Origin of the sequence: Vibrio sp. Vb0888 (assembly GCF_033338835.1) — a bacterium.
In the GTDB taxonomy this organism is placed as follows: domain Bacteria; phylum Pseudomonadota; class Gammaproteobacteria; order Enterobacterales; family Vibrionaceae; genus Vibrio; species Vibrio alginolyticus.
In genome coordinates this window covers 1-57,671 of record NZ_JAWOTL010000010.1, presented here as the reverse complement: position 1 = coordinate 57,671, position 57,671 = coordinate 1, and the positions used below count along the sequence as shown (strand labels likewise).

Here is a 57,671-nt window from a genome sequence, read left to right as displayed (position 1 = left end):
TTGCTCCAACCTCACAACACAAAATAGCATAACTGAGCCCCAACAAATTGTCGGGACTCAGTTTTTCGTTTCTACTAGATAATCAAACTCTGATACTCGCGCCAAAAATGAAGGTTTCTGGATGTTAGGAAGCGACTTCGCGATAGGTAAGTCGGCTTTCATTGCATCAACCGGACGATTACGAACTAAAACTTCAAAATGTAAATGTGGTCCGGTTGAACGACCAGTATTCCCAGAGAGGGCTATTTTTTGCCCACGCTTTATAACTTGACCTTTTTTAACCAAGATTTTATTCAAGTGTAGGTAACGAGTTTTGTACACACTGTTATGTTCAATCACTAAATAATTACCGGCATAAGGGTGCTTGCGGACCGCAATTACTTTTCCATCCCCAGTAGAATAAACTGGCGCACCGATTGGTGTCGCGAAATCCGTTCCGTTATGCGGGGTGACTCTTCCGGTCACTGGGTGTTTACGCTTAGGGTTAAACCCAGAGGTGATTCGGCGGTATGCCCTATCGACAGGATAACGGTTAAACGCTCGCTCCAAACTGTTACCAGCTCTATCATAGAACCGTCCATCCTCGGCTAGAAATGCAGCGACTTCGCCCCTCGCTAAGTTAAAAGAAATAGCCTTAATCTCACTATTGCCAGTTTTGTGTTCACCTAAATATTGCTGTTTCACTAATATATCGAAACGGTCACCGGCTCTAAGAGATCGCGCAAAATCAATCTTATCTTTCATCACCTGCGTAATATTTGCGACGTGGCCTGATGCCAATCCTACTCGATGTGCCGAGACTGAAAAACTCCCTTTGATTTCTCCCGAAAATAAGGTTTCACGCCATTCCCCTGAAATTTCCTGAAATTCGTAAGAGAAGGAGCCATCGTTTTCTCTAGTGTAGATAGCCCTCTCTACAAGGCTCATATGATAAATTAGTCGACTCAATTGCCCCATGTCATCCATCACTAATTCAAGCTCTTCACCGGGCTGAATCATATCTAGCTGGAGGTGATCAAGATCAACTGAGAGAATTTGCTGCAAAATACCGTAAGGGAGACCCAATTGAGCGAAGATACCACTGAGCGTATCTCCCACTTTAACTATGTAGTGTATTTGTTTAGGTTTAGGTTTAGGCAACGGAGTCAAACTGATATCTGAGGGAACCACTATCTTTGATGATGGAGGTGATGACGAATCACTGCTTTGATTCAGTTGAGTGCTGTGACTATCTTGATTTGGCTCATCCTCTGTAGGTAGAAGCAAAGCGACCGAAAAACAAAACACAGCAACGATTAAAGCAATAAATTTAAACTGACTCATGAGAAACTAAGTATCAATAACAACGATTGTTATGTTATAACATATCTAGGATTATTTTTACTCAGTTTAGTAAACGTTTATTCAGTTCACTGGATTGGCTAAGAGAAGACCAGTCATTCAACCCATTCTCTTTGAGAAGGCTCAATAATGAACACATTCAATTCAGCACTTATCGTTGCAGGAACACACGGAAACGAACTTTCTGGTATTTATTTACATAAACTAATCAAAGAAAAACGTTACTCTGTCAATAGATCAACCTTTTCAGCCTGCTCGATCATCGCAAACTCCGAAGCAGTAAAACACAACGTCCGATACATCGATACAGACTTAAATCGCGAGTTCTCAGCAATGAATAGCAATCATTGTCCTGGTTTGCATGAAAGCAAGATTGCACATCAATTTATCGAGAAATATGCAAACCAAGAAAAACTGTTGATTGTTGACCTGCACAATACAACAAGCAATATGGGAGCGACGTTGATTTTGCTTTCTAACGATGTGTTTTATCGGAAACTGGGCGCGTACGTCAAACAACGAATGCCATCAGCACATGTCCTTTTCGAAGAGCGAAAAGAATGGCAAGAGCAACCTTACCTTTGTACTGCTGGGCAATATGGAATAATGATTGAGGTCGGGGCGCAAGCACATGGTGCGCTAGAGTACAGTACGTTGGAGTTGATGAAACAGATGCTTACCGCAGTATTGGACTATGTTGAAAAGCACAACCTCAACCAAATAGGCTTACTGAGCGATTATGAGGCGTTTTTTTACACCGAAGAAATCAGGGTTCCACTTGATCAAGAGGGTATGCGGCAAGCACTAGTACACCCTACTATTTGTGGCAGAGATTTTGAGGCGGTCAAACCAGGAGCACCTTTATTAGCGACTTTCGCTGGTTATGATATCCATTGGAATGGCAAAGGGGAAATTTACCCGCACTTTATCAATGAGAGCGCCTACAGTACCGCAAATATAGCAATGGCCCTCGCTAAAAAAAGACGTGTTTCTTCCGTGTAACTTAAAGCAAGTAATTAGGCCACGTGTAACGTGGATACCTCACCCCATGAATAAAACTGTGCCTGAACCGCATAGGCAGAAAATACGGGTACTAACCCCACCCTAATACGGCAGCATAAGTGCCCTAAGCGCAGCTTTAAAAGAAACCCCACTAGAATTTTAAGGAGGTAAGACATTATGGTTAAAAGGAGAGTTTTCTCTTTTCTATCATGATGCCTTCTCCAAACATCGAAATAATCTATCTTCAAATTGGTCATCTAGACCGGAAGAGATCAGTTCTAGGCGGCTTTCTGAACACTCGTCTAGTTCAAATTCTGTGAGTCCATCTGATGTTAGATTGTAACCAAAAATACCGCTTCCCGTGATAAAAACCGCTTTCATTCGTTCGACCTTGAGGTCGAGCAGCAATAATCTCAGCTTTTGATGTTCGAACACGTTTTCAGCGGATATACGCCAACCGATACTGTAGAAACCTTCCCCCTGATTGGTTGCTTTTAGAATGCCGCTCTCAGGCATAGGCAACTCAGGAACAAGTGACTTTTTCTCTCTTTCACGATAAAGAACAGAGGGCGTTTTTTGCACGTCAATACGAGTCGCTCCCTCACATTCATGAAAAGGGATAGCGCCATGTTCAGCGAAAATCACTTTTGTTTCCCGCAGACCGAGCTTTGCTATATAAGCCGTCAGCTTTTGCTCATCTCCATCTTGATAGAGATCGCGCTTATTACCTACCACTGTATCTGCGATAGTGATTTGCTGGTTAAACGTTTCATGCTCAGTGTACTTAGGATCCGATAGTTTACGTGCATCGACTAAAGTAATGTTTTTTTGCAAAGCGAGAATTTGACGATAATACTCGGTCGATAGCACTTGCAGTACTTCTTTAGGATGACCAAGGCCTGTAGGCTCAATCAACAATCGATCTGGCCTTGCTTCAGACAATAATTGATTTAAGGCGATTTGCATCGGAAGACCTGCTGCACAGCACATACATCCCCCGGGGACCTCTCGAATAAACACTTGGTCTTGTTGTTTTTTTTGGCCTTGTAACAAGCTGCCATCAATACCAACTTCGCCAAATTCATTGACCAATACAGCCCAACGTTCATGACTCGGTTTATGGGTCAATAAGTGCATTATTGCCGATGTTTTCCCCACCCCGAGAAAGCCAGTGATGATGTTAGTCGGCACTCGCGAAATCAGTGGCTTATTAAAGTTCATTGGCAATTCTCCGGTAGCCTTGGACTAGTTCATGGTTGGCAGAAACGACGGATTCGGAAAAAGCTGAATATTCTGGCGGCACTTTAGAGATACTCTCTAAATCAAAACCGACACCAATATTAGTCATCGGTGGTACATGGAAATAAGCGGGTAAATCGAGGCCATCGACGACACAGTTATGACGAATAACACACCTCTCACCGATGACGCTATTGAACACGACGGAGTTGAAGCCAATGAAAACATCATCACAAACCTGACAAGGACCATGAATAACCGAACGATGAGCAATGGATGAGCGCTCACCAATGGTCACCGCAGCCCCTGCCTTAGAGTGAATTACGACACCATCTTGGATATTGGTGTCACGTTTGATGACGATAGCTTCCATATCTCCATGGTTATTAACTTCGTCAGCTCGAATAACAGCATAGGGTCCAATAAAAACGTTATCCTCAATAATGACTTTGCCACAGATAATAGCGGTTGGATCGATAAAGGCTGTTGAGGACACCTGTGGCATATGGCCCGTTGGGTTTCTTCTTAACATAATGCTTCCAGTTTGTTTATGGCTCTTTTTTTACGGTCAGCGACTTAACGATTGAAGGATAAACGCATCGCTGCAGCTGGTTTATCGATGACTTTGTTATTGGCATAAACTAGCGCGCCATTGACCCAAGTCTTTTGAATTTGAGCTGAAAATTCATGTCCAGCAAAAGGCGACCAACCACAGTGATATAAACTGTTTTCGTTGCTAACTCGTGTTGGGGTATGATCATCAACCAACACCAAGTCGGCGTAGTAACCTTCACGAATAAAACCTCGGCCTTGAATGCCATAGCGAATGGCCGGGTTGTGCGCAGTTTTTTCGACTACTTGAGTCAAACTCATATGACCTAAACGGACATGCTCGAAGAGAGTCAGTAACGCATGCTGAACTAACGGCAGTCCGGCTGGAGCCTGCTCGTAAGGCACTTGTTTTTCTTGCCAAGTGTGAGGAGCGTGATCTGTTGCAATGATATCTATTTGCCCCGTATTTAACGCTTTTAACAACGCATCGCGGTCACTAGGAAACTTGATTGAAGGATTACATTTGATCAAATTACCAAGAGCGCCATAATCTTTGTTGCTGAACCAAAGATGGTGAACACAAGCCTCCGCGGTGATTGATTTATCTCGAATGTCTCCCTCGTCAAAAAGTGCTAGCTCCTTCGCCGTTGTGATGTGCAGCACATGCAGTTGGCTGTGATACTTTTTGGCAAGTTCTACCGCATAAGAAGATGAAGCGTAACAGGCCTCTTCGTCACGCAAAATGGGATGGTCTTCGATGGTGAACTCTGACTTCTTAAGTCGTTGCTTTTGCTGATTTTGTTTAATGACAGCCCCACTTTCACAATGAGTAACAATGAGTACTGGAGAGTCACGAAAAATTGACTCCAACGCTTGCGGATCTTCGACTAACAAATTTCCTGTTGATGCCCCCATAAATACTTTCACACCACAATGTTGTTTGGGGTTAAGTTGTTTAATCTGTTCAAGATTGTCTTCGGTTGCACCGAGGTAGAAAGAATAATTCGCAAACGAGCTTTCTTTAGCGAGAGCGAACTTGCGCTCTAACGAGTCAATAGTCGTTGTAGCCGGACTAACATTGGGCATTTCCATGTAGCTTGTAATACCGCCGGCTACCGCTGCCCGCGACTCGCTTGCAATTGTGCCTTTATGTGTCAGCCCAGGTTCTCGGAAATGCACTTGATCGTCAATCATGCCTGGCAGTAAATAAGCCCCTTTAGCATCAATTACAATATCTCCGTGTTGTACGGATATATTAGTAGCAATCTTGTCAATTCTTTGATCAACAATACGTAAATCTGTTTCGGTAATGGCTCCTTCGTTGACCACCCGAGCGTTTTTAATCAATGTTGCTGACATAATTCATTCTTTTAGATAATTTATAAATGTGGCCAATACTCGGTCACCTTGTGAAGCTATAAGGGGAGATCGTGTGTCTGCCTCATAGGGGGCGGTTTGCGCATTCATCGCAAACACAGGAAATCTCAAATTGTGGGCTAAGAACGGTGAAGCCTTCTTGTATGGCTTTCGCACATACGCTAGAAATAACATTGGCTTCAACCGCTATTTCACTAACCTTTCCACACTGAGAGCAAATCAAAAACTGTGGAACGCCATGCTCCTGATCGCACGCGATTTGAGAACAAACGACGTATTTACTAGATGTATTGAGCTTATGGACAAAGTGCTCTGCTTCAAGGAAATCTAGTATTCGATAAACCGACATCGCTTGAATGTTTTGAGAAAAGTTGTGATTGCAGTAGTCAACTAGTTCGTAGGCAGAAAGCGGCTTCTCCGCATATAGTAGTGAAGTCAGTATCAATTTCCGTTTAGTAGTAAGTTGTTTACCTCGCAGCAGGCAGATTTTCTCTACCTGCTTCATGACGTCATCTACCGTTTTGAGCTTTCTCATATCTCTAGATGAAATCCAATGTGAGTAGTAAGCGACGTTCATTGTCTGCAACATGTGGAGAGCGATGTATAAGTCCAGTGGCTTCATTGCCTTCCCAACCACTTCCTTTGAGCAGGGCAACATCGCCAGGCTGCATTCGTCGTATTGCACTTTCAGAGTCGTATAATCCCGATAGGTGATCAGGTTGACCAAGACTACCGGCACCGAGTTTAGTGCGATCAATGGTATCGTTGGTTAACCATTCGGTCGCTCGGCCGGTATAAGTTATGACAAGTCTGCAAGGCACACGATCAAAGTGAAATTTCGGGCACATCGGGCTGTCTAGGCGAGTTAGCCTCAAACCTGCTTCTTTAACCTCAAACAAACAGCAGAACATATCGACGATTAAAGCAACATCTTCACTCAGCGCATCAGCACACGCATAGCCCTCTAACTTGCTTCGTACCCATTGTGCAGCATCATCTGGCGTGACACTTTGTACCAGTGCCAATCTAGGCTCCTGAGCCAGCATCAAATTAATGTCCTTCGTCAACTCTTTCGAGAGCGTTCGCTGCCATATGGCAATATTGTGCTCTGGTTTGTAGATGTCGCTAAGTATGTTCGCTGATGTCGATATCGCCAACGATGATGTTGTTTGGACACGAAGCGGGTTCTCAACTACATCAATGCTCATATATCTTCCTCCCAAGCGTTAAAAAGGTCAGGTAAAGGTTTTAATAACGTTGATTTTCTAGGGCTATGAGACCTAGTAATCGTTACGATTTCGCTCTAGTTCACGGACATATTGACACAGTCCCACCCCATGTAGAGTCAAGTCAGACAACGCTTGTGAAGAAATCAACGTTTACTCTCTCTCAATAGGAGACTACTGGTTGTGAGATCAATTCTTTAAACAACAAATTGTAGAGCCCCAAACAAAGCAATGTTATAACATAACAATTAATCTTTTCAATATTTACCTTTTTTGATTAAAAATAATTAGGGGAACATCATGAGCATGCGAGCACGGAAATTATATTCCGCGATTAGAAAAGTAACGCGTAGGTGAATCGCCATAGACCCGACGAAACATCGCGATAAAGTTGCTGGGCGTCGAATAACCCAAAGCATGTGCAACCGTTCCTACAGATTCCCCTCGAGCTATCATTTCTAATGAATGTATTAGCAGTACTTGTTGCCGCCATTCACTAAAACTCATGTTTAACTCACTTCGAATCAATCGTCTTAACGTCCGAGATGAGACTGCCCCAATATTGGCCCAATGCTCTACAGAATGCTTGCTGTTTGGGTCTATTAAAATTGCTTGAGTAACTTTTTGCAGTCTCGGATCTCTGGGCAGTGGGATGTGGAGTGACTCATGAGGGCTATTGACGATTTCATCGGATATTACGGCGAGAATACGTAAAGACTGTATGGATAGATCGTCTGTTTTGCTCCATATCGATGCTCTAACCGATAGGGCTTTCAACACATCGCTCATTTGGATAACACAAGGTCTCATTGGAAACCGCTCACAACTCTCTGGAGTAAACAGTAATGAACGACCTTTCAGAGAACCACAAAAATAAACACTGTGCATCGAACCCGGGGGGATCCAACCAGCTCGGTGAGGTGGTAGTATCCACGTTCCTTCATCGGTTTTGACCTGAATTAGCCCTTCATCTATACACAGTAACTGGCCTCGATGATGACTGTGCCAATTATGTGGCCGTTGATCCAAATGGTTGAAGTCGCTCCTTTCATGCTGCCACTCCTTAACGATCAGTGCGGCGCCATTTTTCCATTCGCTGTAATCAGAGTTTGTCACTTTATTTACTCAATTCCATTTTGGCCATTATTCATTATTTTCTGTCCTCTTAACGTTACCATAGCAAGTTAGCGTTCGAGTAACATTTTAGCAACGACCATTTTATCGAAGGCAGAACCATCATGAACGAACCTATCTTTATTATCTATTACATTACGGCAGGCTTGGGCATTGGCTTTCTCGCAGGACTCGTTGGTGTGGGTGGTGGTGGAATGGCCGTCCCTATTTTTGCGTTTCTATTTTCACTACAGGGAATAGCTGATACGGAAGTAGTGCATCTTGCGTTGGGGACATCAATGGCTTCGATGATTATTACAACATTGGGCAGCATGCGCGCTCACTACAAAAAAGAGAATGTAGACTCGACAATGGTAGTAAAAATGTTGAGCGGAGTTCTAGTCGGAACATTTTGCGCCACATTCGTAGCATCGTATCTACAAGGAGTCTATCTGGCAGGCTTTTTCAGCGTATTCATGTTGTATGTCGCTTATAAGATGTTCCTCAACACTGAAAATGAGTACAACCCTAACCCACATGGGGCTATCGGTAATATCACTGTAGGCTCGGTCATTGGCTCTGTATCAGCACTTGTCTCTATAAGCGGTGCGGGGTTGATCATCCCCTATCTTGTCCAGCAAAATTTTGAAGTAAAACGTGCTATTGGAACCTCTGCTGCGATAGGTTTCCCTATCGCGCTGTCAGGAAGCCTCGGTTACATGTTAAACGGATGGGAAAATACAGATTGGAACAACTTAGTCTTAGGATACATATACCTTCCTGCAATGCTCAGCTTCTCCATTAGTAGCTACTTAACTACTAGCCTCGGCGTGCGTTGTGCAGAGTATTTCCCAAATAAAGTTCTTAAGAAAATCGTTGGTATTTTGTGTGTTCTTCTAAGTTTCAAAATGTTGGTACAAGTACTTAGTTAGAGCAAATAACACGGTCACTAGTAGGCCTTGCACTATGGTGAAAGGATAAGCCTGCAAAAACTTACTTCTCGCTTTGCTGGTCCAAGCACACAATGTGTAAGAAAGCTCCTCATTGTTGCACTCTTATGACTTTGTTAACCTGGCCAGAATTACATCCAAAATGTGCTGATGATTGTCCTTTCTGGAAACCTCGTCACGCTCCTGGCAAAGTGCTTCCTCCCCTTCTGATGCGAGAATTTTAATGCCACGCTCAGTACATTCTGCGAACGCACTAAACTGACTCGCACTGGGGATCTCTTGAAATGTTACATTGGGAAGAGCAACAAGTGATTCGGCTGGTGTCAGTGCGGGATATAGCCGATCAGAGAGCGCCACCACGGTGATAGCATTGTTCATCAAGGCCAGAGTTTCAGGGACAAAAGTTTTCGTTAGCTCAGGGTTGATAACGACGACCGATTTCAGTTTGTTTTCAGACTGAAATCGGGGAAATTTTTGATCCGGGATGCTGGTAATATCAACGTTATTTTCACGTAACCAATGACAGTCTACATTGGTGGCGTTGTGACACGATGTTCGATATTTCTCCGGGCTTATTTGCGCTCCGGAGAGCATCAGCATAGATGTGCCGCCCAGAAAAAAGCCGACCCCCTGCACTGCATCAGTATCTACGCCTCCGGACAGTATCCCGACCGAACTTAATTCGTTCAGCCCAAGCACCAAATCACTGGTTCTGAATGTGATTTCATCGACAGCCATTTCTGCATTGATTTCGTTCGGTGCAGGAGGCTTTGGTACCACAACGACATAACCTTGTTGCGCCAGGCTCGAGGCTATCCAACCACTGTGGGAAAACGCTGACCGTGTTCCGCCCTGCGACAAAAGCACAACGGGAAATTTTCCACTTGCTAAAGGGGCATCTAACTGCGTTTCGACTGATTTAAAAATGTTCCCCCTACCAAACGTGAAATTGTTTTTTTCGTTCGTTGTGGGATACCAATAATAGACTTCTACTGGCTTATCTCTGTCTTCACTGAATCCCGTTTTGATTGTTAGCGCAGAATGGTATTTCGGCTCATTCGTACTGGCGCTGGCACTGACACACAATGTAGCGAGTAGAAACGACATTATTATTTTGGTTTTCATTTTTCCCTCAGCCGGTCAACACATTATTCTGCACGGCATCTAGAAAAATAACGCGCAGGAGATTCTCCATATATTTTGCGAAACATAGCAATTAAGCTATTCATAGTCGAGGTAACCCAAAGAAAATGATAGACCGCTCCAGCTAGAGCCTTTCTTTTCAATAATTTTCTGCGGATATCCACCATGCAGAAGTTTGTACTTTACTCATTGTAAACGACTAATCATGGCCTCTTAAGGCAACATTAGAAAACCAACCGTATTCACAATCCATAACTCCATAACTCATAGTTACACCGATGTATATCTAAGTGAGCTGAAGCTTCATTGCCCATCCAGTGCCCTTTGCATTTTTATAGCAAGGTAGCCAAGCACCATTTTATTACGGACCATTGCTGCCTGCGCTAATGCTTTTGTTTTGTATCGTAACTGATTTGCTTACTGACGTTCTTTAGTTGCACTCCTACCTTATTAAATGCCTTTTGAATAGTTGTGGAAACATGCTGGCGGCCCTCTCCTTCAAAAAAGTTAGCTCGATCTTGCTTCGTTTCGAATACACAGACTATTTCTAAACTTTGTGGAAAAGAAGAGAATTTGACGGTATGAGTCACCCAAAGAAAGCCATCGTAGCCTTTTAGCGTATCTTCACAAACTTCGGTCAACACTTCTCTAATTAGATTCTCGACCTTCTTATCTGATTTGCGCATGAATTAAACTGCCTTCCTATCTAACGCCTTTAATTAGGTCTCAGTCTACATTGTCTTAAACAGTATTTGGCAGTGGTATTTAGTCAATAGCCTGTAGATGAGGTTATTCGCACGAAGATTTACCGACCTACTCGCTTCGAACTACATCTTACGCTGTTAAAAATAAGCGCTTTGCAACTCTACAAAACGCTTCTAACTTATTAGATTATTTTAAGTGTGTTTCAAGGAATGCAGAAACCTTGTCCATTGCAATGCCGACTGCTTCTGGATGGTCATACAGTTCATAGTGAGACCAATTTTCCAAATTAACCAGCTGTCGGTCTTTTGATTGAACAGAGCGGCCATAAATTTCCTGCCCATCACGATAAGCACCAAACGCCCCGACTTTTTGCCCTACCACGGCCATAACAGGCTGAGTCAATAACGTTTCGGCAAATGCAAAGGCATCCCAGCTCAGTGTTTTCTGTGCATGTGAAAACAGCATACGAGTTGCACCACCTTCGGTTTGTCCACGTGATGTTTTGTAGTATTCAGTAGCTTCGAACACGTCTCGTTCTGTTAATCCATTTTCTTTTGCAAATTCAATATTTGGAGGAAGAAGTTCATCGATTTTCAGCTCTGAGCCGCGAGCTTCGGCTGTTCTCTGTGCAGCCATAGCTTCAAGATTGGCGATAGGGTCGTACATACTAAAGCCTTCACGGAACAAGCGGCCTAAGTTAACAGGCGTAATACCTACGACAGCTTTCAAGCGCTTTTCGGTTAGGGCTGAATTGATCATGTAACCACCACCGCCGCAGATACCGAGTCCACCAATTCTATTCTCATCGACATATGGTAAAGTTACTGCATAGTCGATAACGCGACTGATATCTTCAACACGTTGACTTGGGTCTTCTACGTAGCGAGGCAATCCTCCCGATTCTCCTTGGAAGCTCGCGTCAAATGCGATCACGACGTAACCTAACTCAGCAAGGGCTTTACCATAGACAGCGCTGGATGTTTGTTCTTTACAACTACCAAAAGGATGAACGCTTATCATTGTTGGGTAGCGTTTCGATTCATTGAAGCCTTCTGGAAATAAAATTAATGCAGACATATCCCAAGCCATATCAGCATTTCTAAAAGTGATTTTTTGCATATTCATAATCAATACCTTAAGAGTAAAAAGCCTTGAGAGCAGAAAGGCTCGAAGCAATTGAGCCTTTCATCGGGAATATTAAAGAGTGCGTTGGAAGAAAGATGCGAGTTGGGATACTGCGTCATCGACGTATTCGGCAACATCATAAAGCGACATATGGTTTGCACCATCAATGGCATACAAGGTTTTATCTGAACTCGCTGCACGTTCTATCAGGTCATCACTCATCCATTTGCTGCCTGCGTCACTACCAACGACAGCAAGAATTGGCTGAGTTAGGAATGCTTCCGCTTTGTGGTACGCATCGTAAGTAATGATCTGGTTTAAGTTACGAGTTAGAGCAAAACCCGGCGCATTTGGATGTTCACAACGTGGTGTGTGGTAATACTCCCAAGCTTCGCGTAGCTCTGCATTTGAGGCATCTTCTTCACGCATCGGAGCTAGAGGAATAGTCGCGAATTCTGTACCATTCGTGTCGGTTGTGCGAGCATTCGAACCAAATTCTAAGTAACCAACAGCGTCAGCATCGTTAACCGAATTATCCCAACCATTACGGAACATTTGGCCAATGTTTACGGCACTAACCATACCCAGTGCTTTGATTCGACGATCATTGATCGCTGCATTTGCACTATAGCCCGCACCAGCACAAATCCCCATTGCGCCAATTTTATCGTTATCGACGTACTCTAACGTTGTCAGATAGTCGACGACTGCGCTCACGTCTTCAGTACTCGTGTAAGGGTTTTCCATTTGGCGAGGCTCACCTGTACTTTCACCTTGATACGAACGGTCAAACGCAATGGCAATTATGCCGCTTTTTGCAAGTTTACTCGCATATAGGCCTGCGGTTTGCTCTTTTACGCCACCACCTGGGTGTGAAACAACAACCGCCGCATATTGTTTACTTGCATCAAAATCTGTAGGGAAGTTGATAACCGCTGAAATCTCAATACCTTGACCATTGAGATTTTTGAAAGTGACTTTAGACATAGCGACATTCTCCATTAGAGGTTAACTGTTCATCTCAGGCTGACCTAAGCTTCGAGGTAATATTAGTCAACACACTGTTTCGGATAAATATCGTTTTATCTACATGACTGTTTAGTTATACTTAACAAATGAGAATAGAACCTTCTTTAATTTCATCACTGACGTGGTTTGCACATATTGCTCGCCATCGCAGTTTCACTAAAGCAGCCTTAGAAATGGGGGTAACCCGTGCTGCCTTATCACAACACCTAAAAGCGTTAGAACAACAGCTACAAGTTCGGTTAATTAATCGAACCACCAGAAGTATGTCGCTGACGGAAGAAGGCCAACGTCTGCTTGATATTTTGCAACCTTCATTGGTGAACATTGAGCAGGTCGTTAACGAATTGAACGACTCTCATCTTGAGCCTTCGGGATTAATCCGTATCAGTGTATCAAGAACCGCTGCTCGGCTGCTTATTGAGCCCTATCTAGGTGAGTTCCTCTCTCGTTATCCTAAAATACGCCTAGAGCTAATCATGGATGATGGGTTTTCTAACATCGTCGCAGAAGGCGTTGACGCTGGCATTCGCTTAGGATTAAGCTTAGATGAACATATGGTTGCGATCCCTATTACTCCGCCGTTAACAACGGCAATAGTGAGCTCTCCTGAATACTTTAGGCAAAATGGACTACCTCAAACTCCTGAGGATTTAGAAGATCACAATTGCCTTGCTTATCGTTTTACCTCTAGCGGAACAATTGATCATTGGTCGCTAACCTCTCCAGATGTTGCAAAGCGCACCCTCGTTTTCGAGCCTAAAGGCAATGCTATTTTTAATGATGACTATAGTATGTTACAAGCTGCAATACAGGGTGTGGGTTTAGTGAAGCATATTGATTTATGGGTGGAAAAGCACATAAATGAGGGAAGATTGACCCGAGTTCTGACACCTTGGTGCAAAGAGTTTCCAGGGTTTTATTTGTATATACCTTCACGAGAGCATATGCCGAAAAAAATCCGCGTCTTGATGGATTTTTTAATCGAAAAGCGCGAAGCTCTGAAACCCAAAGAGTAATTGTCAAATTGCTTTAAGTAAAAAAAGCGAGCACGAGGCTCGCTTTTAACTTTCTGTTTTCGTTATATATTACAATAGCTCAACCGATTGTTTGGCTATCACAAATTCCTCGTTAGTAGGAATAACAAGAGCTTTGGCACCTAACAACTCAGATGTTGCAATAACACCTGCGTTACCAAATCTTGCATCTTCGTTACCTTTCTGATCTTCAACAAAACCTAACAGTTTTAGGTTTTTCAAGATTTCACGACGAATTGGTAGTGAGTTTTCACCAATACCACCAGTGAAGATGATGCCGTCTAATGAATCCAGAGCCGCGAGGTAGGATGTAATGTATTTCGCAACGCGGTAAGTGAAGATCTCAAATGCCAACTTCGCACGTGAATTCCCCGCTTCCATTGCTTCTAGTACGCCACGAGCATCACTTGTCACACCAGATACACCTAAGAAACCTGACTTCTTGTTCATCATCTCGAACACTTCGTCTTTTTCCCAGCCTTTACGGAAAAGGAACTCGATAACACTTGGGTCGAGGTCACCACAGCGAGTGCCCATCATTAGGCCAGCTAACGGCGTCAAACCCATACTTGTATCAACACATTCGCCATTTTTAACCGCACTCACTGATGCACCGTTACCTAAGTGCACAGTGATAAAGCTGCTTTCTTCAACCGGCTTATCTAGCATTTTCGCTGCTTCACGGCTTACGTAGTAGTGGCTTGTGCCATGAGCACCGTAACGACGCACTTTATGCTCTTCGTAAAGCTCGTAAGGAAGTGCGTACATAAAGGCTTTGGCTGGCATTGTTTGGTGGAAAGCAGTGTCGAATACAGCAAATTGAGGCAGTGAAGGGAACGCCGCCATTGCCGCTCTCATGCCTTCAGCGTTCGCTTTGTTATGAAGTGGTGCAAGTTCAGCAAGGCGCTCTACTTCTTGAATAACTGTTTCATCAACTTTCACAGTTCCTTTAAAGGTTTCACCGCCTGCGACAATGCGATGGCCTACAGCGACAAATTTTGAGCTCAAACCTAGAGTTTCGAGTAGTTTTACCACTCGCTCAACAGCGTACTGATGATGGTTACCGCCAGCTGGAATTGCTTCAACGGTTTTTTCTCCCTGATATTTCCAACTGATTTCAGCTTCAGGTAGGCCAAAACACTCACCAATACCTGATACCAAAGCTTCACCGGTTTCAGAATCAATAACAGCAAATTTTAATGAAGAGCTACCAGAGTTGATCACCAGTACAAACGAATTAGACATGAAATAGTTATCCTGTTGTAGAGCAGAGGTTGTAATAGCGCTTGTGCGCTGCGTACTTCTTGTTTGCCCCTCTATTATTCAATAATTTTTTAATCTTTCAACAATCTTTTAGTAAAAGCGATTTGATTGAACAAATTTTGTTGATCTGTAGCAAGTTTTGATTTTATTTGAAGACTAAAAAATATCACTTGTTAAACATAATTTATGAATAGGTCAATTTGTACAAAGTCAGATATATAAGCTACGTTGTTTATTGGGTGAACAAAAATAACAAACCAATCAATAAATCGGGGTAATAATGTGCCCACTATTGCATTTCTATTAGTGATCTTAGGTTTGATTTTGCTCTGCTGGGGATGGCAGATGACAAAAAACATCTGCTCGAAAACTGACGTAACCGGGTGGACTTTCCTATTATTGTTAATCAGCTGTTTCATTTTTGCTTATGCCGTTTTTTTGCACGCTATCATGCAAAAACCTATTACTTCTCTCTTAGAAACGGGGGTTTCTCTTATACTTTTTGGCGGCAGTATCTTTGTCGTGCTGGTGATTAAGTGGAGCAACGATTCGATATTAAAGCTTCATACTGTTGCTGAAAGAGAGAAGCGCAATGCCGTCCATGACGCTCTTACTGGGCTCCCTTATCGTAAATACTACTTTGAGTCTATCGAAGACATGACACAACCTGAAGGCCAATGACTGATTCAAATTATGAGATAACCTCAAAAACGTCGAAAGATTGATAATACGTTTCAAGGTAAGCTGGTTAATTTCTTTTCACAGCAAGCCGCACTGAAGGCTCCCGCTCTATCGTTGAGAACACGATTGCGCTAGCACATGGATTAGGGTATTCGGTCGTAGCAGAAGGCGTTCAAGACATGGACACACTGCATTTTTTGAGAAGTCGAGGCTGTGACATCATTCAGGGTTACTTGTTCTGCCCTGCCCTTAGACGAAGTAATAAGTTGGGTAAACAAACACGATGAAAAGCAAAACCGTATTAGACGCGCATAAAAAAGCCGAGCGCTTTGCTCGGCTTTCAATTCTTTTTGTAGCAACTTAAACCGTCGCTTTAATCACTCGTGATTATGCGTCTGTACGACGGCCACGACCGTGACCACGTTCACCACGATGTGCACCACGGTGATCACCACCACGGTTGCGATCGAAACGACGTTCGCCACCTTCACGATTACCATCGCGGTTGCCGTCACGGTTACCACGGAAACCACCTTCGCGACGACCGCCTTCACGACGATCACCACCACGATTGCCGCCTTCGCGGTTGCCACGGTAACCACCGCCATCACGACGACCACCATCGCGACGACCACCGTCACGGCGACCACCACGAGACTCGCGGAAATCATCGAAGTCACATACTACAGCACCAACATCTTGTTGACGGATACGTAGTTTGCTTAGCTTGTTCGCCGCGTCTGAAGTCATTGCTTTAGGTAGCTGTACGAATGTGTGACCTTGAGCTAGTTTGATCGCACCGATAGAACCTTTACCTAGACCTAGTTCGTTTGCTAGAGCGCCAACGATGTCTTTAACTTGAACGCCTTGCTCACGACCAACTTGAAGCTGGTAAGTATCCCAGTCTTGGTTGTTGAAGTTACGACCGCCGTCGCGACCACCTTCACGGCGCTCTTTACGACGTTGCTTGTCACGCTCAATTGCTTCAACCATTGGGTCTTCGCCAATATAGAACAGAGGACGTTTGCCTTGCTGACGCTTAAGAAGCATAGCAGCAAGTGTTGCAGGGTCGATGTCTAGAGAAGTTTGTAGTTTCTCTACCAACTCAGCAAATTTGTCTAGTGCTTTGTGCTCTTTCTCTGCTTCAAGCTCAGCGCCTAGCTTAGCTAGACGAGCTTCAGCAACTTGGTCACGTAGAGGAAGTTGGATTTCTTCCATAGATGACTTAGTTACACGCTCGATAGTGCGAAGCATACGAATTTGGTTAGTGCGAACTAGAAGGATCGCTTTACCTTTACGTCCAGCACGGCCAGTACGACCGATACGGTGGATGTATGACTCAACATCAAATGGGATGTCGTAGTTAAATACGTGCGTAATACGTGGAACGTCAAGACCACGAGCTACAACATCAGTTGCAACTAGGATGTCAATAACACCTTGTTTGATGTGATCAACAGTACGTTCACGTAGAGACTGAGGAATGTCACCGTGCAGTGCAGCTGCTTTGAAGCCACGTGCAGATAGCCAGTCAGCCAGACGCTCAGTATCTTGACGAGTACGTACGAATACGATTGACGCGTCAGTTTCTTCAGTTTCAAGAAGACGAGACATTGCTTCATCTTTCTCTACACCTTTCACTACCCAGAACTGTTGTTGAACTTTGTCTACAGTGTGGTTTTTACCAGCAACGTCAACCGTTACAGGGTCACGAAGGAAACGTTCAACGATCTTCTTCAGCATTGGAGGCATAGTTGCAGAAAACAGAACACGTTGTGCTGACTCTGGAGCGTGCTCCATGATCGCAGTTACGTCATCTACGAAACCCATGTTTAGCATTTCGTCTGCTTCATCAAGAACGAAAGTACTAACTTCGTCTAGGTGTAGACGTTCGCGATTGATAAGATCTTGAACACGGCCTGGAGTACCGACAACTACATGAGCGCCACTTTTAAGAGCACGCATTTGGTCGACAATAGATGCGCCACCGTAAATCTCTAGAACTTTCAAACCTTTGATGTTTTTACCAAGGTTTTTCATTTCCGCTGCAACCTGAATTGCCAGCTCACGAGTCGGAGCAAGTACAATCGCTTGCGGTTTGCGTTGGTTTAGATCGAGTTTGTTGAGAAGAGGCAGAGAGAACGCTGCTGTTTTACCTGTACCTGTTTGAGCTTTACCCAGCGCGTCAGCACCTTCCAATAGGTGTGGGATTGCCGCAGCCTGAATTGGAGTTGGTGACACGAAACCCATTCCGTCTAGAGCAGAAAGGATAGAATCATTCAGAGATAAATCACTGAATTGAATAACAGAATCTTGCATTGGGATCCTACTTAATTAAACAAAAAAACAGTCCCATATGCTCTTCCAATTCGATACTGATCCATCCAGATACTGATTCCATTCAGACGGGAACACAGCACAGTACACAACCGCGATAAGCCATTAGGGACGACTAAGGGAGGCGGATTATTCCTTAAAAGCATAAAAAAATCCAGAAAAAATTGAATTACATCACAATTTATTCTCAACAATGGTATTTTTAGCATATTTTTCCACCAACCCTACCATTCCCCGTAGATTCGCGTAACTCACAGATGAGAATTTCATCAATATTTAAGCCAATTTCTCGTGGTTAAATTGGCAAAATTCACGGCGAAATTACGCTCCACAGGTAGTAATAATAGCTCGCAATGATTATAGTGTGCCCAACTCCATAGGTAATTTAAGAAAAGATGTTTCAAGATAACCCACTACTCGCTCAGCTTAAGCAGCAAATCCAAGAAAACCTGCCTAAAAAAGAAGGCTCAATAAAAGCCACAGATAAAGGCTTTGGCTTTTTGGAAGTGGACAGTAAGACGAGCTTCTTCATCCCGCCTGCGTACATGAAAAAGTGCATGCACGGTGACAAAGTCATCGCCATTATCCGCACCGAAAATGAACGCGAAGTTGCAGAGCCACAAGAGCTGCTGGAACAAGCCGTGACTCGCTTTATTGGTCGAGTAAAAATGTTCAAAGGCAAGCTCAACGTAGCACCTGATCACCCACAGCTTAAAAAGCTATCTCTTAAAGCGAAACTAAAGAAAGGTCTAAAACCTGACGAGTTCGCCGAAGGTGATTGGGTTGTCGCACATCTTATTCGCCACCCTCTAAAAGGCGATAATTCTTTCTTCGTAGAAATTTCTGAAAAAATCACTGACGCGAATGATAAAATTGCGCCTTGGTGGGTAACGCTTGCTCAAAACGATCTACCAAACTCTGAGCCAGCAGGCATCGATAACTGGGAACTGAAAGACGACGCGGAGCTAGAACGCGTAGACATGACTCATGTTCCATTCGTCACTATCGACGGTGAATCGACTAAAGATATGGACGATGCGCTGTACGCGAAGAAAACCGTATCTGGCGATTTCGAACTCACCATCGCTATTGCGGACCCAACCGCCTACATCACACCTGAAGATGAAATGGATAAAGTAGCGCGTGAGCGTGGCTATACTATTTATCTTCCAGGCCGCAACATCCCGATGTTACCTCGTGATTTAGCGGACAACCTATGTTCTCTGATTGAAGGTGAAACCCGCCCTGCTATTTGCTGTACCGTAACGGTAAGTAAAGATGGTGTGATTGGCGACGATATTAAATTCTTCGCGGCAAACATCAAATCACATGCACGCCTAGCATACGATCACGTGTCTGATTGGTTAGAAAACGGCAGCTCTGAAGCATGGCAGCCATCTGAAGAGATCGCGACCATCGTTCGTGATCTTTATGAGTTCTCTCTTGCTCGCGCTGAATGGCGTGAGAAAAACGCAGTGGTCTTCCCTGATCGTCCTGACTACCGTTTTGAGCTCAGTGAAGATAACGATGTAATCGCTATCCACGCTGACATGCGCCGCAGTGCAAACCGCCTTGTTGAAGAATCCATGATTACCGCAAACATCTGTGCAGGTCGTACATTACGCGATAAATTTGAAACAGGTGTTTTCAATACGCATGCTGGTATCAAGAACGAGAAGATTGAAGAAGTGGTTCAACTTGTCAATCCAGAAGGCCAGTTGGAGTTCACAGCGGAGTCTATTGCTACACTAGAAGGCTTTGCTGCATTGCGCCGCTGGTTGGCTGCTCAAGAAACGTCTTACCTAGATAACCGTATTCGTAAGTTCCAAGCATACAGTGAAGTGGGTAATCAGCCTCTGCCTCATTACGCAATGGGTTTAGACATCTATGCAACTTGGACATCACCAATTCGTAAATACGGTGATATGATCAACCACCGTATGTTGAAGGCCGTCATCCTTGGTAAAGAACCCGTACAAAAACCAGATGACCAAGTAGGCGAAGAGCTAGCTCTACATCGTAAACATCATAAAATCGCTGAGCGAAATGTCTCAGATTGGCTATATGCACGCACGCTTGCTGATGAGCCGAGCAAGAAAACTTGTTTCACAGGTGAGATTTTCGATATTAATCGTGCAGGCGCACGTGTCCGACTTCTCGAAAATGGCGCAGCAGCCTTTATTCCTGGTGCACTAATTCTTGATAATAAAGAAAGAATTGAGTGCAATGGCGACAACGGTACCATCTCTATCGATAAAGAGGTCGTATACAAACTTGGGGATACATTGGAAATTGTCCTTACGGACGTAAACCAAGAAAACCGCAGTTTAGTTGCAAAGCCAACCCAGGTATTCGCTGAACAACCAGCAGCACAAACAGAACAGACTGTAAGTGAATAATACCGAATGAAGTTAAAAGGCGCTCTATTGAGCGCCTTTTTTATTTGTTATGTAAAACGATAAGAACGAGTATGCCGAACATTGAGATCATTCGCTTTAATCACTTCACTGCGCGCAAAAGTGAGCGTTACACTGCAACACATAATGGGTTATATATTGTTGAAGAAGGTGCCCTATTAGTTCATCAACCTAATGGTGAGCAATTTGAACTTAAAGCCGGAGATTTCACACTCTATAACTCCGCAGATCTGAGCAGTGCAGAAGCCGTCTCTAGTGACGGAGGCTTTAAAGCATTGGCTTTAGTCTTCAACCCAAATATATTCTGTGACTTTAAGAAAGCGCACCCGATGCTACGTTCCAAAACGGAAGAAAGGCGCTTCTATCCTTTTTCAACGCAATCCAGTAGCGAAGTAGCACAATTGAAGGACATGTTGGTTAAGTTAGCGAGTCGCAACGCTCCAGACTACACACAAAGCCATATCGCAATGGCATTGCTGTCGTTGATGGTTGAGGTAGAGCCAAACATCCTATCTATCATAGATGATGCAAGTAGCCTGAGCGACTCTCAAAAAGCCATTAAGTACATTGAGGGTAATATTGAAAAAGACATCACGCTAGAAGGCTTAGCGGCTCATATGAGCATGTCCATCGCGACCTTAAAACGTCGCCTCGCCGCAGATGATCTTTCGTTTTCTCAGATATTAAAGGTGAAACGGATAAACTTCGCAGCAACCCAACTGCGCAAGTCAGAAAAATCAATAACAGAAATAGCGTTTGAGTCTGGTTTTAAAAGTGCAGCGCATTTCAGTACAGCATTTAAATCCGTTTACAACATGACCCCCAAAGACTTTAGAAACCAAGTCGTTAAGCCTAAAGTATAAATCATGTCGGCATTCGCATCCGTTGGGCTCACCCTATTCCCAAAAACACGCTTGAGGATCACGCTCCAATTCGTTGAGTAAGTCCTCAAGCATTCGGCTAAATGGAAGTGGCTTATAAGGCACCCACCTTAACAGCTCGTTGTGATATGTGGGAACATAGAAATACCAAAGTTGGTTGTCCTCATCAAACATGATCTTCGCGACGGGAGAAGTATACTCGCTATGCTGGGAGTCGAGGAGAAAATGCGCCCGATGAAGCTCAACGCCATTTTCTACTAGCTCATAGAGGCACTTGCCCTGTTCGACAGGCAAGTTAGCATTACGCGCAGAGCAGAGCGATTGAACTGATTTGTATAAACGACTTGTCGCCATTTGGGACACTGACATCAACGTTCTCCCGATGGATGATAGTTAGAGCTGTCGATCCTAGTATATAACCTTTACATCATCACCGATGGTAGTTATCTACCTAACTCAAGTATAAGATAGCTATATTATCATTTGCCCAGATTATCATCTCAGTCCACTTGGAAACGCTAGCTCCATCACCTCTTGACTAGAAATAATTCCCCTGTTTAGCGCTAACAGTTCACAAAAGTGTAACCTGAACGCAATATCATAAACTCTGCTTTATCCCGTATATGGAGTTTAATATGTTACGTTTTACTGTGGCGACGTTGTTGGCCATAGCAGTCTCCCTCCCTACCATTGCAAAAGAAATCAACATCTCGGGTTCAACTTCGGTTGCTCGTGTGATGGATGTACTTGCTGAGGAATACAACAAAACACACCCAGACGATTACGTTGCTGTTCAGGGCATTGGTTCGAGTGCTGGTATCACCATGGTCAATAAAGGAGTAGCCGAAATAGGCATGAGCTCTCGCTATCTGACTGAAAGCGAAAAAGGTGAAGATCTCAATGTATACCCTATCGCTTATGATGGCCTCGCTGTTGTTGTAAACCGTACCAACTCTGTAGAAAACCTTTCTCAGCAACAGCTGTTTGATATTTACAAAGGTAAGATTAAGAATTGGAAAGAGGTCGGGGGCGCAGATCAGCCTATCGCGGTGGTTACTAGAGAAGCGTCTTCAGGTTCACGTTACAGCTTCGAAAGCTTGCTGGGACTGACCAAAATCGTTAATGATCGCCTTGTCTCGGATATCAGCCTAAACAACTTGGTTGTAAACAGCAACAGCATGGTAAAAACCATTGTTAACCATAACACTCGCGCCATTGGTTTTATCTCTGTAGGGTCAGTAGATCGCTCGATCAAGGCGATTCAGTTAGATGGTATTGACCCAACCTCGACAAACATTAGCAATCATAAGTACAAGTTGGCGCGACCATTCCTAGTGCTATACAAAGTAGATAAGATTAGCGATGCAGGTAAAGGTTTTATCGCTTTCCTTCGTTCAGAGCAGGGACAAAAAGCGATTGCAGATTACGGTTATACGCCAGTAAAAAACTTTAATCAGTAAAAATGAAAAAGAGAGCACCCTGATGCTCTCTTTTACTATGTCGTGTTCTATCCGGTTTCGGAATTAGAAATGCAGTTGAATTACAGAGACCACAACCGCACCAGGTCGACGAATACCTTCAATTTCCACTTTAATTTCGCGCTCAATCTCCAAACCTTTTTTGATTGGCGTTACTTTTGTTAACGTGCTGACTGCACGAACATTATTGCCTGCTTTGACAGGGTAAGGGAAACGGACTTGGTTTAAACCCAAGTTAACTACCATTTTAGCTGTTGGGAACATTGGCTTGTCTGGATCGACTGAATCCGTCAGTTTAGGCAGCAATGCTAATGTTAAAAAGCCATGAGCGATAGTTGTCTTAAATGGAGATTCAGTTGAAGCACGCTCTGGATCAGTATGAATCCATTGCATGTCTTCCGTTACCGCACCAAATTGGTTAATACGTTCTTGAGACACATGAACCCAATCACCAGTGTGAATAACTTCGCCAATTTTTTCACTTAACTCGTCATAAAGCTTTTGAGCCTCAGGTGCCATTACGATCGGTGCAGGTTGAGGTGCAACTTCTTCGTTGACGGCTGGCTGCTGGTGATCACGAACTTTTGAGAAAAGAAAGCTATTTTGAGCTTTCCCCAAAAAGTCACTCCAATAATCGCGTAACGTTGGAGACATCCAATTCATAAACTCGGATTGATGAGCAGAAATCGCATCAACTTTGTCTTTAAATAGATTTGTGACCTTCATAAACACCCTTAAGAATTCTAAGCACAACTGGCTATACCAGTTAATTTTGAATTAGTTCACAAAGTCTTGCAAATACTTTCGGGCGAACACATGTACCCTAAAAGCATGTTATGTCTTATATATCAGCAAGATAACAATAAAACACCATTTTATTGACGTGCGCCAATATAAAGTAAAAACTCTATAAATTGGTACTTTTTGTCCCTTTTTCACTCCGTTTTCAAACTGTCCAACATCACATCAGTGATCATAAAACAAGCAAACAGTACTTCTATTATAATTCAGCACTTTACAAGTCGGACTATGCTCCTTATTATACCGCCCACAACGGAGAGATGGCTGAGTGGTTGAAAGCACCGGTCTTGAAAACCGGCATACGTTAATAGCGTATCTAGGGTTCAAATCCCTATCTCTCCGCCACATTCAAGCCCTTGATTTATCAAGGGCTTTTCTCGTTTTAAGACGATCAAATGTCACCTAATACAAGTAGGTGATACATATGTATTTGATTAAATTGAGCAATAACGTGTTTTATACACGTATTTCCACTCCCGCTATTCTGCAAACTTCTCTGGGTTATCCGAGAGAGATTCGTCTCTCTCTGTTCACTAAATATCGTCGATTAGCTACCAAACGAAATGCTCAGCTTGCTAGCGCGATTCACACGCTACATGAACAAGCTTTAGCAGAAAACATCCCTTATACAGATTTTAAGATTAGCTTATCTACAAAGGTGGCGGAGATTCGCCAACAGTTCTGCTCTAATCTTCCGCATGTAGACAACCCACAGCCAAAATGTACGTCAATGAGTATAGAGACCCGAGCAATGCCTGCTCCTGCTCCTGCTCCTGAAGAAAGCGTAAACAGTCGTTTGATTGGAGCACAAGAACTTACCACAGAGTTAAATAACTTTATTCGTAGTAAACGTCTGGAACAAGTAACACCTTTGACTCTAACTCAATTAAATCAACGGTGTACTAACTTCTTGAACTATCTAGCCAAACAGGAGATCTGCTTATCTGCGAAAGCTGCCAACACTTACAGAGATCGCTTAATTGAAAAAGGATTAAGTGCAAAGACAGTAAAAGAATACATTGCAGCCAATAAGCAGTTCTTTGATTACTGTGAACGAATTGAACTCATTGAGAAAAATGTCTTCAAAGCGATAAAAGCACCAAAAAGCCGTGGAACAAAAGCATCCCAGCAACGCGATCGCTGGCAGTTGAAAGATCTTAAAAGGCTATTTTCTAGCTCCGAATTTCGTAAAAAAGATGTCCAGTTTCAGTGGACAACTAAAGTACAAGTCTATCAAGGATGTAGGCCTTCTGAAGTTTGCCAGTTAACGACTAATGACATTCAAGTAATTGACGGTGTCTCATGCATCACGATTTCCGATTCTGACACTGAACAGCGGCTAAAAACATCCAATGCTGTCCGCACTATCCCTTTGCATAATCAATTGATAAAAGAGGGTTTTCTTGATTATGTGCAAGAGCGCCGAGAACAAAAACAGAAACAGCTTTTTGATTATAAGCCGCACGGAGAAAACAAAGATTGGTCATTTAGATACCGTACCAACCTTGGGAAACTGCAAACCGCAATGGGGATGAAGCCCAATGCTCGACCAACGGCTTACTCATTCCGACACACTTTTATCGATGAGTTAAAGATTGCTAATACACCTGAGCACATAGTGGCTGAGATTGTAGGTCATGCTCATCCCAATATCACCTTCGGACGATACGGAAAACAAGCGAAAATTCAGCAATTGAATGAAGCAGTTAATAAATTTCCATCAGTAGAGGTGAAGTATGCGTAAACTAGCAAACTTTGAGCTTAAAGCGATTCTAGAATCCATTGAACATGCTGATTTTACAAATAACTATGACTTCTTCAATCTGTTAACTTGTGGGATATCAATTGAACAGATTAGAGCAGTATATAGACTCAGATCAGCTTTGCTGCGGGACTCTTCTAAAACGATCTTCGATTATCCGTTGTTTATTGATCAAATTTACTCAAGTGTTGAGTCCTTCTACTCAGTGAAGGAAGCTCTGGGATACGAGGTTGATACCCAAGAAATAGAGCGGGAAGATAAGCTTATATTTCTTATGCAGTTTCTAGCTGAAAACAAAATGCAACTCAGTATAGACCGCCGTAATACACCGTACTCCATTGCAATAAATCTAGGCTAGGAAGGAGCTTTAGTATGGAAGACATTCATGAACAATTAGGCGTCAGCAAAGCATATCTCAATGATACATTTGCCATGATACGTATTGCGAAAGACGGCGAGGTATGGATTCAGTATTCCGATAAACTCGATATACCTGCTGGCATAAAGGCTGTACGAATTGCAGCGGAAGTTCTAAAAATCATAGCTACTGAGTCAACTAACTATAACTAACAAAGTTTCTAAACCTAGATAAAAGCGGCTGTAACGAGCCGCTTTTAAAGAGATTTTGGGTAAAGGCAAAAGAGTCTAACGCCCGATACCGCAGCCCTCCAGCACTTTTCTTTGGAACTGTAAAGCTGAAACTAACTTCAATATGAATCTGATATGCAGAGGTAGTTTATGTTGTTCCAACATGTCTATTTTAAGAAATGCTATATCCAAAAAACAACTAAATACTATATAATATGCGTTTCAATGCATGGTTAGCATGATGAGTTGTTAATGCTGATTTTCAATTAGTCAGACTCATGAAGATAAAGGAAATTAAGTATGATCACACTGCCTGCTTCACTTAATATAGAAAAAATAGAGGATGTCATATCCAAAATATGTGAAGGACAAAGTAATCCCGAGTTAGAACTACCGATCTCTTCAAAGGGTTTCGCATTTGGAGGATACGCTGCGGCAATTCAGGCAGTAAATACGTGGGCTAGCAATAATGAGAAACGAGAACTGATTGTTAAACCTAGTTCTTTGGAAGTCGAAGAACAGCTGGAACATATAGTTAAATATCCACATAAGTTTACTGCTGCAATGATGGCAAAAAAAGTCTCTTTAAATTTCGATCAAAAAATGGACGTGAGGAAAAAAGTTAACAGTTTAGCTAAAGCAGCAATAGAACAACAATCAACTCACTCTTACGGTCAAAACCATGGACGACTTTGTTGGTATTCTTTTGTTGATCATAGTAGTAAAGGATTTGATAGAAATTTTTATCTATCTTCCACAACACAGCATGCTGCACCGCAAAGCCTAGAGCAGATTACAAATATAATTAGCTCTATGGTAAGGAAATCGTCCATTGTCGCGGGAGGTAGCGAACTACTTGGAAAAGAGGATGCTAACGAGCTAGGACGTTTATTTTATGAATTATTCGTCAATACGCATGAACATGGTAGCCGAGGTAAAAATAGAAATATATGGTTAAAACCCGCAACTAGAGTTATTTATACATATGGTATTAACTTATCTGACGATGCGGTAGCAAACTCAATTAGTAATAACGAAGTATTGCAAGATTACTTATCAGCGTTAGGAAAAACTTCTAGATCAACAAATCGATTTATTGAGATTAGCATCATAGATGCTGGTTTAGGATATAGCGGTCGTTGGCTTGCTGATAACCCTAAAGATGGTTCTTTTGAGCAACTTACTATTTCAAATGAGTACGAAATATTAAAAAAATGCTTCAAATTTAGAAGTACTTCTTCCAACAATCTAGTTAAAGGTAATGGATTACCAGCAGTAATGGCAAATCTTACCCTCTTAAATGGTTTTATGAGAGTGAGGAGTAATAGGTTATCCTTATATCGCGACTTTGTTAATCAACCATTTATTGAGCAAGAAAATGACAGTTACGAGTTTATGGATTGGGATTCAAGACAAAAATGCAATAACAATATAACTCAGAAAGCAAACGCTGCAGGCGTATCAATCACTATCTTAATACCACTTGTTGACAAAACGGAATTGGAAGGTAATTCACTATGAGTCGTTATTTTTCGTTTAGGTTCAATAAGAACGCTAATTCATCAAAGCAAACATTGGTATTATTTTGTCACTTTGATATTGATGCATCATCAATGATTAAAGAGATAAAAGAAGATGTAATGTTGAACTTAGTACCCAGTGATGTTGTAGTTCTTGGCTATGATTTGACAGAAGAGTTCAAAACTAAAATCATTGAAAACGCATTGTTTGTATCTGAATTTGAATCATTTATTGGTAATATAAGTGAAAAGTTAGATTTCCTATCAATTAGTGAAGATGGCCGTATTCATGAAATAGGTAAGAGTGAAGAGGTTCAGTTTAAAAAAGAGATGTTAACGACGGGTGCCAATCACATATTCAAGAGTAGAAAAGGTCTTATAACCTCTTCTCCTAGTTATCACTTTGAAAAGCCATCAGGAGATCATTGTGACAAGTTTATTCGTGCATCAAACTTATTTACATCTGGTGTGGAAGTCGCTTTTTTAGCAATTAGCTTACTTCCTTACTTATCCAAAAACATTTCAAGAATATATGTTGACACTTCATCAATTTCTTTCTTAGTTAGTATTGCTATACAGTTATCAAAGCAGTTTAAAAATAAACAACCAATAATAGAAAGCTTTGAATCATATTCGGTATTTGAGCAACCATACGGCTTTGTAACAAGTCCTGATAGTTTGGTTATTATATCTGCAACTACAAGTGGTGGTTTAACCAACACTTTGCTTAAAGATACAGCTTTTTCACAAGAAAATATCTTGACTTTATTTTATTCAAATATTCCTAGTGAACAAAAAGGGCTTTTTAATATCTCGAATGTTGTTGATCAAGGTATAATCTCGGTCCCACAAGAACATTGTAAGTTCTGTCAACAAGGGTCAAAAGTTATTAGGATTGAAGGCGAACAGTTCCTCCCAGAGACTCCTAAGCATGAACTGTTAGTTATAAAAAAAGTAGATTTTGATTTAAAGCGTCAAAATTTCTTTAGGGAATTTGCAGTTAAAGGTTTACTAAAATTTGACACTTCTCCTAATGAATATTGGGAAAAGGAACATTTTTATATTGATATAAATAAATTGCTTATTTCCAGTGCGGAAAGTTTCAAAAAATCAATAAAAAAGAAACTTAATAAACACTTTTCTAGAGATGTTAAAACGGTTATTTCATTAGATGATGATGGTTCTCTGGCATTGGCCAAAGAGATTGAAAATCAAATTAATGATAATAGTATTGACTGGGTTAAGTTTTCTGAAATAAATGAGGAGGAGCTAAAAGATCGTAGTTCAATATTTGTAGTTGCTGGTGCAATTACATCAGGAAGGAAATTATTAGCTACGGCAAGAAAGCTTCGTGGAATTTCAAATCTCGCTACAATCACTTACTTTGTAGGGTTCTCAAAATTGCCTAGCCAAGCGGCATTCGAGCAGCTTGAAAAAGATCTATGCTTGGGAGGATTTGAACTAGTCGTACTACGAAGTTGCAGCCTGCCTAGATTCAACGAAAGCCACAAATCCGTTTGGGACATAGAAAAAGAATACCTTTCCGCCTTTAGTGATACTGATGATCCGTTATCAGATGTAGACCATCATGATCCCTTACCTAACTTATTGGCAGAAAGAACGAACATATTAGACGCTGTTTCTCCAAATGATTTATTTTTAACATCAGCTAACGGTGAGTCATTAAAATTGAGGGAAACCTTTGCCTTTTGGGCTGGATTAGGACTTGATACACAAGAATCTAGCCAAGCTGATGTATATTGGACTATCCAAGCTATCTTACATGACCTGAGGAGTAAAAGTGACAATGGATTGGCTACGACATATCATTCAACATTGATTAGTCCAGTCTGTTTTGATCGCTTTAACGACGGTGTAATTCAAGCTTGTTTGCTGCGAGCAGCTAGACCTATTGAGCTTAACTATGGCGTCGATGAGATTTACAGTCGGCAAATGACAGATATAATAGTCTCTGTCCTACAAAATTGGGATAACCCACAAGGAGAAGCCTCTTTAGAGTTTCTATTTGCGCTATGGTGCGGTCAGCTAAAATTGCTCAATACCCATCTTAAGGAAATCGTAAATTTGGAACTTGAAGGGGTATCTAATGACATCAAGTTTCTTTTGAAGCGATTGGATGATCAAATAAACCTAATAGATTAAACGGCATAGATATCCTTTCCAAGTCTAGACAACTCATACAACAGTCTAGACTTGGACATCGTTACTTTAAGTATCATATGTCAAGTCGTTAACTATGGTTTCAACAATCCTTTCAGATATTCAGTTCGTGAAACACGAACCGTACTTTGTGAACCATATCTGAAACTCATTTGGGGCAATGGAAAGCTAGTCCATACGCCATGATATCTAAACTTTGGCTCCCTCTTCGGGAAGTGACGAAAGTTCACCAAGCATGTCTTTCAGTCCATTAAGCCAAACCCAATCGTCTTAGCATTTCAGAGATTGCTACTTTCCGCAATCTTCCCCAATCAACAAATCTACTGGTTGTTTTTTGACCGATCAGAACATTTTTTTCAAAAAATTTTCTAGGTCAAAAATCTCGATAAACTCAATGCGTATAGGTTTGATAAATAATCTCAAATTCGACATCGATTCTTTCTACTTATAGACAAATGATGTCAAAAGTAAATATTTTATTGTTAATTTTCAACGTCTTACATGATTGACGAATGTAATTTTTAGCCGTAACTTCCGTTTTGACGAATGACTTGCATTCGATAAAAAACGGAAAATATTATGAAAACTATTACAACTACAAAGTCACCAACTGTAAAAGACTACATCGACGCATATCTCATAGAGAGAAAATATTGTGCTGCTCCCTCGACATTAGCCTCCGACCTCAGCAGAGCAAAGAATATAAACGAGGCATTAGGAGAATTCCCCATCAATGCAGTTAGCCACACTCAGATTAATATGCTTCTGGTAAGTTGGCACGAGCGCTTTCGAAACAAAACCATCAACGAACATCTGACAATCTTACGTCGCATTTCTTTGAAAGCGGTACGTGATGGCGTAATTGCACGAAATCCGATGACAGGCGTACAGAACTTTAAAACAGTGGATCCTGAGCCAAACCCTTTCACAAAAAAGGAATTAGCACGGATGCATGAGTGCAAGAATGTCTGCACCCAGGGAGAGAATGCCGTAATGCTGAATCTGTTGACAGGTCTTCGTATCAGTGAACTGATAGCGTTGTCTTGGCAAGATATAAACTGGGAACGCGAAGTGCTCTATGTACGTAGAGCTTGCGTATTGAACATTTATAAATGTCCAAAAACTAAAGGTTCTGTACGTGAAGTTGATTTAAATCCACTTGCTTTAAAACTATTGAAAGAGCAGCTGAAACTGACAGGAAAGCGCCGCCCACAAACAATCAACATTCTAGAATGCGACAATAAAACATTCACAAAAGACTCTGTCAGTTTCATTTTCTTAAATACGAAAACGAATCAACCTTTTACTGATGCTAAAGAATTCACTGAGCGATTCTTCATCAAATTTCTAGAACAAGCGGGTGTGGCTCACAGAGGTGTTGGTCAGCTACGTCACACATTTGCTTCCCAGTGCTTAACCGCGGGGATCAGCAAAGACTGGCTCGCGGTTCAAATGGGACATAAAAGCACAACAATGATCGACAAACACTATGGTCGATGGATTCGTGAAGACTCACCCAACTACGCAAGAGAGGCTGCGCAACACCTTCAGGATATATTCGGCCTATCGCAAATAAAGCCAACAGTGACTTTACCTGCTGTTCCTCACTCTTCGTTAGTGTTGTTGAAAAAACTTCAGTCCAAACCACAGCTCATTCAACTTCTTGAAGGCATGCTGGAGAGCGACAAATGAGCACGGTGACCATTGAGACCAAACATAAAGTCGTACATTTTGAAAATGTGACGACATGGCAACCCGCTACGCTTCCGTCACACTTTTGCTCCGCAAAAGATGCACGGAAGCTGCGGGCAAGAGAAGGCTCTCTTGACTCTCTAACTCGACCTCAGGGAAGTCGAGAATGAGAACAATCAGACTGTTCCACCGACGAATGAATTACTCTTCAACTACAGAAAGTCGTGTGAAATGCGAACACTCTCTTGCGCATTCACTGCGGATTGCTCCTCCAACTAATGCCAAAATATCCAAGAAACTTGAGTGGAGCGAGGAGCTAAGTCAACACAATTTCATGTGGATAAACAACCATATTTCTCCAATAGAATCTTGGACTGAAGCTGAGCGGCTTGAACTCTTGTATAAGATTGTTCCACAGCCACGTATTCACAACCAATCAAAGCTTCAAACACAGCAGCGCCAGTATCGCCGAAAAATGAAAAACGCAATAGATAGTGAAATCAAAAGTGGTAACACGGATGCTGCTAAGTTTTTGCAGAGTATTTTAGAAACTGATGGTCATGTTTCGTACTCCTCTATTCAGAAGTTTTCTCTTTTGACAATGCAGCGCAAGAAACAGCGTCTCAAGATGCTAGAGACTTATCTGAACGCTCACAATCAACTACAACACAGAGCGCCGACCAATAACATATTCATCCAAGAAGGGATTTTTAAGATCCCTCACCGATGGGAGGTTGGTAGTGATCTGGTGAATGCTTCGGATTATATCGAGTTCACTCGACTATTCCTTGTTCATTATTTCCCAGACTATGAAATTAAAACAATTATTTGCCATGACGATGAAAGGGATAAAAACCAAAACACAGGGTGCCACACGCATTATTTTTTATCTGCGTTGAATCAGAAAACCAACAAATTTGATCTTCACAAACGTCAAATACAAGTTGTGAGCGAATACATAGAAAAAGTTACAGGGGTAAAGGATTTCTTTCCGAATGATTCAAAGTTGACACGTGAGGAGACACAAGACTTTGGGCATTACTTTCAACGAATGGTTCAGGATTTTGCGAATAAGCATTTGTGTCGTTCAAAGGGGTTGTTAGTTGAGTTTTCTACTGAAACAGAAAGGAGAACAAAGCAGCGTAAAGAAATGGATCAGCAAGCAAAACTTCCGAAAAGCCAGAGGAAAAACAACTTAAATAACTACTTGCTCAAAAGACAAGCAATACAACGCAAGGAACTCGCGAGTGATATTGAAGCTGGAAGAAGTGAACTAGACGATATTAAAACGCAAGTTGCTATTTCTACAGGCGAAAACGAAATGATCAATGAACTAAAAAGGCAAAATAGCCGAGATATTTCTGCTGAGAAAAAAGAAATCGTTCAATTGCGTGCTGAAAAGCACGCTTTAGAAAAGTTAGTTCAAAGCTTAAAAGATGACATCATCCGTCCTTTAAGCAAGTTCTGTCAGTCAGTTTTCTTGGGTTTGAAAGCTAAAGAATCAGGTCAAGCACGGATGGTTGAATCATTCTTAGATAACGCAATGAGAGATATGTTGAACCTGCCACCAAGCATGCAGGTTAAAGCAAAGGTACTGTTGGAATCAGTAGAGCTGCGCAAAAGTACTTTTGAGCGCAATAAGACCGACGAAAAGTCAGAAAACGATACGTTTGAAAGGTAAGTTAGTTAAGTTCTTAACTTACTAACTTACTAACTTACTAACTTACTAACTTACTAACTTTCATAAAAACAATAATAATGGTGAACAGCATGGCAAGACCGAAAACTTACACTGATGAAGACCTCATCCAAACCGCTAATGAGCTGATTAGCCTAGGCAAGAAGCCCAGCGGGTGGCGAATTAGAGAGTATTTAAAACGAGGAAAAACCTCCTCAATTCAGGCTGATTTGGAAAAGCTCATTGCTGACGGTAGGATTCCAGAAGCACAAAATGATACACCATCAGCGACAACTCAAGTAAGAACCTCATATGAGCTACCAGCGGAAATTCAGGAGCTTCTCGAAAGAAAGGAATACGATATCTCTACATCACTTCGAGATATTGTTATCGCTATGAATGACAGTATTCATACCCATTTTGAGTCAATTACTTACACACGTATTAGAGAAGCAGAGGCAATCAGCCAACACGCGATCAAACAAAAAGAGCAGTCTGAAGGTGAAGCTTCGGATATGGAACAGACTCTTCAACGGGCTACAGATGCAAATGATCAACTAGAGGAGAAAATTGAAGCTCTGCAATCTGAGCTAGTCGAATTACAAAACGAGAAATCTGAGTTATTAAAAAATATCAGTCAACTTACGAGTTCACTCAATCAAGCAAATGACAGGTTAGAAAACCAGCAAGATACCATTTGGGGACTCCAAGCCAGTCTATCAAAAGTCGAGAAAGCGCATTCAGCACTAACAGTACAACGAGAATACGCACTTAACGATGTGGAAAGGCTTGAGTCTCAGCTGACTGAACTCTCAGAACGCTATGAGAGCACTTGTATCAAACTAACTGAAAGTTCGTCTAAACTACAGTCAATGACAGGGGCACTGGACAATTCTGAACATAAGTTAAGCACTGTCCAGGATGAATATACCGATCTTTCAGTAAATTATCGAATCTTAGAGAGTAAGTTACATGAGTCTCAATCTAATATCTCAGAACTTAAGCATGTAAATCATGAACTTGAAAAGCAGCTTACGTACTTTTTAGAAGAAACTGACTCCATTTGTGATGCTGTCAATGACTCATCAAGTGGACACTAAAGTATGCTATGGTTACTACTATCGTCTACTTATCAAACTAAACAATATGGATATTCAAACGGCGTTAGAACGTCTGCATAAATTTGATAGGCAACGCATTTACGTATATACCAAGCGCAACTTGCGAAGACTATTTTTTGATGACAGTGAAGAAGCTTTTAAGCAAAGTTTACCGCGTTTAATCAAGTTCGGGGTACTAGAACGAGCTTGTCGAGGCGTTTACGTGTTTGCTTTTAGTCGCCACAAAGGTGGCTATACCATTGAATATGTGGCTAAAAGTCTACGTCGTGGTGAATACAATTACATCTCGCTTGAATCCGCTCTTTCAGAATATGGTGTAATTTCTCAAATTCCTATTGATCGTCTGACAGTAATGACGACAGGTCGAAAAGGTGTATTCAAGACTCCATACGGGGTGATCGAATTTACACACACTGATCGCTGCGATATCGATATTCTGAACAATACAATTCTGTATGACAGACCACTAAGAATCGCCACGGAGTCTGCGGCGATTCGAGATTTGAAACGGGTTGGTAGGAATACTCATATGATAGAAACGTACTAATTTCTTCCTATAGAACTCAGTTAATCTGTATCAAACCGCCAAACTGATTAATAATTTTTGAAAAACTATCATTATGTAATGAAGAAAGTAGCTTTCCATCCTCATGATTACTGTAATCAATAGAAGTAATACCGTGATAATTATATTTATCTTGCTGATACTCTTGCTTTTTTAGAGTAGATGTTAAAATAACTTGTTTACCTAATGAAGTATATATATCAAGCATTTTCTCTTCTTTGTATGTAGAAAGCTCACCATCTCGAAACGAATCAACAACTATTGGGAAACGGTGGCCTAGCTCTTCGTTAATCGCCAAGGTTCTACAGAAATAATATTCTTGATTATCACTTCCAGAATAGACAGTATTTCTCTTTGAAAATAAATCTTCGAAATTTAACCTTCCACTTGGGTCCACTTTTTTACAATACTTATTCATTAATAAAACCAAGTGATTAATAAAATCCTTACACTCAGTTTGAGTATCTTTAAATCCCTTTTTGATAGCATTAGCTGAGCTTTCTAATTCTTTTATTTCTTTAAGTAGATCACTTGCTTGCTTGTCATATTCTTCTTCAGAACGTATGTCATCGGAAAATAATGCAATTTGAAATAAATCAACAGGAGTTTCTTTCTGGATAGTTTTCAATTTATCTTGAAGAACATTTATTTCGTGAGTTAAAGATGCACTACTCTCAATTCGAACTTCAATACTTTCGTCAATAGATTTTAGTATCTCATTTCTAACCTCAATATTGCTTACATCAAACTCTATTTCTTTGTTTTTAAAAACAATTCGATTCGACTTACAATCAGAACAAATAACCTCACCAAGTTCTAAACTTCTATTGAGTGAGTTTAACTCATTCTTTAACAACTGTAGCTTTTCAATTCTAATAGTTTCTCGGTTCCTTTTTTTCTGTCGTTCATTTATGTCTTTGGTTATTTCTTTAACTCGATTCCTTATTCTTTCTGCTCTCTCTGCATCTTGTGTTTTAGATGTTATTACAGATAGTGCTGGGTTTTTAGATACCAACATCATTTTTTTCAATATGGATTGCCGAGAAGCTTTTAAATTCTTTATCTTTTCTCTTCTTTCTACTTCATCGCCACTATCAAATATCGGTCTATCAATACCTTTCAACTGACAGAGCATAGATTTGAAGTCATCTTTTTTAAAGTAATTACTTGAAATTAAACTAGAAGGGTTTCTTTTATCCTGACCTATAAAAAACATCTCGTAAAAGGTAGACAAATCAACGGTAACATCAATACCATTTTTGTGAACTTTAGGAAACGATCCAATTATCTTTGATAAAAATGTCCTTAAATCACTTTCCGAGTCAAATATTTTAATATTACTATTGAATTTCACTATAAAAGAGGAACCTTTTCTAATGAAATGATAATCAACAAAATCAATTTCTAGCTTAGTATAAAAGTAATATGACTTATAATCAAAACCTTCTGGCCAAATAGGGCTATTCCCAATAGCGTAGAACATTCCTTGTAATACCAGAGTTTTCCCTCGATTATTGTCATCACTAAATATTACATTTACATTATTATTGAATCTTTTCTCGCAATATGATTCGTTGCCATTTCCAATCGCAAACTCTTTAAATATCATTTTTTATACCCTGAACGATCAATGAAATTAGAAACAAGATTGATAATTTATCTAAGTGTGGGGGAATTTTCTTTACTTCTTCTTCAATATAATAATATAAATGATAAACATCTAATGTTTCAAATTTCTTTATGCCCTTTATTATTTTTTCCACTAGATTCCAAAAAGATTTTGACGTGCCTTTATCAAAAAAAGTTCGGCTTAATCTAGAGTTGCAATCAATAATTACGTCATTCATATCATCAAAGCTGGTGCTTAACCCTTCTTTATGTATCACTTCAAAAAATCTTGTTGGTAAGCTATCTTCTTTAAAAATATTTGAAACCCCAATCAACCTGCTTATTATCAATGAGTGAAGTTTATCTTTTGTTAAATATCGATTCAGATTAAGAACTTCACTTGGAGATGATATCGATATATTTTCAATTTCACTATTTTTAAGCGATGATTGAACATCTCTTATTTCGTTAAAAATATTCTCATATGTTGTATCACTGATAATTTTTTTAGCTCTAAACTTCGTTACTTTTTTTATATAGTCTGAGCAGCTTTTTTTGTCACCAAAAAAGGTGATAGATCTTAAAAAAGAATCAAGCATGCTTTCATCAATGCAGCCATGGTTTTTTACAATAACTTCCCGTAGCTTCTTTTCTATTCTAGTTTTTGTTTTAGGAACTATATTGTCATACCCAAAGCAATCAGCTTTGCTATCTATAAGGTACGAAGCATCTAGTGGTTTACTGAACAATACATAGTCATTAAATGTAAAATCTGAAATATGGTTGTCGTAGAGCGTATATAGGCTTGAACCGATAAGTGATGGGGTAAATTTAGTATAGTTTTTACTTTGAACATCGAGCATTAAATCAAATGACTCATTCACTCCCGTTACATCATTGAAGCAATCAATAACAACTATATCAACTTTTTCACTATCTTTTCTCATACCAAATAGATAAAGCAAAGACTTAGTTTCATAGTCTGCTGATTTTTTGTTGTTTAGTTCAGTATTTTTGAATATGTACACGATCTTGGTGCCTTCCAATACAGACAACTATTCTGTCACTTTCTTATGCAACCAAATGTATCATTCATCTCATAAGGAGGGGAAGTATTGAAAGCTCTAAACGTGACGTAATTTAATAATATCAACTAAATACAACGACATTAGGTTCGCATAGAAGCAAAACTAGTTTTCCTCATACCTTTTGGGCCTTCTTGGATGAGGCAGTGTGACTAATACATAATAAGTTCTACCAATCATCAGGATCACGAAGCTTTGCTTGTTCACGGCTTACAGCTTTGTCTTGAATATGTAGCTCAAGATCTAGTGATGACAGCAGGCGCATCAGACTTTCGATACTGGACGAGGCAGGATCACGTTCAAGTTTCGATACCGTGGTCTGTTTTAGACCCACAATATCGCCGACTTTGGTTTGGTTGCGCCTTTGATTCCTGCGTACATCACGCAAGTATATCCCCAGTTGCTTAGGACTTGTTATGAGCATATCTGCCTCCAATCTAAATTAACCCCTGTAGGGGATATTAGCACTTTAACCCCTGTGAGGGTTAAAGTTAATTTTACCCCCGCACAGGGGTAATCAGTAATAGCTAGATTAAGAGGTTTAGTTGACAGGGTAAGGATGTTAGAAAATATTTTGGCTTATATGCTTGATGCTCTTGCTAAGTTCGATTGTTTTCGTATACTGGTTGTGATTAACATTCGTCAACGTGACATTTGATTGATGAACGTAGAAAGCTAGAAAATTCAAGAGCTTGATATATATAGGTTTTCAAAGAGATGGGGTTCAAATCCCTATCTCTCCGCCACTTATTTAGAGAGCTCGCATTTATTGCGAGCTCTCGTCGTTTTAGCTCTTACAAAAACGAGATTTAGAAATCCTCGCTCGTAAGCGAATCCAGCACTTCACTATATTCCAGTTAAAAGCCCGCTAATGTTTAGCGGGCTTTTAACTTCGATTTTCTAAAGTTTAAGCAAACTTCTTAATCATTTCAGACAGGTCATTGGTGCAATTTTGCACTTTGGTGTTCATATGATTCGTTTCAGTCATCAGTTCATACGATTCACTGTACTTTAAATTAAGCGACTGGATGTTTTCATTTATTTCATCCGTTACATAAACCTGCTCTTCTATCGCGACCGCAATTTGTTGGTTTCGTTCGACGACGTCCTGAACAAGGGACTCCAGTTGTTGAATGCTATCCAAAGCAGTACCTAGCAATGTTACCGTTCCGGTCGACATTTCATTACCTTTCTCTAACGCAGAAACCGCTGATTTGCTCCCATTTTGAATCCCTTCAATGGCCGATTTAATCTCTGTTGTCGATTCCTGAGTTCTTTTAGCTAAGGTTCTCACTTCATCTGCTACAACGGCAAACCCTCTGCCTTGTTCGCCTGCCCTCGCGGCTTCAATTGCAGCGTTCAACGCTAATAAATTAGTTTGTTCGGCAATACCATTGATGACTTCAACAACGGTTCCAATTTGCTCGGTTTGTTGGTTCAAACGTATGACCACTTTAGATATTTCGCCGAGCTCACCCACCAGCTCTAGTACCGATTGGTTAACATTATCGATAACGCTACGGCTGTCTATCATCGTATTTTGCGCTTCTAACGTAGCCTCGGCGGTCGCTTGAGCATTATTTGATATCTCAGATGAAGAGGCTTGCATCTCGTTGACCGCTGTTGCGACCGAGTCAATCTCCACTTTCTGTGCGCTTAAGTTCTCCGTCACTTGCTGGCTATTTGTCGCAGCACTGTTAGCACTTGCGCGCGTTTTTTCGCAAGAGTCTTTTACAGACACGCCAACGCGCCCCAATAGCGCATTGGCAAATTGCTTACGCATCTTCATACCCAGCTCAATCTCAGCCAGATCGTTGATTCTTCCGCAGTAAATATATTCCATGAGTGGATTATTGAAGTCTTGCCTAGCCTGTTTAGCGAGCTTCTCAACTGGTCTGGTTAATACATAAATAGAGAAAACGGAAAGTAACGCAACAACGCCAAACGCTATCACTGGTGATTGATTCATTTGTAGAATGAGTAAGCCAAGAAGGTTTGAAATTAAAAGGAAGAAGGCCGATCTCATCCACAAACGTGTACGAGGAAGATACATTTTCCACGGCTTACGATTATTTCGAAGCTTCGAATACGCTTTTTCCGCTCGCTGGATGTGTATACGCTCAGGTTTAAATCTCACTGATTGGTATTCCACAACTTCACCATTAGATTTTATAGGAGAAGCAAACGCGTCAACCCAATAATAGCCGCCGTTTTTACGTCGATTTTTGACCATTCCCATCCAGTGTTTGCCAGTTTTCAGGTGAGTCCATAAATCTTTAAAAGCCTGTTTTGGCATATCAGGATGACGCACAACATTGTGGGGTTTACCAATAAGCTCCCCTTCATCAAACCCCGCTACTTCATTAAAGTTTTCACTGGCATATTTGATGTAACTGGAGGTATCGGTAATGGAAACTAGGCTGTAACTCGAGGGGTAATCGTATTCCGTTTCACTCATAAACATGTGTCCTTACATTGAATTAATTAACAAACGGCAAATATGAACTTATCGGCATAACATTCACATGCATAATGATAGATTGATTCAAAAATAAAACAAAATTATTGACAAGCTTACTTGTTACTTAATGACTCTAGTCGCATTTTTATCCTCTAATACAAGGCTTCGTTAATATGTACAAGACTGAGCACTGTTCAAAATTAATACACAAAAGCGCTTCCGTACTGAGTTCGTAAATTGTTATAAGTAATCCACTAAAGCGAAAACAAGGAAGACAAACACAATGACTATTCACTTTCGTCAGCTTGCAGCTAAGAGAAACACGACACACTTGTTTATTGACGATTGGAAAATTAACACTCAGCAGTCTTGGGGGATATTCAGCGCGGATGGAGATATTGGCTCTCTGCTTGGAGACCTTATTTGTGATGAAATATCACCAAATAGTGGGGAAATTAAGCTAAATGGGCTGTCCGTTGCGCAAGTGTCGTTATCAGAGCAACAGCGATTACTGGAAAGAGAATTAGAAAAAGATGATACGGATTTTCTTGATCGTATCGACCAAGGAAGCACTGTTTATTCATTAATCCTAGAACAGAGCCAAGACACTAACTTAACTGAACAGCTAGTTAATGATCTCGACCTAAGTCATCTTAGAGATAGTGGCTTCCGTGTTCTCTCTACCGGAGAAACCAGAAGAGTAATGCTCGCCCGAGCTTTAGCCACACAACCTGACTTAGTATTACTCGATAATCCATTTACTGGCTTAGATATTGCGCACCGAGCTGCTCTCGCTCGCTATTTACACTCGCTTTCTCAAAATGTGCAACTACTCATAACCTTCTCTCGCGAATCTGACATGCCTGAGTGGATCAATAGCATCGCGCTTTTCAGTGCAGGAAAGCTTGATAGTACAATGGATAAGTCCAGTTGGGATAATCATCCAATCATTGGACAAATAAAATCTCAGTCAGAGCAACAGAGTGAAGAAATGATAAGCTTGATACGTCAGCATCAGCACTCGACGCCATTCAACAACCCAATATTTGAACTAAAGAATGGGGCTGTCGAATACACCGATAAGAAGATTTTTACTGACTTGAACTGGCGCATAGACAAGGGCCAACATTGGCAGGTCAAAGGCCCAAATGGTTGTGGAAAGAGTACCTTACTTGGATTGATCTTTGGCGATCATCCGCAATGCTACAGCAATGACATTGATATTTTTGGTAAAAAGCGTGGTACTGGCGAGACAATCTGGGAAATTAAGCAGCATATCGGCATGGTGTCTTCAGCGCTACACCTCCAATATCGAGTCAATTGCAGCGCATTAGAAGTCATTTTGTCAGGATTTTACGATTCGATTGGGTTGTATAACCAGCCAACTCGCAAAGAGATGAATATTGCAAACGAGTGGCTCGATATCTTACATATGAGCCAGTACAAAAAAACCTCATTCAAGCAATTAGAGTACGGTCAGCAGCGACTATTACTGATTGCAAGAGCCATCGTGAAACAACCCACATTATTGATTTTGGACGAGCCGTATCAAGGGTTAGATTTTTTGGGTAGACGGTTAGTTAAGAACACACTTGAACTCATCGCTAGAGAGAATTTAAGCCAACTATTGTATGTGTCTCACTACCAAGAAGACCGCTTAGATAGCATCAAAAATGAGTTAGAGTTTGTGTTTGATGAAAATGCTCAGTGTTATAGAGCTAACGTCTACCAATCATAATGACTTCGCTGCGCAAGCTGCTCATAAGGTAATGGTTTGGAGTACAGGTATCCCTGATGATATCTCACTCCCATCTGCTTTAAGTGTTCAGCTTGCGCTATGGTTTCCACTCCTTCAGCGATCAATTGTACTTGTAATTCTTCCGCGAAGTGAACCATCGCTTTTAAGACAGAAGCACTAAGGCTAGGAATACCAATGGTTTCGACAAAGCACTTATCGATTTTTAAGTAATCTATGCGCATGTGCTGTAGAAATGCTAACGAGGTTTGGCCAGTTCCAAAATCATCGATCAGCACATCAATACCATGCACTCGCAGCGCTGCAATGCATTTTCTCGCCTCTGAATCAATGAGCTGACGCTCTGTTATCTCAACCCCTAATGAGACTTTGTTTCGGCTCAACTGTCTGTCGAGCAATTGAATTTTTCTGATCGCGTTTGGTCCGACTAAATAACCAGGCGGCACGTTAATACCAAGGTGGACAGGCTGATCAAAGCCTAATTTACTGAAGTCCTCTGCCGCTTTATCCAGAACGAAATCAGTAAGTAAAAAAACCAATCCACTTTGCTCTGCCGCAGGGACAAACTCATCCGGAGAAATGAACCCCTTACTTTGATGCTCCCATCGCACTAGCGCTTCAAACCCGAATAACTGGCCGGTATCAACGTTAACTTGCGGTTGGTAATACAGGGTCAACTCTCCTCTTTTTATCGCTCTTTTAAGATCCAGTATCAAATTGCGATGGGGATCAATAAACTTATTCAACGCATACAAGCAAAGGTAGATAACGAAAATAATTGGAATTGAGTACAAAAAATAGGAAAGTGTTCTCTGTTTGACGAAAAGATCGCTGGCTTCGCTCAAAGCTTCATACTCAAACATTTGCGACGATTTGATACCGATAGGATTACTTCCCGCTCTTAATGCTCCTTCAGGTGAAACTTGATCATGGATAAACAGCGCAGAGCGTTTTAGGCGTAAATCGTTGTTAAACCCTATTGCTGCATTAAAGTAGTCATGATCGATAATCGTTACGGCTTGATAACCCCGCTCTCCCTCCGTTACCACTAGCAAGAACTGATCGTACAAGCTATCAACACTACCAAGCGCTAGCGTTTGTCCCTTGGGAAAGGCGATGTGCTCAGCTAACGGTTTAGAGATACTTCCCAATTTCGAAGAACAAGTAATGACTCCCTCTTTCACAATGAGCATTTCTTCAATATCTCGTTCAAACATTAAGCTTTGCTGGAGCTCTTCACATCGTTCAGGGTGTAGCAGCGCCGTGCGGTTTTCTGTCTCTATTTGGAATAAAATTTCATCTGCAATTTGCACATTTTTTTCTAATAAATGATTGAGATTGTTTTGCACGCTTTCACGAGCTAAATACAAAACTTCTCCAATAACCAAGGGAATAGGCAGAAGGAAAATGATGGCTTTTTTAAAAATCGCCTTATTCAGCATATAAAAGTAACCTTTTATAAAACCGATTTACTGAGATGGTACCTCGATTCCGATACCCGCTAGCAACTCACGTTTTTTAACATTATTTGTTTGGATTAACTCAGTATGCGAAACGCTGAGTAATACCGCAAACTAAACAATGTCTTATTCACTCCTGTTCCAATTTAGTATCAAGCGCCTCAAACCTGAGACTTTAATTCGACACCATGTTATGTCTATCGGTACTTGCGAAAGTCTTTACCGGTCTGTTTCTCATCATGTAAGAATTACCCATTAAAATTATTTTTCTTTTCTCAGTAATTAAGAATTATATTTGTCGTAACTCCTACAACACGTTACAACACTCTCATGACGACAAACAAAGCTAATGCTAACCAGGTAAACGAAAAATCACTGCAGTTGTTAATGCAAGTTGCAGTTAGTCCGTTCCCAGTTTCTGCGAAAGCGCTAAGCGAGCAATTGAACGTTCCTTTAAGCAGCCTTTACCGACACTTAAAACTGCTTAAAGAGTGGAACTTGATCGAAGAAAGCGTTCACGACAAGACATTTGTCGTTGGTCCAGCGGCATTATTACTCATGCACAGCTATGAGACCGCGCAACATGGGCTCGACATGGTCGAAACCATACTGGCTAGGTTGGTACAACAAACCGGGGAAATGGCCGCTTATATGGTACCAGCTGGTTATCGTGCGCTTTGTGTCAGACAGAAAGAAAGTATGCAGGCGCTGCGTTGCAGCTTCGTCCAGGGTCAAAGTCAACCTCTGCTGCGCGGTGCCTCATCTAAAGTGATGCTCGCTTTTATGCCTCAAAGTCGATGCGAGAAAATCTTGAGATATTTTAATCAAGATCACCGACGCGACGAGTGGGAAAAAGAGCTCACAACCATCCGTAAACACGGATATGCCGTCAGTACTTCTGAGATTGACCCTGGTGTTTCAGGTATAAGCGCACCGGTAATGAAAGGAAGCAAACTGATTGGCGCAGTCTCGGTGATGGCTCCGGCCCACCGAGTCGAAAAGGATAAGCAGCGCATTATTTTACATGTACTGCAAGCGGCAAGGGCACTACCACCAGAAAGGTAATTCATCATGTTAAGCTTTTTCAAACGCTATAAACTCCATCACACAGTGAAACAGCCGCAACATTACCCTTTTTCTTTTATGACAGTGTGTGAGTATTTGCCACCCATGTCTAAGGGCGCGTTTGAATTAGCTGATCAAAGTTTGGAAAATGCTAGTGATTGGCTTTACCAACAACATGATCATGAAACCGCTGAAAACTTTGGTCACTTCAACCACGACAAGCTGGAAAATGGCGAGTTTCAGGAAGCATTAAGCCTTTCGCTTTCTCGCCACTCAATTCCTGTTTTAGTCACTAACTGTACCGAGGCAATCTTGTCCATGTTACCTGTGGTCGTGTCCTATCGAGACGAAGTGGGTGTGGTAAATATTGGACATGACATGAACTTGAAACCAACACTTGAACCACGTTTAGGCTCGGCATTTCATTTTGCTCTTTCTCGCTATCAAAACGTGCGATTATTTTTTGCTGGTGTTAGCGAACAAGATACAAAGCAAGAAACGTGGGAATACGCGGAGGATCAAGGTTGTGACTGGGTAACCGATAAAGAGTTTTCTTTTCGTCATCGCAATAATGTTAAGCAACAGATCGGCAATTACCTAGACCACTGCGACCAAATAATCATTAGTATCGACCTTGGATCTCTAAAAACCAAAAACAGCCTTGATGGCGCGTCAGAAATTGATATCCAAATGGTTCTACGCACGATTAGGCAATGTTTGGTTGCAGGTAAAGTGAGAGCAATTCAGCTCGTTGGCGATCGAGATTGTCTGGTGTATTCGAGACAAACGAAAGCCATACTAGAAGAGTTATATCAGATGGCTCCACTCATCGTTCACGCTGCCTAGCGTTATAAACGTTCAGAATCAGGATCGCGTCCTTCCTGATTCTGAACCAACATGCTTACTTATTATCCTTAACTAACAAATAGTTACACATATAAATCGACACACATCACACTTGCCTCTTGAACTAACCTGACACTTACGTTGTAATAAGGCCGCTAAACTTTGGTATGACATACGAAATAAAAAATAACCAAAGTTCAATAACTAAGCGGCTTCAGAACAAAAAAGTACCGCAGCTATTCCAATTTCAGTGAGCATTTGCTCACGCTCGCTTGATGCCATCTTGTTCCACTCATTAGGACATTTGATGATGCGTCTTTGCAGTATTTTCACTGCGGTTCTTTTTTTACCGCTAACCTCACACGCCACCACTTATGACGTAAAAGATCTATCTGAGTTAGGTCAACTTTGCTCACACAAGAGTTTTAGTATCGAAAGCGATGGCACGACTTATCGCTGTACAGGGAAACTAGTCCTACCCGCTGATGATAAAATTGTCTCCTCATTACCGGAAAAAGAGATAACGTTAAAAGCAGATTATGGAATTGTGTTAGAGGGGAATAATACGATTGGTGAACCCAATAAACGTATCTCTCTACACGCCCTCGCTACCGGATTAACGGTTAACAATGAGAAAGCATCAAACCTCGACGATTACCAAAACAAACACACTGTCATCTATGGTGATCTTCTATCGGCTTATCCAACAAAGCTGCATAACGTACTCATCGATGGGGATATAGAGCTAACAGGTGAGGCCCTTCATATTAATGGTGAGTACAACACCATTATTGGTGACATTTTGACTCACAGCACGACCAATATATTTAATACAAACATCTGTGGTAAGGTCGAATCACAAGGCGAAACACTACACCTAAAAACAAACCATCCTTTACAAGACCATTTTGTCGTCGGTGATGTTTCTGCGCACAAATCTCTGATTATAAAAGATATGTCGATCTATGGTACGGCTGAATCTGTAGGATCGTCAGCTACATTAAGTGGCTCATTCTATAGTTCCACCGCAGCAATTAAATACTTCCAAACATTGAACTTCAACAACGCTCCAAATCAGCCTAGTCAAGTTTGTGGTGAAATCCAACAAACGCCAGGAAGTGCACAAACGAAAGCACAAGACAACAAATACACGCAATACTGTGGATTGGGCGAGGCTGATTGTCACTACTCTTCCCAAGTCTGTCCAATCACCCCTCAAGATGTTCCGAATTGCAGCATGCAGCCACCATCAGAGAACGACTTCGACCTAAGCGTCACACCATCGGACGACATGGCACTGATGTGCGGCGACGATCTTCCGCAATTTACAGCAATGACAACCAATAATGGAGAAGTTGTAAGCGCAGAAGTCAGTGCAGCCCTATCACACCCTGACTTGTTCACTTTAGAGGTGATCAAAGGTCAGCAGACATTAAAAGCAAACCAATTTATGTCTGACGACAATGGTGAGCTCGTTGTTCGAGTGGTCCCGAACGATATTGATACCATCGCGTTAGGTACTAACTACACGCTGACTTTCACTATGGCAGAAGACACCAGCAAGCATCAAACTGTTCGCTTTATGTTTACGCCATTTATGTTTGAGGCCTACTCAAAGACGAAAAGCGCAACTTTAAATGAAATACGCGTTATTGCAGGTAAACCAGAAAACGTGCATACGCGATTGCTTGCTTGTGCCTCCACCGGCAAACCTGTAGTGGCAAGCAACTACAATGGTACGCCTAAGGTTTTTCATCCATTGGTTCAACCATTAGGAGGAAGTGAAGGAAACTTTAGCTATTCAGCGGAATTTAAAGACGGCTTGTCTGAACATGGTCTTATCACGAACGAGTCCGGCATATTTGAAGTGACATTGTCCGATCATTTTGAATGTGAGGGATTTGAAGAGTGTCCAGAAGAAGGCAAAGTGGAAGTGAAAGGGACATTTAATGTGCACTCGCGACCATGGACACTCGCTATTTGTGACAACCAACGTGCTTTGCCTTCTGGCACCTCTGAACAAGGAGAAGGGTTTCTTGCTGCCGGAGAACTTTTCTCTCTAACGGTGAAACCAATCATTTGGCAACCTGACGGCTCTGTAAGTGGATCTGTTGAATCAGCACGCTATTGTGATGCTTCTATCACCCGTAATTTTACGCTTGATGACGCTCCAGCAGCATCGGTTGTCTTGTCGAGTGAGCAACATACGCCATCAGAGACAGCGAACCAAACCTCAAAATTGCTAAAAAGTAGTGACTCACTGGCTCAGGCGCATAATTCAGCCAAGAATGATCAATTCGTCTTTAATGGATTATATTGGGAAGAAGTCGGGAGCTTGAGAGTAAAAGCAAACCTAGAAAGTAAATATCTAGGTATGACTGTGAACGAAGGCTATCGTTACGTTGGTCGTTTTTACCCAAAATATTTTCAAGTGCAAGACCAAGAATGGCACTACCCACATGGCCAAACTTTTGCCTACATGAATCAACCTTTTGAGAAAGTCACTTACGATGTTGTCGCACTCAATGCGAATAAGGAAAACGTGAAGAATTACGTCCACTTTTCGTCTAACCTTCAACAACATTTCGATTTAGGCGAGCTAAGCTCATACTCCGATCGGTTTTTGCCGCCTAAGCCTAAGAAGGTAGACTGGAAACTACTGGGTAGCGCGAGTGTTGGAACGTTTGTTATAGAGAAGCCCTCGACCAATGCGACTTGTAACAATAGCCCATGTTGGAAAAAGAACACGACAGATAAACAATACCCTGATGGCCCATTTAATAAAGGGACTAACAGTGACAGCAGCAAAATAGGTATAGTCACGACTAAAGCCGTTGATGAGGTAAACTTCTTCGACGATATCGAAATACTCACAAAACAACCAGACATTCGATTCGGTCGTTTGAACTTTCAAGATGTAGGTGGCAACCAAGGCATGGTGATCAAAGTGCCACTTGCTGTAGAAACTTGGCAAAACGGTCGATTTATGACTAACTTCGATGACAGCTCAACAACGGCGAATGGTGAATATTACTTCAGCACGCCAATTTGGTCGAATGCGCCTGCAAACAACGCCATGCTTTTTGGAGTTGGGACAATGCATGTTGGCAGGATGACCGATATCGTTGCAAGCCAAATTGACTCAGCACGCGAGCAAATACAATTCCACCTGGATTTAGACGGCTCAGGTAATCGCATCCCTTGGCTGAAATACGATTGGGATAGCTCTACAAGTGAAGAGGAAAACCCACCCGTCATTGTTACGTTTGGTATTCACCGAGGAAACGATCGCATTATTTATCGTGGTGAACCCAATATGCTTGGCCTAAATTAACGCGAAACGGCAAACAAAAAGAGCCCCTCAATTGAGGGGCTCTTTTCATCACAAACTGATGTAATTTACTTTGCGCCACGACGCGCTTTCAGGCGCTTCACCATAGCAAGACGACGCTCTGCCGACCCTTGGTCTGTTGCCGACTGGTTCGGATTATTACGACGACCTTGACGATTCTTGAATGCTGGTTTTGAGTGCAGCTTTTCAATGTAAGATTCACGCTGTTTTGGTTCATAGCCTGCAAGCTCAATACGGCGAATGCGTTGCTGGATTAGATTTTCAACCTGAACCACCGTGAGCTCTTCATCTCGGTTTACAAATGAAACAGCATGACCTTGTTTACCTGCACGACCCGTACGACCAATTCGGTGAACGTAATCTTCCGCTAGGAAAGGCATGTCATAGTTCACAACGTGAGGTAAGTCTTCAATATCTAGACCTCGAGCAGCGACATCGGTAGCCACCATGACACGTGCTTTGCCAGACTTGAACTCTTCTAGCGCACGACGACGAGCGCTTTGAGCACGGTCACCATGACAAACTACCGCTTTGATACCATCAAGTTTCAGCTCTTTTACCACTTCGTTTGCGGTCTCTTTGTAGTTCACAAATACCAACACTTGTTTCCAGTTTTTGCGACCAATTAGCTCTGAAAGCAGTTCCGTTTTTCGCTCTTGATCAACTGGATATAGCACGTGAGCAACTGTTTGTGCCGTAGTATTTGCACGCTCGACTTCGATACGTTTTGGTTTACGCAGAATGTCTTTCGCTAACAGATTTAGCTGGCTTGAAGTCGTTGCCGAAAACATCATGATTTGTGGGTCTGTATCCACATCCAGCATGATCTTACGAACTGCGTGAATAAAGCCCATATCCAAGATACGGTCTGCTTCATCAAACACCAAAAACTCTAAGTGTGCCACCGAGACATTACCTTGTTCGATGTGTTCTTCCAATCGACCAGGTGTAGCCACAAGGATATCAACACCATTTTCCAGTGCCGCAACCTGAGAAGACATTTTACGACCACCGAAAATCGCCGCCACCGACAGATTGGTGTACTTCGTGTAAGCTTTGATGTTGTCAGCAATTTGTTCAGCAAGCTCGCGAGTTGGAGCCAAGATAAGTGCACGAGCAGTCTTACGAGAAGCGCTACGGTTACTGTCTAACAACTGCTGAATCATAGGCAGAGAAAACGCAGCCGTTTTACCAGTACCTGTTTGTGCTGTAGCGAAAATATCATGGCCTTTGCGAGCCATTGGAATCGCCTTCTGTTGAATTGGCGTTAACTTTTCATAACCGCATTCTGCCAGTGCTTTAACCACTTCTGGCGCAAAACCTTGAGATGAAAATGACATTGAGCGTATTCCTTAAACAAACCACTAAAAATAGCTTTAAAAATTTAGCCGTGCACTATACCCGAATTTGAGTGATTTATCTCACTTTTCTCATTGAAACGCTACAAAAGCAAAAACGGCGAACGCAGACAGATTGCTGGCTCAGCGTTTCCGTTTAACATTTGTTCGATTTAACGCTTGATGCCAGACAACTGAAGGAGAATTTGCTCAAGTTCATCCCATGGCAACAGCTGAGAATCTATCACTTCTAATCGTGATTCAAACCCTTCTAAGCTGATTTCATTCACCGACACGACTCGGTTGGCAACATTAAACGCGTAACACCCCTGATCCGTGTTGACCACCGCTTTAACACGTTCAGCCGTTAAGTCCGAAAGCATTGAGAAGAGTTTATCAAAATCAAACGTGTACTCTGCCCCAAACAACCACCCGCAACTAAAATACCCTTGCCCTTTGTTCTCTTTACGCACAAAGGCTTCACCTGGCGGCAACTGGAATTGAGGCTCTTGGTGAGCATGGTCATGATGATGTGACTCGATATGGGAAGAAGCGCTGCCGTAAACCCGTTCGATATCCAAGACTTCTATCGGTAACTCACCATCATGAATAAGCTTACTGAATACTTTTGAGGGAGATTGGTCCGTCACCCAGTCATTAAACACATCAATGTCGTGACTGGTACAAAGGTCAACCTTACTGCCTATAACCACATCTGCGCTATCTAACTGGTCCACGAAATTTTGGTTAGAAAGGTACTTTTCATCACTTAAGTTACGCGGATCAACCAGAGCGATCGTCGCTTTTAGATCAACGTAAGGTTCATACTGTTCTGAGGTAAGCGTCGCGATAACTTGTTTTGGATGGCCAAGGCCTGTCGGCTCAATCAATAAACGGTCCGGTTTTTGGCGCAGTAATGCGGTAATACCGACCGACATTGGCACGCCCGCCGTGCAACACATACAACCACCCGGCACTTCTTTAATCAGCGCACCTTGGTCGGTCATCAATGCACCGTCGATGCCAATCTCACCAAATTCATTGACCAAAACCGCCCAGTTTTCGTTTTCCGGTTTGTTCTTCAGTAGATTTAAAATCGTGGTCGTTTTACCGACACCCAAAAATCCGGTCAGTATGTTGGTTGGTACTCGATTTGACATGCTTATCTCCGACACGTTAGTGCATTAATGCTCCAGCAAAGTATACGGAGAATGTGACTCGCTTCAACGCTTTTTATCGCACTCATCAAGCTCATTGCGTGATGCGTTGGCACACATTTTTCGAGCTTGTTTGGGTTGACTTATCAACTCTGAACGCTTCATATCGGACAAGTACCTACCGGTATAAATAACGCAAGTAAAAAACGCGATAATAGCGACTACGATGGGAAGAACTCCGAGCGTGTTTTCGAATTTAAGCGCAGCAATAGCCAACGCGAAAACAACGACAGAGATAAGTGCGATTGACTTACTTTTGTTGCTTTTCATAATAACTCGCCTTTCGTAAAGTTAGCCCCTAACACCTCCTGTACTAGAGGAATGCCAGTTTGAACAACATCCAACCTGACTATTCAATGCTACTCCTTTCGCTACTTGTGAAATTTGACAAAGCTAACATTTACTACAACATCAAACGACGAGCTTATTTTTATCTTTCAGACACTTACTGGATTTTAAAACACTTACTAGCAAATCGTTCCACCGCTTACCAGGATATCGCTATCATGGGCAATACAAACTTGCGCCACCAGCCTTAGCCCTTCGACTATCATGTCCAAAGACATAGAAGGCTGACTGCCATCTGCTGCTTGTTCTGGCAATAATGGAATATGAACAAACCCGTGACGAATCGGATTGTCTTTCAAGTAATGTTGGATCCCATAAAAGAGATGGTTACATACAAATGTTCCAGCACTGTTGGAAATCTGGCTAGGTATACCCTGCGTTTGCAACGTTTGCACAACACGCTTTATCGGTAGTGTCGAGAAGTAAGCATCAGGACCATCAGCCACCACGGGTTCATCAATCGGCTGATGACCAGCGTTATCTGGAATACGAAAATCATCGACATTAATTGCGACACGCTCTGGGGTTATCGCGCTACGCCCGGCCGCTTGACCTACAGTAATTACACAGTCTGGCTGGTGCGCTTCTATTGCTTCAATAACGACTTTCACTGAGTCATATCGAACTACGGGGACTGGGCAAGTAACTATCACACCGCCTTTTATGGCCGCAGCCTCTAATTGCTTGACCGCTTCTAAGGCGGGGTTAATGGCGTCACCACCAAAAGGTTCAAAACCGGTAATCAGGATTTTCTTCATAACAGCCTTTAGGAAAAGAGTTTTACAAATTATTGCACTCCCCTTCACCCCATCCAATAGCAAAAGTATTGATGAGATAAACCAGACAACATTATGTGACTCATGTCTAACCAGAGAGTGTTTTCTGCCTCATTGAATCTAGGCAAGTTCCGGACTATCGAGACTAACTTATTGATGATTAGTGGCAGGGCAAGGTTCTCTCGTTACATGACTCACGTAGAAGCTTGGTTTCCACGCTTAACTTAGGTAGAGTACGCGACCGCAATGCAATTCGAAGAGATTGAATACAATGAATATTGATAACCATGTAATCGAAACGATTGAAGAGTTAGAGGCATTTCTGCATTTAGTAGAGAGCGGCGCTCTCGGCCTTGAGGGTGTCACTGGCGTTGCGCTAGCCACCTCTAATACCGATGGTCGTCCATTTGTTGCCGTATTAGGAGAAAAGCACCAATTACTCCTCGGTCGCTGGGTTTCGCAGCACGTATATGACAATGGTAAAGACATCGTTCGTAACGGCCCAACCAGAAAACACTAAGCGCTCGACGCCACCTATAACATCACGCCGTCTTATACACCAAGCGTATGCTTTGAAAGCAATGCGCTTGGTGTACTCAAAAAATAAAAAAGAAAAGGCTAGCCTTTATTAATTTTGTCGGTATACTGCACATCAGCTCTTACGGAAAGAGCTATTAATGTAATTAAAGATCAAAGTTTCTCTCAGTTCCACATCGAATTCCTCGTTTACGTTCCTGCGACAAAATAGTTATCTCTAAAATCATATAGTAGCACTTGATATTAGCTAAAAATTCAATATTTAAAACAATCAAATATAGAGGTATCTATGTCTAATAAATTAACTGGTTCAGTAAAATGGTTCAACGAAACTAAAGGTTTTGGTTTTATTTCTCAAGACAATGGCGGTGATGACGTATTCGTTCACTTCCGTTCTATTGTTTCTGAAGGCTTCAAAACTCTTACTGAAGGCCAAAAAGTATCGTTCGTTGTTGAACAAGGTAACAAAGGTCTACAAGCAGCTGAAGTAACTGCACTGTAATTCTTTGTGTGGCATCAATGTTGTTGGTGCCACAATCCCCTTCCACTTATTACTGCCCTTACTATTCTCTATCTAAGTTTATATACCCAAATCACTTACCTCTCCCACACCATCATTAATCACTTTCAATAAAGTCACTTTGGTATACATCTTTAGGTAATCACACGGTCTACCTTGCAATTCCAGTTTGGAACTAAATTAATCTCATTCATATCTGAATCACTTCGCCTCATGCTTTGCTCATAAAAATAAAGTTTATAAAATAAAAGCGATTGGCGAATATAAGAGAAAAAATGAAATTAAATATATCTGCTCAATCAATAAATTCTAATAACTACGAGCACATAATCCCTAGCTGAGAGGTTGAGTCAACACTGAAATGTCATTACATGAAGCCATTTATCGGACAACACTTCATAGGGACAGCGTCTGGATTCACACACTTCGGAGCATTTGTTGAGTTAGAGGAAAACCGAATCGAAGGTCTCATTCCTTTATCAAGTTTCCAAAATGGTGAATTCGAATTTGATGCAGTCAAACAAAAAATTTCCAGCCAGAGCACCACGTTTACTCTAGGAGCTAAAGTGCACGTGTTGTTTAAATACGCCGATTCGAAACAAAGAAAGATCATGTTCAACTTAAAAGACGCGGAACACGCGGTAGGTTAGCCTGTTTTAGGTTACTTTCTAATCCATTAATCAAAAATAAAAAATAAGCTTTTAATACCGCAATTAACTTGTGACATTTCGCTGACATCGACTCATTCTAAAACCCTAACATCTGACAAAGGAAACGAATCTAATTTTTGTTTCCAGACACCATCGCAGAGTGTATTTCCAGCACTCTGTTTGCCTCGAGAGGTTCTTATGACAGCCTAGGATCTCTCGAGGCTTTTTTGCACCTATTCAAACCACCTGATTCTACATCCCAGCTATTATCCCCTACACAAGCTGTACTTTTTAACTAGTTCACTAGATCGACAATTGTTATTTAAGCAACTGATCACACAACCTCTTCCAAATTTTGGGTATAAAAGTATCAATACTTTCGTTAACTAGGATGTAAATAATGAAAAACTCGTTTGATCTCACTATGCCCAACGAAGAAGGATACTTTGGTGAATACGGTGGTAGCTTTGTTCCACCTGAGCTTGAACAAATCATGCATGACATCAACGCAGCTTATGAGGAATGCTGCAAAGATCCTGAATTTAAAGCGGAACTCGCTCGTCTGTATAAGCACTTTGTTGGACGACCTAGCCCAATCTTCCATGCGGAAAACTTGTCTAAAAAATACGGAGCAGACATCTACCTAAAGCGCGAAGACTTAAACCATACAGGCGCACATAAAATTAACCACTGCTTAGGGGAAGCCATTCTCGCTAAAAAGATGGGTAAGAAGAAACTGATTGCTGAAACTGGCGCAGGACAACACGGTGTTGCGCTTGCTACAGCCGCGGCATTGGTTGGCTTGAAATGCGATATTTACATGGGTGAAGTTGATATCGCCAAAGAGCATCCGAATGTCGTCCGCATGAGAATCCTTGGTGCTAATGTCATTCCTGCCACTCATGGGCGCAAAACCCTCAAAGAAGCGGTAGATTCTGCATTCGAAGCTTATCTGAAAGATCCTGATACACAGCTTTATGCGATAGGCTCTGTCGTTGGCCCTCACCCATTCCCTAAAATGGTACGAGATTTCCAATCAATTATCGGTAACGAAGCACGAGTTCAATTCAAAGAAATGACCGACAAGTTACCCAATAATCTCGTCGCATGCGTTGGAGGTGGTTCTAACGCGATGGGGCTATTTACTGCTTTCTTAGAGGATGAACAAGTCGCCATTCACGGCGTTGAACCTGCGGGCCGCTCTTTGCAAAAGGTTGGCGAGCATGCTGCAACACTCACACTCGGTGAGCCAGGTATCATGCACGGATTTAAGTCTTACATGCTTAAAGATGCGCAAGGCGAACCTCAGGAAGTGTACTCTGTAGCAAGTGGCTTGGATTACCCATCGGTTGGGCCTCAGCATAGTTACTTAAAAGACATTGGCCGTGTCAATTACGGCTCAATCAGTGATGACGAAGCGATTGATGCCTTCTTTGAGCTGTCTCGTGAAGAGGGAATAATCCCTGCTATTGAATCCTCACACGCTGTCGCTTACGCAATTAAACTCGCACAGCAAGGAGAAACCGGCTCGATTTTGATCAACTTATCAGGCCGTGGTGACAAAGACATTGATTTTGTCGTTGAACACTACGGCGCAAAATACGGCATTGAATCACTCATATAGCCTAACTCCGTAGCCTAACCCTACATGCAAAAAGCTACCTGGTACTAGGTAGCTTTTTGTTTTTGTCTACTATTTTAAGAAGCAAGTCCCTTTACTCACTGCTCTCACTATACCTTTAGAGCATAATTCGATTAACCGATAAGAGCTGGAATGCCTGGAAGCTGACCAACAATAGCAAGGGAGCCTGCACAAACGATAAACGCAGTGCCAGGAATCAGATATTTATCTTTGCGCGATAGTTCGTTAGCACGCTCATGGTCGCCGATAAGCCCGAGGTTATCCAACAGCATCGTGATTGCCCAACCGAAGACTGGATTAACGAATGCACAGGCAAAAATACAGATACCCGCACTGAGTGAATCTTTATGCTTATGGATCATCTGCATACCCGCTTCAAGGAGTGGTAAGAATACACCCACAATCAAAGCAACGCGCAGAACAGGTTCCCACATTGCTAGATCCATTGGGTAGCCAATTACCGCCGCCGCAATACACATGAAACCCGTCAACAGAGCGCCACCTGGAATAGGACGCTTGGCAATTGCGGCAGGAATCATGTACGTTCCCCAAGAAGAAGCTAGGTTTCCGCCCCCTAAGAGTGAACCAACCCCCTGACGAACAGATGCTCCGACCATCGTGTCGTCGACATCCATGAGTACACCTTTCGCTTCTTTTGGGTAGTTAAGTTCTTGAAACACACGATGGCCGAGATAATCAGGGGACCACATAGCGACTGCCAGTAGAGCAAATGGAGTCACGGCAATAAAGTGCTCTAGGGTTGGCCAGCCTAGCTGCCAGCCTGTATCTTCACCCCACCAGTAGAATGGACTGAAATTAGGCAGGCCCGGTTCTGTGGTAAAGGCAAACTCAGCGCCCATCAAATAAGCAACAATACCCGCGAGTGCAGAGCACAATGGGATAGCGAGCCAACGTTTATTGATCTTGGCTAAGTAAGCGTAAACCATAACGGTTAGGCCTATGACCACAAACGAAATGTAACCTTGGTCCGTACTTGCAGCCCACGCTTCCGTCTTATTAATTTGCCCGAGCAACCCAACGGCACCAAGGTAGATCAACAACCCTCCTCGAACCCCGATACCAGTCAGAGTCATGAGTTTAGAGCCACCTTTGGTTAAGGCGAGAATTAACCCAAAAACACATACCATCAAACCTAGCGCGAGAGGGTGCCCTCCTGCAGCTGCAATCATAGGAATCAGCGGTATCATTGGGCCATGGGTTCCCGCTAAGTTTGCATTCGGGTTTAGGATGGCAGAAAACAGGATGACGAACAGGGCTCCAGCGATAAGTAATTCGTAACGCACGTTTTCTGCAATGAATTCCGGAGATAAACCAAACTGAGCAGCAAAAGCGGAAACCATGGCAGTGACCATAACCACTTTACCAATGGTTGCTGCTAATGCCGGTACCCAGTCTTCGATTTCAATACTGTAATCACGTGAGGGCAAATGAATTCCCCAGCGACGGAAACTCATGACGGTTAAATCATGATTTAGAAAGTCTTCTCGGTTTTCAAATTCATGCGGTTTTTTGCGCACATCCCTGTAAAAAGTCTTACTTTTGTCAGACATTGAGTCATCCTTTTATGTTTCAACGTTGAACTACGTCAACTAGAGTTTCGCTTGGTAGACAGGCCTTCGACCAATACGAGACAACACCCACATCAAACTTCTAGGCCATACTAAGAAAGCGGCATGAACCAATTTTGATTTTGAGCTTATTAAGCATGTGTTGCTATGGGTAGGAATATTAGACATTAGTAAAAGAACAACAAGAATCTCACTTATTATACAATAATTTAACATCGAGCTGGGACGCTTGAACTTTTAAGAGTCATTTTTGAGCAGAGAGCCAAGTAGAGCGGCCAATTCCGATTTATACTTTCAAGGTAGAGAGCACTGTGCTCGCATCCATCGCAAAGTAACTATAGATATCTCTACATTGTATACTTTGTTAAACTCCGCCCTTTAATGAGTAAGGCCCTTAAAAATGATGACTGACGAAGAGAGAATCGAGCTGCAACAGAACAATCCACTGCACGGATTAAAGCTAGAGACTATGTTGCAAGAGTTAGTGGATTTTTACGGCTGGGACATTCTAGATACAGCAATGCGTTTTAATTGCTTTAACACTAAGCCTTCGATTGCAAGTAGCGTGAAGTATTTAAAGAAAACCGAATGGGCGAGAGAAAAATTAGAAAACTTTTACCT

General features: G+C 41.9%; 49 protein-coding genes, 1 tRNA gene and 2 pseudogenes. 27 read left to right on the top strand and 25 right to left on the bottom strand.

Features of this window, described 5'->3' with window-relative positions; translation table 11 throughout:
* Window positions 1-57: 57 nt before the first annotated feature.
* Window positions 58-1,323, bottom strand: a complete 1,266-nt coding sequence (locus tag R7P72_RS15000; RefSeq protein WP_213869702.1) for a peptidoglycan DD-metalloendopeptidase family protein — start codon at window positions 1,321-1,323, stop codon at window positions 58-60.
* Window positions 1,324-1,470: 147 nt separating this feature from the next.
* On the opposite strand from R7P72_RS15000, the gene R7P72_RS14995 reads away from it, so the two are divergent.
* A complete protein-coding gene (locus R7P72_RS14995) occupies window positions 1,471-2,343 on the top strand; it encodes an aspartoacylase (RefSeq protein WP_206949051.1) in 873 nt (290 codons plus the stop codon).
* Between the two features lie 207 nt (window positions 2,344-2,550).
* On the opposite strand, the gene R7P72_RS14990 is transcribed toward R7P72_RS14995, so the two are convergent.
* The 6 genes from R7P72_RS14990 to R7P72_RS14965 all read right to left on the bottom strand — a co-directional run bounded on the left by R7P72_RS14990 (window position 2,551) and on the right by R7P72_RS14965 (window position 7,853).
* A complete protein-coding gene (locus R7P72_RS14990) occupies window positions 2,551-3,564 on the bottom strand; it encodes a CobW family GTP-binding protein (RefSeq protein WP_136976449.1) in 1,014 nt (337 codons plus the stop codon).
* A complete protein-coding gene (locus R7P72_RS14985) occupies window positions 3,554-4,114 on the bottom strand; it encodes a carbonate dehydratase (protein ID WP_213916933.1) in 561 nt (186 codons plus the stop codon). The genes R7P72_RS14990 and R7P72_RS14985 overlap by 11 nt, the downstream gene beginning before the upstream one ends.
* Before the next feature lie 44 nt (window positions 4,115-4,158).
* The gene (locus R7P72_RS14980; RefSeq protein ID WP_213906897.1) at window positions 4,159-5,493 is read right to left on the bottom strand and encodes a dihydroorotase; all 1,335 of its coding nucleotides are present in this window, start codon (window positions 5,491-5,493) and stop codon (window positions 4,159-4,161) included.
* Between the two features lie 82 nt (window positions 5,494-5,575).
* On the bottom strand, window positions 5,576-6,046 hold the full coding sequence (locus tag R7P72_RS14975) for a Fur family transcriptional regulator (protein ID WP_017821073.1): 471 nt from the start codon (window positions 6,044-6,046) through the stop codon (window positions 5,576-5,578).
* A 4-nt stretch (window positions 6,047-6,050) separates the two neighbouring features.
* Window positions 6,051-6,719: a DUF1826 domain-containing protein gene (locus R7P72_RS14970; RefSeq protein ID WP_025767648.1), complete on the bottom strand. Its 669-nt coding sequence runs from the start codon at window positions 6,717-6,719 to the stop codon at window positions 6,051-6,053.
* Window positions 6,720-7,058: 339 nt separating this feature from the next.
* Window positions 7,059-7,853, bottom strand: a complete 795-nt coding sequence (locus R7P72_RS14965) for an AraC family transcriptional regulator (protein ID WP_053307803.1) — start codon at window positions 7,851-7,853, stop codon at window positions 7,059-7,061.
* A gap of 122 nt (window positions 7,854-7,975) precedes the next feature.
* Here R7P72_RS14965 and R7P72_RS14960 point away from each other — a divergent pair, with 122 nt between their 5' ends.
* Window positions 7,976-8,782, top strand: a complete 807-nt coding sequence (locus R7P72_RS14960; protein WP_213906898.1) for a sulfite exporter TauE/SafE family protein — start codon at window positions 7,976-7,978, stop codon at window positions 8,780-8,782.
* A gap of 123 nt (window positions 8,783-8,905) precedes the next feature.
* On the opposite strand, the gene R7P72_RS14955 is transcribed toward R7P72_RS14960, so the two are convergent.
* From R7P72_RS14955 to R7P72_RS14940, 4 genes are all read right to left on the bottom strand, one after another.
* Entirely contained in the window at window positions 8,906-9,925 is a 1,020-nt protein-coding gene (locus tag R7P72_RS14955) for an alpha/beta hydrolase family protein (protein WP_062730946.1), read from the bottom strand.
* A gap of 401 nt (window positions 9,926-10,326) precedes the next feature.
* Window positions 10,327-10,629: a hypothetical protein gene (locus R7P72_RS14950; RefSeq protein WP_005375707.1), complete on the bottom strand. Its 303-nt coding sequence runs from the start codon at window positions 10,627-10,629 to the stop codon at window positions 10,327-10,329.
* A gap of 205 nt (window positions 10,630-10,834) precedes the next feature.
* The gene (locus tag R7P72_RS14945) at window positions 10,835-11,773 is read right to left on the bottom strand and encodes an alpha/beta hydrolase (protein ID WP_005375705.1); all 939 of its coding nucleotides are present in this window, start codon (window positions 11,771-11,773) and stop codon (window positions 10,835-10,837) included.
* Window positions 11,774-11,845: 72 nt separating this feature from the next.
* The gene (locus R7P72_RS14940; protein WP_017821078.1) at window positions 11,846-12,760 is read right to left on the bottom strand and encodes an alpha/beta hydrolase; all 915 of its coding nucleotides are present in this window, start codon (window positions 12,758-12,760) and stop codon (window positions 11,846-11,848) included.
* 128 nt (window positions 12,761-12,888) lie between these two features.
* Between R7P72_RS14940 and R7P72_RS14935 the strand changes: the two genes are divergently transcribed.
* The gene (locus tag R7P72_RS14935) at window positions 12,889-13,818 is read left to right on the top strand and encodes a LysR family transcriptional regulator (RefSeq protein WP_017821079.1); all 930 of its coding nucleotides are present in this window, start codon (window positions 12,889-12,891) and stop codon (window positions 13,816-13,818) included.
* A 69-nt stretch (window positions 13,819-13,887) separates the two neighbouring features.
* Here the strand turns inward: R7P72_RS14935 and R7P72_RS14930 are convergent, their stop codons facing one another.
* Window positions 13,888-15,081, bottom strand: a complete 1,194-nt coding sequence (locus R7P72_RS14930; protein ID WP_017821080.1) for an acetate/propionate family kinase — start codon at window positions 15,079-15,081, stop codon at window positions 13,888-13,890.
* Window positions 15,082-15,549: 468 nt separating this feature from the next.
* On the opposite strand from R7P72_RS14930, the gene R7P72_RS26370 reads away from it, so the two are divergent.
* Window positions 15,550-15,780: a hypothetical protein gene (locus R7P72_RS26370; RefSeq protein ID WP_224721257.1), complete on the top strand. Its 231-nt coding sequence runs from the start codon at window positions 15,550-15,552 to the stop codon at window positions 15,778-15,780.
* A gap of 71 nt (window positions 15,781-15,851) precedes the next feature.
* Window positions 15,852-16,095: pseudogene (locus tag R7P72_RS26365) on the top strand (EAL domain-containing protein); the annotation flags it as partial.
* Between the two features lie 72 nt (window positions 16,096-16,167).
* Here the strand turns inward: R7P72_RS26365 and R7P72_RS14920 are convergent.
* Entirely contained in the window at window positions 16,168-18,099 is a 1,932-nt protein-coding gene (locus tag R7P72_RS14920) for a DEAD/DEAH box helicase (RefSeq protein ID WP_005375680.1), read from the bottom strand.
* 413 nt (window positions 18,100-18,512) lie between these two features.
* Between R7P72_RS14920 and rnb the strand changes: the two genes are divergently transcribed.
* Both rnb and R7P72_RS14910 read left to right on the top strand, forming a co-directional pair.
* The gene (rnb, locus tag R7P72_RS14915) at window positions 18,513-20,516 is read left to right on the top strand and encodes an exoribonuclease II (RefSeq protein ID WP_053350659.1); all 2,004 of its coding nucleotides are present in this window, start codon (window positions 18,513-18,515) and stop codon (window positions 20,514-20,516) included.
* A 71-nt stretch (window positions 20,517-20,587) separates the two neighbouring features.
* On the top strand, window positions 20,588-21,397 hold the full coding sequence (locus R7P72_RS14910; protein WP_053307810.1) for a helix-turn-helix transcriptional regulator: 810 nt from the start codon (window positions 20,588-20,590) through the stop codon (window positions 21,395-21,397).
* 33 nt (window positions 21,398-21,430) lie between these two features.
* On the opposite strand, the gene R7P72_RS14905 is transcribed toward R7P72_RS14910, so the two are convergent.
* Window positions 21,431-21,784 carry a DUF3024 domain-containing protein gene (locus R7P72_RS14905; protein WP_017635751.1) on the bottom strand — a complete coding sequence of 118 codons (354 nt, stop codon included), beginning with the start codon at window positions 21,782-21,784 and terminating at the stop codon, window positions 21,431-21,433.
* Window positions 21,785-22,050: 266 nt separating this feature from the next.
* Here R7P72_RS14905 and R7P72_RS14900 point away from each other — a divergent pair, with 266 nt between their 5' ends.
* The gene (locus R7P72_RS14900) at window positions 22,051-22,875 is read left to right on the top strand and encodes a phosphate ABC transporter substrate-binding protein (protein ID WP_005375668.1); all 825 of its coding nucleotides are present in this window, start codon (window positions 22,051-22,053) and stop codon (window positions 22,873-22,875) included.
* 63 nt (window positions 22,876-22,938) lie between these two features.
* Here the strand turns inward: R7P72_RS14900 and R7P72_RS14895 are convergent, their stop codons facing one another.
* Window positions 22,939-23,619, bottom strand: coding sequence for a MaoC family dehydratase (locus R7P72_RS14895; protein ID WP_005375670.1), 681 nt, complete (start codon window positions 23,617-23,619; stop codon window positions 22,939-22,941).
* Between the two features lie 329 nt (window positions 23,620-23,948).
* Here R7P72_RS14895 and R7P72_RS14890 point away from each other — a divergent pair.
* The 10 genes from R7P72_RS14890 to abiEi all read left to right on the top strand — a co-directional run bounded on the left by R7P72_RS14890 (window position 23,949) and on the right by abiEi (window position 34,783).
* Window positions 23,949-24,039 (top strand) — tRNA-Ser (locus tag R7P72_RS14890).
* A gap of 79 nt (window positions 24,040-24,118) precedes the next feature.
* Window positions 24,119-25,438, top strand: a complete 1,320-nt coding sequence (locus R7P72_RS14885) for a tyrosine-type recombinase/integrase (protein WP_318110704.1) — start codon at window positions 24,119-24,121, stop codon at window positions 25,436-25,438.
* Window positions 25,431-25,814 (top strand): hypothetical protein, encoded by a 384-nt coding sequence (locus R7P72_RS14880; protein ID WP_025500925.1) that lies wholly within the window; start codon window positions 25,431-25,433, stop codon window positions 25,812-25,814. The genes R7P72_RS14885 and R7P72_RS14880 overlap by 8 nt, the downstream gene beginning before the upstream one ends.
* A 14-nt stretch (window positions 25,815-25,828) precedes the next feature.
* Window positions 25,829-26,026, top strand: a complete 198-nt coding sequence (locus tag R7P72_RS14875; RefSeq protein ID WP_269665036.1) for a hypothetical protein — start codon at window positions 25,829-25,831, stop codon at window positions 26,024-26,026.
* A gap of 318 nt (window positions 26,027-26,344) precedes the next feature.
* Window positions 26,345-27,565 (top strand): hypothetical protein, encoded by a 1,221-nt coding sequence (locus R7P72_RS14870; protein WP_069489847.1) that lies wholly within the window; start codon window positions 26,345-26,347, stop codon window positions 27,563-27,565.
* A complete protein-coding gene (locus R7P72_RS14865) occupies window positions 27,562-29,727 on the top strand; it encodes a hypothetical protein (protein WP_285437710.1) in 2,166 nt (721 codons plus the stop codon). The genes R7P72_RS14870 and R7P72_RS14865 overlap by 4 nt, the downstream gene beginning before the upstream one ends.
* Before the next feature lie 597 nt (window positions 29,728-30,324).
* On the top strand, window positions 30,325-31,437 hold the full coding sequence (locus tag R7P72_RS14860; protein ID WP_318110696.1) for a site-specific integrase: 1,113 nt from the start codon (window positions 30,325-30,327) through the stop codon (window positions 31,435-31,437).
* Window positions 31,438-31,603: 166 nt separating this feature from the next.
* Window positions 31,604-33,118 carry a hypothetical protein gene (locus tag R7P72_RS14855; protein WP_285437711.1) on the top strand — a complete coding sequence of 505 codons (1,515 nt, stop codon included), beginning with the start codon at window positions 31,604-31,606 and terminating at the stop codon, window positions 33,116-33,118.
* Between the two features lie 89 nt (window positions 33,119-33,207).
* Complete coding sequence (locus tag R7P72_RS14850; protein ID WP_269665039.1) at window positions 33,208-34,215, top strand: DNA-binding protein; 1,008 nt, start codon at window positions 33,208-33,210, stop codon at window positions 34,213-34,215.
* Window positions 34,216-34,261: 46 nt separating this feature from the next.
* Complete coding sequence (gene abiEi / locus R7P72_RS14845) at window positions 34,262-34,783, top strand: type IV toxin-antitoxin system AbiEi family antitoxin (RefSeq protein WP_269665054.1); 522 nt, start codon at window positions 34,262-34,264, stop codon at window positions 34,781-34,783.
* A 16-nt stretch (window positions 34,784-34,799) separates the two neighbouring features.
* Here abiEi and R7P72_RS14840 read toward each other — a convergent pair whose 3' ends face one another.
* The 4 genes from R7P72_RS14840 to R7P72_RS14825 all read right to left on the bottom strand — a co-directional run bounded on the left by R7P72_RS14840 (window position 34,800) and on the right by R7P72_RS14825 (window position 39,952).
* Entirely contained in the window at window positions 34,800-36,410 is a 1,611-nt protein-coding gene (locus R7P72_RS14840) for a hypothetical protein (RefSeq protein ID WP_269665040.1), read from the bottom strand.
* A complete protein-coding gene (locus R7P72_RS14835; protein WP_269665041.1) occupies window positions 36,400-37,437 on the bottom strand; it encodes a hypothetical protein in 1,038 nt (345 codons plus the stop codon). The genes R7P72_RS14840 and R7P72_RS14835 overlap by 11 nt, the downstream gene beginning before the upstream one ends.
* Before the next feature lie 226 nt (window positions 37,438-37,663).
* Window positions 37,664-37,918, bottom strand: a complete 255-nt coding sequence (locus tag R7P72_RS14830; protein ID WP_011106029.1) for a helix-turn-helix domain-containing protein — start codon at window positions 37,916-37,918, stop codon at window positions 37,664-37,666.
* A 483-nt stretch (window positions 37,919-38,401) separates the two neighbouring features.
* A complete protein-coding gene (locus R7P72_RS14825) occupies window positions 38,402-39,952 on the bottom strand; it encodes a PAS domain-containing methyl-accepting chemotaxis protein (RefSeq protein ID WP_025768974.1) in 1,551 nt (516 codons plus the stop codon).
* 286 nt (window positions 39,953-40,238) lie between these two features.
* Here R7P72_RS14825 and modF point away from each other — a divergent pair, with 286 nt between their 5' ends.
* The gene (gene modF, locus R7P72_RS14820; protein WP_213906899.1) at window positions 40,239-41,693 is read left to right on the top strand and encodes a molybdate ABC transporter ATP-binding protein ModF; all 1,455 of its coding nucleotides are present in this window, start codon (window positions 40,239-40,241) and stop codon (window positions 41,691-41,693) included.
* On the opposite strand, the gene R7P72_RS14815 is transcribed toward modF, so the two are convergent.
* Window positions 41,681-43,153 (bottom strand): EAL domain-containing protein, encoded by a 1,473-nt coding sequence (locus R7P72_RS14815; protein ID WP_318110689.1) that lies wholly within the window; start codon window positions 43,151-43,153, stop codon window positions 41,681-41,683. The genes modF and R7P72_RS14815 overlap by 13 nt on opposite strands.
* Window positions 43,154-43,501: 348 nt before the next feature.
* Here R7P72_RS14815 and R7P72_RS14810 point away from each other — a divergent pair, with 348 nt between their 5' ends.
* The 3 genes from R7P72_RS14810 to R7P72_RS14800 all read left to right on the top strand — a co-directional run bounded on the left by R7P72_RS14810 (window position 43,502) and on the right by R7P72_RS14800 (window position 48,416).
* Window positions 43,502-44,236: an IclR family transcriptional regulator gene (locus R7P72_RS14810; RefSeq protein ID WP_053307814.1), complete on the top strand. Its 735-nt coding sequence runs from the start codon at window positions 43,502-43,504 to the stop codon at window positions 44,234-44,236.
* Between the two features lie 6 nt (window positions 44,237-44,242).
* A complete protein-coding gene (locus tag R7P72_RS14805; RefSeq protein ID WP_025768977.1) occupies window positions 44,243-45,082 on the top strand; it encodes an arginase family protein in 840 nt (279 codons plus the stop codon).
* A 307-nt stretch (window positions 45,083-45,389) separates the two neighbouring features.
* Window positions 45,390-48,416 carry a DUF6701 domain-containing protein gene (locus R7P72_RS14800; RefSeq protein WP_213906900.1) on the top strand — a complete coding sequence of 1,009 codons (3,027 nt, stop codon included), beginning with the start codon at window positions 45,390-45,392 and terminating at the stop codon, window positions 48,414-48,416.
* Window positions 48,417-48,481: 65 nt separating this feature from the next.
* Here the strand turns inward: R7P72_RS14800 and R7P72_RS14795 are convergent, their stop codons facing one another.
* From R7P72_RS14795 to pcp, 4 genes are all read right to left on the bottom strand, one after another.
* Window positions 48,482-49,774, bottom strand: a complete 1,293-nt coding sequence (locus tag R7P72_RS14795; protein ID WP_005386186.1) for a DEAD/DEAH box helicase — start codon at window positions 49,772-49,774, stop codon at window positions 48,482-48,484.
* 170 nt (window positions 49,775-49,944) lie between these two features.
* Complete coding sequence (locus tag R7P72_RS14790) at window positions 49,945-50,931, bottom strand: CobW family GTP-binding protein (protein ID WP_017635758.1); 987 nt, start codon at window positions 50,929-50,931, stop codon at window positions 49,945-49,947.
* Between the two features lie 63 nt (window positions 50,932-50,994).
* A complete protein-coding gene (locus R7P72_RS14785) occupies window positions 50,995-51,258 on the bottom strand; it encodes a hypothetical protein (protein WP_053303741.1) in 264 nt (87 codons plus the stop codon).
* 197 nt (window positions 51,259-51,455) lie between these two features.
* Window positions 51,456-52,094: a pyroglutamyl-peptidase I gene (pcp, locus tag R7P72_RS14780; protein ID WP_170897013.1), complete on the bottom strand. Its 639-nt coding sequence runs from the start codon at window positions 52,092-52,094 to the stop codon at window positions 51,456-51,458.
* Between the two features lie 289 nt (window positions 52,095-52,383).
* Here pcp and R7P72_RS14775 point away from each other — a divergent pair, with 289 nt between their 5' ends.
* The 4 genes and pseudogenes from R7P72_RS14775 to trpB all read left to right on the top strand — a co-directional run bounded on the left by R7P72_RS14775 (window position 52,384) and on the right by trpB (window position 55,443).
* The gene (locus R7P72_RS14775) at window positions 52,384-52,632 is read left to right on the top strand and encodes a hypothetical protein (RefSeq protein WP_005375646.1); all 249 of its coding nucleotides are present in this window, start codon (window positions 52,384-52,386) and stop codon (window positions 52,630-52,632) included.
* Between the two features lie 306 nt (window positions 52,633-52,938).
* The gene (locus tag R7P72_RS14770; RefSeq protein WP_005375644.1) at window positions 52,939-53,151 is read left to right on the top strand and encodes a cold-shock protein; all 213 of its coding nucleotides are present in this window, start codon (window positions 52,939-52,941) and stop codon (window positions 53,149-53,151) included.
* A gap of 359 nt (window positions 53,152-53,510) precedes the next feature.
* A pseudogene (locus tag R7P72_RS14765) lies at window positions 53,511-53,819 on the top strand (S1 RNA-binding domain-containing protein); the annotation flags it as partial.
* 400 nt (window positions 53,820-54,219) lie between these two features.
* Entirely contained in the window at window positions 54,220-55,443 is a 1,224-nt protein-coding gene (trpB, locus tag R7P72_RS14760; protein ID WP_213906901.1) for a tryptophan synthase subunit beta, read from the top strand.
* Window positions 55,444-55,574: 131 nt separating this feature from the next.
* Here trpB and R7P72_RS14755 read toward each other — a convergent pair whose 3' ends face one another.
* Window positions 55,575-57,032, bottom strand: a complete 1,458-nt coding sequence (locus R7P72_RS14755) for a DUF3360 domain-containing protein (protein WP_005375642.1) — start codon at window positions 57,030-57,032, stop codon at window positions 55,575-55,577.
* A 418-nt stretch (window positions 57,033-57,450) separates the two neighbouring features.
* Here R7P72_RS14755 and R7P72_RS14750 point away from each other — a divergent pair.
* Window positions 57,451-57,671: VF530 family protein (locus R7P72_RS14750; RefSeq protein ID WP_195754004.1), on the top strand; the 221-nt coding region annotated here is incomplete at its 3' end.

Coding starts and splice junctions, on each gene's coding strand:
- R7P72_RS15000 (WP_213869702.1), bottom strand. CDS start 1,323: ATGAGTCAGTTTAAATTTATTGCTTTAATCGTTGCTGTGTTTTGTTTT.
- R7P72_RS14995 (WP_206949051.1), top strand. CDS start 1,471: ATGAACACATTCAATTCAGCACTTATCGTTGCAGGAACACACGGAAAC.
- R7P72_RS14990 (WP_136976449.1), bottom strand. CDS start 3,564: ATGAACTTTAATAAGCCACTGATTTCGCGAGTGCCGACTAACATCATC.
- R7P72_RS14985 (WP_213916933.1), bottom strand. CDS start 4,114: ATGTTAAGAAGAAACCCAACGGGCCATATGCCACAGGTGTCCTCAACA.
- R7P72_RS14980 (WP_213906897.1), bottom strand. CDS start 5,493: ATGTCAGCAACATTGATTAAAAACGCTCGGGTGGTCAACGAAGGAGCC.
- R7P72_RS14975 (WP_017821073.1), bottom strand. CDS start 6,046: ATGAGAAAGCTCAAAACGGTAGATGACGTCATGAAGCAGGTAGAGAAA.
- R7P72_RS14970 (WP_025767648.1), bottom strand. CDS start 6,719: ATGAGCATTGATGTAGTTGAGAACCCGCTTCGTGTCCAAACAACATCA.
- R7P72_RS14960 (WP_213906898.1), top strand. CDS start 7,976: ATGAACGAACCTATCTTTATTATCTATTACATTACGGCAGGCTTGGGC.
- R7P72_RS14955 (WP_062730946.1), bottom strand. CDS start 9,925: ATGAAAACCAAAATAATAATGTCGTTTCTACTCGCTACATTGTGTGTC.
- R7P72_RS14950 (WP_005375707.1), bottom strand. CDS start 10,629: ATGCGCAAATCAGATAAGAAGGTCGAGAATCTAATTAGAGAAGTGTTG.
- R7P72_RS14945 (WP_005375705.1), bottom strand. CDS start 11,773: ATGAATATGCAAAAAATCACTTTTAGAAATGCTGATATGGCTTGGGAT.
- R7P72_RS14940 (WP_017821078.1), bottom strand. CDS start 12,760: ATGTCTAAAGTCACTTTCAAAAATCTCAATGGTCAAGGTATTGAGATT.
- R7P72_RS14935 (WP_017821079.1), top strand. CDS start 12,889: ATGAGAATAGAACCTTCTTTAATTTCATCACTGACGTGGTTTGCACAT.
- R7P72_RS14930 (WP_017821080.1), bottom strand. CDS start 15,081: ATGTCTAATTCGTTTGTACTGGTGATCAACTCTGGTAGCTCTTCATTA.
- R7P72_RS26370 (WP_224721257.1), top strand. CDS start 15,550: ATGCAAAAACCTATTACTTCTCTCTTAGAAACGGGGGTTTCTCTTATA.
- R7P72_RS14920 (WP_005375680.1), bottom strand. CDS start 18,099: ATGCAAGATTCTGTTATTCAATTCAGTGATTTATCTCTGAATGATTCT.
- rnb (WP_053350659.1), top strand. CDS start 18,513: ATGTTTCAAGATAACCCACTACTCGCTCAGCTTAAGCAGCAAATCCAA.
- R7P72_RS14910 (WP_053307810.1), top strand. CDS start 20,588: ATGCCGAACATTGAGATCATTCGCTTTAATCACTTCACTGCGCGCAAA.
- R7P72_RS14905 (WP_017635751.1), bottom strand. CDS start 21,784: ATGTCAGTGTCCCAAATGGCGACAAGTCGTTTATACAAATCAGTTCAA.
- R7P72_RS14900 (WP_005375668.1), top strand. CDS start 22,051: ATGTTACGTTTTACTGTGGCGACGTTGTTGGCCATAGCAGTCTCCCTC.
- R7P72_RS14895 (WP_005375670.1), bottom strand. CDS start 23,619: ATGAAGGTCACAAATCTATTTAAAGACAAAGTTGATGCGATTTCTGCT.
- R7P72_RS14885 (WP_318110704.1), top strand. CDS start 24,119: ATGTATTTGATTAAATTGAGCAATAACGTGTTTTATACACGTATTTCC.
- R7P72_RS14880 (WP_025500925.1), top strand. CDS start 25,431: ATGCGTAAACTAGCAAACTTTGAGCTTAAAGCGATTCTAGAATCCATT.
- R7P72_RS14875 (WP_269665036.1), top strand. CDS start 25,829: ATGGAAGACATTCATGAACAATTAGGCGTCAGCAAAGCATATCTCAAT.
- R7P72_RS14870 (WP_069489847.1), top strand. CDS start 26,345: ATGATCACACTGCCTGCTTCACTTAATATAGAAAAAATAGAGGATGTC.
- R7P72_RS14865 (WP_285437710.1), top strand. CDS start 27,562: ATGAGTCGTTATTTTTCGTTTAGGTTCAATAAGAACGCTAATTCATCA.
- R7P72_RS14860 (WP_318110696.1), top strand. CDS start 30,325: ATGAAAACTATTACAACTACAAAGTCACCAACTGTAAAAGACTACATC.
- R7P72_RS14855 (WP_285437711.1), top strand. CDS start 31,604: ATGAGAACAATCAGACTGTTCCACCGACGAATGAATTACTCTTCAACT.
- R7P72_RS14850 (WP_269665039.1), top strand. CDS start 33,208: ATGGCAAGACCGAAAACTTACACTGATGAAGACCTCATCCAAACCGCT.
- abiEi (WP_269665054.1), top strand. CDS start 34,262: ATGGATATTCAAACGGCGTTAGAACGTCTGCATAAATTTGATAGGCAA.
- R7P72_RS14840 (WP_269665040.1), bottom strand. CDS start 36,410: ATGATATTTAAAGAGTTTGCGATTGGAAATGGCAACGAATCATATTGC.
- R7P72_RS14830 (WP_011106029.1), bottom strand. CDS start 37,918: ATGCTCATAACAAGTCCTAAGCAACTGGGGATATACTTGCGTGATGTA.
- R7P72_RS14825 (WP_025768974.1), bottom strand. CDS start 39,952: ATGAGTGAAACGGAATACGATTACCCCTCGAGTTACAGCCTAGTTTCC.
- modF (WP_213906899.1), top strand. CDS start 40,239: ATGACTATTCACTTTCGTCAGCTTGCAGCTAAGAGAAACACGACACAC.
- R7P72_RS14815 (WP_318110689.1), bottom strand. CDS start 43,153: ATGCTGAATAAGGCGATTTTTAAAAAAGCCATCATTTTCCTTCTGCCT.
- R7P72_RS14810 (WP_053307814.1), top strand. CDS start 43,502: ATGACGACAAACAAAGCTAATGCTAACCAGGTAAACGAAAAATCACTG.
- R7P72_RS14805 (WP_025768977.1), top strand. CDS start 44,243: ATGTTAAGCTTTTTCAAACGCTATAAACTCCATCACACAGTGAAACAG.
- R7P72_RS14800 (WP_213906900.1), top strand. CDS start 45,390: ATGATGCGTCTTTGCAGTATTTTCACTGCGGTTCTTTTTTTACCGCTA.
- R7P72_RS14795 (WP_005386186.1), bottom strand. CDS start 49,774: ATGTCATTTTCATCTCAAGGTTTTGCGCCAGAAGTGGTTAAAGCACTG.
- R7P72_RS14790 (WP_017635758.1), bottom strand. CDS start 50,931: ATGTCAAATCGAGTACCAACCAACATACTGACCGGATTTTTGGGTGTC.
- R7P72_RS14785 (WP_053303741.1), bottom strand. CDS start 51,258: ATGAAAAGCAACAAAAGTAAGTCAATCGCACTTATCTCTGTCGTTGTT.
- pcp (WP_170897013.1), bottom strand. CDS start 52,094: ATGAAGAAAATCCTGATTACCGGTTTTGAACCTTTTGGTGGTGACGCC.
- R7P72_RS14775 (WP_005375646.1), top strand. CDS start 52,384: ATGAATATTGATAACCATGTAATCGAAACGATTGAAGAGTTAGAGGCA.
- R7P72_RS14770 (WP_005375644.1), top strand. CDS start 52,939: ATGTCTAATAAATTAACTGGTTCAGTAAAATGGTTCAACGAAACTAAA.
- trpB (WP_213906901.1), top strand. CDS start 54,220: ATGAAAAACTCGTTTGATCTCACTATGCCCAACGAAGAAGGATACTTT.
- R7P72_RS14755 (WP_005375642.1), bottom strand. CDS start 57,032: ATGTCTGACAAAAGTAAGACTTTTTACAGGGATGTGCGCAAAAAACCG.